The 57,671-nt window shown below is 48.2% G+C and carries 53 protein-coding genes and 2 pseudogenes (2 of these 55 running past the window's edge); 27 read left to right on the top strand and 28 right to left on the bottom strand.

The annotated features are described in order from the left end of the window. The 4 genes from AC1S5B_RS24345 to AC1S5B_RS24330 form a co-directional block, all read left to right on the top strand. Positions 1-217, top strand: partial view of a hypothetical protein gene (locus tag AC1S5B_RS24345; RefSeq protein ID WP_482038247.1) — the 3' portion only. The gene continues 8 nt to the left of window position 1, outside the view; the window shows 217 of its 225 coding nt (coding positions 9-225); its start codon lies off the left edge, out of view; the stop codon is at positions 215-217. A 353-nt stretch (positions 218-570) separates the two neighbouring features. After that, positions 571-2,028 carry a F0F1 ATP synthase subunit beta gene (gene atpD, locus AC1S5B_RS24340; protein WP_482038246.1) on the top strand — a complete coding sequence of 486 codons (1,458 nt, stop codon included), beginning with the start codon at positions 571-573 and terminating at the stop codon, positions 2,026-2,028. Positions 2,029-2,123: 95 nt separating this feature from the next. Continuing rightward, a complete protein-coding gene (atpC, locus tag AC1S5B_RS24335; RefSeq protein ID WP_482038245.1) occupies positions 2,124-2,537 on the top strand; it encodes an ATP synthase F1 subunit epsilon in 414 nt (137 codons plus the stop codon). Between the two features lie 33 nt (positions 2,538-2,570). Further along, positions 2,571-2,741 carry a hypothetical protein gene (locus AC1S5B_RS24330; protein ID WP_482038244.1) on the top strand — a complete coding sequence of 57 codons (171 nt, stop codon included), beginning with the start codon at positions 2,571-2,573 and terminating at the stop codon, positions 2,739-2,741. A 235-nt stretch (positions 2,742-2,976) separates the two neighbouring features. Here AC1S5B_RS24330 and AC1S5B_RS24325 read toward each other — a convergent pair whose 3' ends face one another. The 6 genes from AC1S5B_RS24325 to AC1S5B_RS24300 all read right to left on the bottom strand — a co-directional run bounded on the left by AC1S5B_RS24325 (position 2,977) and on the right by AC1S5B_RS24300 (position 9,366). Continuing rightward, positions 2,977-3,645 carry a DsbA family oxidoreductase gene (locus AC1S5B_RS24325; RefSeq protein ID WP_482038243.1) on the bottom strand — a complete coding sequence of 223 codons (669 nt, stop codon included), beginning with the start codon at positions 3,643-3,645 and terminating at the stop codon, positions 2,977-2,979. 71 nt (positions 3,646-3,716) lie between these two features. Further along, positions 3,717-4,052: a chaperone modulator CbpM gene (locus tag AC1S5B_RS24320; protein ID WP_482038242.1), complete on the bottom strand. Its 336-nt coding sequence runs from the start codon at positions 4,050-4,052 to the stop codon at positions 3,717-3,719. Continuing rightward, entirely contained in the window at positions 4,049-4,999 is a 951-nt protein-coding gene (locus AC1S5B_RS24315) for a DnaJ C-terminal domain-containing protein (protein WP_482038241.1), read from the bottom strand. Before AC1S5B_RS24315 ends, AC1S5B_RS24320 begins: the two co-directional genes overlap by 4 nt. After that, complete coding sequence (locus AC1S5B_RS24310) at positions 4,999-6,732, bottom strand: ABC transporter ATP-binding protein/permease (RefSeq protein WP_482038240.1); 1,734 nt, start codon at positions 6,730-6,732, stop codon at positions 4,999-5,001. The genes AC1S5B_RS24315 and AC1S5B_RS24310 overlap by 1 nt, the downstream gene beginning before the upstream one ends. Positions 6,733-7,016: 284 nt before the next feature. Further along, a complete protein-coding gene (locus AC1S5B_RS24305) occupies positions 7,017-8,801 on the bottom strand; it encodes an ATP-binding protein (RefSeq protein WP_482038239.1) in 1,785 nt (594 codons plus the stop codon). A 334-nt stretch (positions 8,802-9,135) separates the two neighbouring features. After that, complete coding sequence (locus tag AC1S5B_RS24300) at positions 9,136-9,366, bottom strand: hypothetical protein (protein WP_482038238.1); 231 nt, start codon at positions 9,364-9,366, stop codon at positions 9,136-9,138. 279 nt (positions 9,367-9,645) lie between these two features. Between AC1S5B_RS24300 and lepA the strand changes: the two genes are divergently transcribed. Beyond that, positions 9,646-11,454, top strand: coding sequence for a translation elongation factor 4 (gene lepA, locus AC1S5B_RS24295; RefSeq protein WP_482038237.1), 1,809 nt, complete (start codon positions 9,646-9,648; stop codon positions 11,452-11,454). Between the two features lie 212 nt (positions 11,455-11,666). Here the strand turns inward: lepA and AC1S5B_RS24290 are convergent, their stop codons facing one another. Further along, a complete protein-coding gene (locus AC1S5B_RS24290) occupies positions 11,667-11,858 on the bottom strand; it encodes a hypothetical protein (protein ID WP_482038236.1) in 192 nt (63 codons plus the stop codon). Between the two features lie 477 nt (positions 11,859-12,335). Here AC1S5B_RS24290 and AC1S5B_RS24285 point away from each other — a divergent pair, with 477 nt between their 5' ends. From AC1S5B_RS24285 to AC1S5B_RS24260, 6 genes are all read left to right on the top strand, one after another. Continuing rightward, positions 12,336-12,836 (top strand): DUF2231 domain-containing protein, encoded by a 501-nt coding sequence (locus AC1S5B_RS24285; RefSeq protein ID WP_482038235.1) that lies wholly within the window; start codon positions 12,336-12,338, stop codon positions 12,834-12,836. Beyond that, positions 12,833-13,435: a DUF2231 domain-containing protein gene (locus tag AC1S5B_RS24280; RefSeq protein WP_482038234.1), complete on the top strand. Its 603-nt coding sequence runs from the start codon at positions 12,833-12,835 to the stop codon at positions 13,433-13,435. The genes AC1S5B_RS24285 and AC1S5B_RS24280 overlap by 4 nt, the downstream gene beginning before the upstream one ends. 21 nt (positions 13,436-13,456) lie before the next feature. Further along, positions 13,457-14,368, top strand: a complete 912-nt coding sequence (locus tag AC1S5B_RS24275; protein ID WP_482038233.1) for a cytochrome c oxidase subunit II — start codon at positions 13,457-13,459, stop codon at positions 14,366-14,368. Between the two features lie 166 nt (positions 14,369-14,534). Beyond that, positions 14,535-16,205: a cytochrome c oxidase subunit I gene (gene ctaD / locus AC1S5B_RS24270; protein ID WP_482038232.1), complete on the top strand. Its 1,671-nt coding sequence runs from the start codon at positions 14,535-14,537 to the stop codon at positions 16,203-16,205. A gap of 38 nt (positions 16,206-16,243) precedes the next feature. Further along, positions 16,244-16,864 (top strand): cytochrome c oxidase subunit 3, encoded by a 621-nt coding sequence (locus tag AC1S5B_RS24265; RefSeq protein ID WP_482038231.1) that lies wholly within the window; start codon positions 16,244-16,246, stop codon positions 16,862-16,864. A gap of 142 nt (positions 16,865-17,006) precedes the next feature. Then, positions 17,007-18,521: a GMC oxidoreductase gene (locus tag AC1S5B_RS24260; RefSeq protein ID WP_482038230.1), complete on the top strand. Its 1,515-nt coding sequence runs from the start codon at positions 17,007-17,009 to the stop codon at positions 18,519-18,521. A gap of 119 nt (positions 18,522-18,640) precedes the next feature. Here the strand turns inward: AC1S5B_RS24260 and AC1S5B_RS24255 are convergent. Then, positions 18,641-20,280 (bottom strand): annotated as a pseudogene (locus AC1S5B_RS24255) (IS1634 family transposase). A gap of 350 nt (positions 20,281-20,630) precedes the next feature. On the opposite strand from AC1S5B_RS24255, the gene AC1S5B_RS24250 reads away from it, so the two are divergent. After that, positions 20,631-21,638, top strand: coding sequence for a hypothetical protein (locus tag AC1S5B_RS24250; protein WP_482038229.1), 1,008 nt, complete (start codon positions 20,631-20,633; stop codon positions 21,636-21,638). A gap of 185 nt (positions 21,639-21,823) precedes the next feature. Here AC1S5B_RS24250 and AC1S5B_RS24245 read toward each other — a convergent pair whose 3' ends face one another. Then, on the bottom strand, positions 21,824-22,021 hold the full coding sequence (locus AC1S5B_RS24245; RefSeq protein WP_482038228.1) for a hypothetical protein: 198 nt from the start codon (positions 22,019-22,021) through the stop codon (positions 21,824-21,826). Positions 22,022-22,235: 214 nt separating this feature from the next. On the opposite strand from AC1S5B_RS24245, the gene AC1S5B_RS24240 reads away from it, so the two are divergent. Both AC1S5B_RS24240 and AC1S5B_RS24235 read left to right on the top strand, forming a co-directional pair. After that, complete coding sequence (locus AC1S5B_RS24240) at positions 22,236-22,532, top strand: BrnT family toxin (protein ID WP_482038227.1); 297 nt, start codon at positions 22,236-22,238, stop codon at positions 22,530-22,532. Continuing rightward, positions 22,522-22,815 (top strand): hypothetical protein, encoded by a 294-nt coding sequence (locus AC1S5B_RS24235; RefSeq protein WP_482038226.1) that lies wholly within the window; start codon positions 22,522-22,524, stop codon positions 22,813-22,815. The genes AC1S5B_RS24240 and AC1S5B_RS24235 overlap by 11 nt, the downstream gene beginning before the upstream one ends. A 266-nt stretch (positions 22,816-23,081) precedes the next feature. On the opposite strand, the gene AC1S5B_RS24230 is transcribed toward AC1S5B_RS24235, so the two are convergent. The 8 genes from AC1S5B_RS24230 to queG form a co-directional block, all read right to left on the bottom strand. After that, positions 23,082-23,243, bottom strand: coding sequence for a hypothetical protein (locus AC1S5B_RS24230; RefSeq protein ID WP_482038225.1), 162 nt, complete (start codon positions 23,241-23,243; stop codon positions 23,082-23,084). Positions 23,244-23,260: 17 nt separating this feature from the next. Continuing rightward, positions 23,261-25,354: a phosphate acetyltransferase gene (gene pta / locus AC1S5B_RS24225; RefSeq protein WP_482038224.1), complete on the bottom strand. Its 2,094-nt coding sequence runs from the start codon at positions 25,352-25,354 to the stop codon at positions 23,261-23,263. Between the two features lie 81 nt (positions 25,355-25,435). Continuing rightward, positions 25,436-26,074, bottom strand: a complete 639-nt coding sequence (locus AC1S5B_RS24220; RefSeq protein ID WP_482038223.1) for a histidine phosphatase family protein — start codon at positions 26,072-26,074, stop codon at positions 25,436-25,438. Between the two features lie 61 nt (positions 26,075-26,135). Continuing rightward, positions 26,136-26,480 carry a hypothetical protein gene (locus tag AC1S5B_RS24215; RefSeq protein ID WP_482038222.1) on the bottom strand — a complete coding sequence of 115 codons (345 nt, stop codon included), beginning with the start codon at positions 26,478-26,480 and terminating at the stop codon, positions 26,136-26,138. Positions 26,481-26,585: 105 nt separating this feature from the next. Beyond that, positions 26,586-29,135, bottom strand: coding sequence for a glycogen/starch/alpha-glucan phosphorylase (locus tag AC1S5B_RS24210; RefSeq protein WP_482038221.1), 2,550 nt, complete (start codon positions 29,133-29,135; stop codon positions 26,586-26,588). 334 nt (positions 29,136-29,469) lie between these two features. Then, positions 29,470-31,905, bottom strand: coding sequence for a phosphoketolase family protein (locus tag AC1S5B_RS24205; RefSeq protein WP_482038220.1), 2,436 nt, complete (start codon positions 31,903-31,905; stop codon positions 29,470-29,472). 234 nt (positions 31,906-32,139) lie between these two features. Further along, positions 32,140-32,874, bottom strand: coding sequence for a sensor histidine kinase (locus tag AC1S5B_RS24200; protein WP_482038219.1), 735 nt, complete (start codon positions 32,872-32,874; stop codon positions 32,140-32,142). A gap of 98 nt (positions 32,875-32,972) precedes the next feature. Beyond that, positions 32,973-33,908 carry a tRNA epoxyqueuosine(34) reductase QueG gene (gene queG, locus AC1S5B_RS24195; protein ID WP_482038218.1) on the bottom strand — a complete coding sequence of 312 codons (936 nt, stop codon included), beginning with the start codon at positions 33,906-33,908 and terminating at the stop codon, positions 32,973-32,975. 176 nt (positions 33,909-34,084) lie between these two features. Between queG and AC1S5B_RS24190 the strand changes: the two genes are divergently transcribed. Beyond that, positions 34,085-34,510, top strand: coding sequence for a nuclear transport factor 2 family protein (locus AC1S5B_RS24190; protein WP_482038217.1), 426 nt, complete (start codon positions 34,085-34,087; stop codon positions 34,508-34,510). Positions 34,511-34,595: 85 nt separating this feature from the next. Beyond that, on the top strand, positions 34,596-35,039 hold the full coding sequence (locus tag AC1S5B_RS24185) for an Rrf2 family transcriptional regulator (protein WP_482038216.1): 444 nt from the start codon (positions 34,596-34,598) through the stop codon (positions 35,037-35,039). Between the two features lie 10 nt (positions 35,040-35,049). Here AC1S5B_RS24185 and AC1S5B_RS24180 read toward each other — a convergent pair whose 3' ends face one another. From AC1S5B_RS24180 to AC1S5B_RS24165, 4 genes are all read right to left on the bottom strand, one after another. Next, positions 35,050-36,456, bottom strand: coding sequence for an amidohydrolase family protein (locus AC1S5B_RS24180; protein WP_482038215.1), 1,407 nt, complete (start codon positions 36,454-36,456; stop codon positions 35,050-35,052). Positions 36,457-36,543: 87 nt separating this feature from the next. Then, positions 36,544-36,858 carry an Mpo1-like protein gene (locus tag AC1S5B_RS24175; RefSeq protein ID WP_482038214.1) on the bottom strand — a complete coding sequence of 105 codons (315 nt, stop codon included), beginning with the start codon at positions 36,856-36,858 and terminating at the stop codon, positions 36,544-36,546. Between the two features lie 216 nt (positions 36,859-37,074). Next, on the bottom strand, positions 37,075-37,578 hold the full coding sequence (locus AC1S5B_RS24170; protein ID WP_482038213.1) for a sterol desaturase family protein: 504 nt from the start codon (positions 37,576-37,578) through the stop codon (positions 37,075-37,077). Between the two features lie 166 nt (positions 37,579-37,744). Beyond that, the gene (locus AC1S5B_RS24165; protein WP_482033858.1) at positions 37,745-38,824 is read right to left on the bottom strand and encodes an ISAs1 family transposase; all 1,080 of its coding nucleotides are present in this window, start codon (positions 38,822-38,824) and stop codon (positions 37,745-37,747) included. Between the two features lie 440 nt (positions 38,825-39,264). Here AC1S5B_RS24165 and AC1S5B_RS24160 point away from each other — a divergent pair, with 440 nt between their 5' ends. Beyond that, a complete protein-coding gene (locus tag AC1S5B_RS24160; RefSeq protein ID WP_482038212.1) occupies positions 39,265-40,425 on the top strand; it encodes a hypothetical protein in 1,161 nt (386 codons plus the stop codon). An 86-nt stretch (positions 40,426-40,511) separates the two neighbouring features. Here AC1S5B_RS24160 and AC1S5B_RS24155 read toward each other — a convergent pair whose 3' ends face one another. Further along, on the bottom strand, positions 40,512-40,901 hold the full coding sequence (locus AC1S5B_RS24155) for a sll0565 family protein (RefSeq protein ID WP_482038211.1): 390 nt from the start codon (positions 40,899-40,901) through the stop codon (positions 40,512-40,514). A 41-nt stretch (positions 40,902-40,942) separates the two neighbouring features. Between AC1S5B_RS24155 and AC1S5B_RS24150 the strand changes: the two genes are divergently transcribed. Further along, on the top strand, positions 40,943-41,248 hold the full coding sequence (locus tag AC1S5B_RS24150; protein ID WP_482038210.1) for a DUF6439 family protein: 306 nt from the start codon (positions 40,943-40,945) through the stop codon (positions 41,246-41,248). Positions 41,249-41,268: 20 nt separating this feature from the next. Here the strand turns inward: AC1S5B_RS24150 and AC1S5B_RS24145 are convergent, their stop codons facing one another. Further along, positions 41,269-44,439 carry a tetratricopeptide repeat protein gene (locus tag AC1S5B_RS24145; protein WP_482038209.1) on the bottom strand — a complete coding sequence of 1,057 codons (3,171 nt, stop codon included), beginning with the start codon at positions 44,437-44,439 and terminating at the stop codon, positions 41,269-41,271. A 57-nt stretch (positions 44,440-44,496) separates the two neighbouring features. Between AC1S5B_RS24145 and AC1S5B_RS24140 the strand changes: the two genes are divergently transcribed. After that, entirely contained in the window at positions 44,497-44,646 is a 150-nt protein-coding gene (locus tag AC1S5B_RS24140) for a hypothetical protein (protein WP_482038208.1), read from the top strand. A 26-nt stretch (positions 44,647-44,672) separates the two neighbouring features. Here AC1S5B_RS24140 and AC1S5B_RS24135 read toward each other — a convergent pair whose 3' ends face one another. After that, on the bottom strand, positions 44,673-45,221 hold the full coding sequence (locus AC1S5B_RS24135; protein ID WP_482038207.1) for a hypothetical protein: 549 nt from the start codon (positions 45,219-45,221) through the stop codon (positions 44,673-44,675). 251 nt (positions 45,222-45,472) lie between these two features. On the opposite strand from AC1S5B_RS24135, the gene AC1S5B_RS24130 reads away from it, so the two are divergent. From AC1S5B_RS24130 to AC1S5B_RS24115, 4 genes are all read left to right on the top strand, one after another. Next, the gene (locus tag AC1S5B_RS24130) at positions 45,473-46,066 is read left to right on the top strand and encodes a Uma2 family endonuclease (protein WP_482038206.1); all 594 of its coding nucleotides are present in this window, start codon (positions 45,473-45,475) and stop codon (positions 46,064-46,066) included. A gap of 167 nt (positions 46,067-46,233) precedes the next feature. Continuing rightward, positions 46,234-47,358, top strand: a complete 1,125-nt coding sequence (locus AC1S5B_RS24125; RefSeq protein ID WP_482038205.1) for a site-2 protease family protein — start codon at positions 46,234-46,236, stop codon at positions 47,356-47,358. 110 nt (positions 47,359-47,468) lie between these two features. After that, positions 47,469-48,791, top strand: coding sequence for a cytosine deaminase (locus AC1S5B_RS24120; protein ID WP_482038204.1), 1,323 nt, complete (start codon positions 47,469-47,471; stop codon positions 48,789-48,791). A 65-nt stretch (positions 48,792-48,856) separates the two neighbouring features. Continuing rightward, positions 48,857-49,261 carry a hypothetical protein gene (locus AC1S5B_RS24115; protein ID WP_482038203.1) on the top strand — a complete coding sequence of 135 codons (405 nt, stop codon included), beginning with the start codon at positions 48,857-48,859 and terminating at the stop codon, positions 49,259-49,261. Positions 49,262-49,350: 89 nt separating this feature from the next. Here AC1S5B_RS24115 and cbiB read toward each other — a convergent pair whose 3' ends face one another. The 3 genes and pseudogenes from cbiB to AC1S5B_RS24100 all read right to left on the bottom strand — a co-directional run bounded on the left by cbiB (position 49,351) and on the right by AC1S5B_RS24100 (position 53,359). Continuing rightward, the gene (gene cbiB, locus AC1S5B_RS24110) at positions 49,351-50,331 is read right to left on the bottom strand and encodes an adenosylcobinamide-phosphate synthase CbiB (RefSeq protein ID WP_482038202.1); all 981 of its coding nucleotides are present in this window, start codon (positions 50,329-50,331) and stop codon (positions 49,351-49,353) included. Positions 50,332-50,921: 590 nt separating this feature from the next. Continuing rightward, positions 50,922-52,136, bottom strand: a pseudogene (locus AC1S5B_RS24105) (ISNCY family transposase); the annotation flags it as partial. Positions 52,137-52,420: 284 nt separating this feature from the next. Further along, the gene (locus AC1S5B_RS24100; protein WP_482038201.1) at positions 52,421-53,359 is read right to left on the bottom strand and encodes a LysR family transcriptional regulator; all 939 of its coding nucleotides are present in this window, start codon (positions 53,357-53,359) and stop codon (positions 52,421-52,423) included. Between the two features lie 93 nt (positions 53,360-53,452). Here AC1S5B_RS24100 and AC1S5B_RS24095 point away from each other — a divergent pair, with 93 nt between their 5' ends. The 4 genes from AC1S5B_RS24095 to AC1S5B_RS24080 all read left to right on the top strand — a co-directional run bounded on the left by AC1S5B_RS24095 (position 53,453) and on the right by AC1S5B_RS24080 (position 56,281). After that, entirely contained in the window at positions 53,453-54,196 is a 744-nt protein-coding gene (locus AC1S5B_RS24095; protein WP_482038200.1) for an SDR family oxidoreductase, read from the top strand. Between the two features lie 44 nt (positions 54,197-54,240). Continuing rightward, positions 54,241-54,696, top strand: coding sequence for an ester cyclase (locus tag AC1S5B_RS24090; protein ID WP_482038199.1), 456 nt, complete (start codon positions 54,241-54,243; stop codon positions 54,694-54,696). A gap of 175 nt (positions 54,697-54,871) precedes the next feature. After that, entirely contained in the window at positions 54,872-55,465 is a 594-nt protein-coding gene (locus AC1S5B_RS24085; RefSeq protein ID WP_482038198.1) for a class I SAM-dependent methyltransferase, read from the top strand. A gap of 336 nt (positions 55,466-55,801) precedes the next feature. Further along, complete coding sequence (locus tag AC1S5B_RS24080) at positions 55,802-56,281, top strand: N-acetyltransferase family protein (RefSeq protein ID WP_482038197.1); 480 nt, start codon at positions 55,802-55,804, stop codon at positions 56,279-56,281. A gap of 162 nt (positions 56,282-56,443) precedes the next feature. Here AC1S5B_RS24080 and AC1S5B_RS24075 read toward each other — a convergent pair whose 3' ends face one another. Next, on the bottom strand, positions 56,444-57,671 hold the 3' portion of the coding sequence (locus AC1S5B_RS24075; protein ID WP_482038196.1) for an ABC transporter substrate-binding protein. It continues 434 nt past the right edge of the window; 1,228 of the gene's 1,662 nt are visible here — the last part of the coding sequence; the start codon falls outside the window, past its right edge; the stop codon is at positions 56,444-56,446.

The raw sequence follows: 57,671 nt of genomic DNA, 5'->3' as shown, positions 1-57,671 counted from the left end.
GAGTGAACTAATTCCTGAGATCGATCGCCTATCGCGTCAGGACAAGTTGCGGCTGATCCATTTCTTACTGCTAGCCGTTGCAAAGGAAGAGGGGTGCAGTTTAGAACCGGACGGCGATCGCACTTCAGATGACATAACTCCTGGATCAACTGGCAACGACAGAAGCCATTGTTTGGTCTCCCCAGGCAGATCACGCCGCTGTGCAAGCCTTGTCTGATCTCCTGGTAGCTGCACAAAGAGACATCAATGCTTAACGGTCACTGCTTCTCGTTCATAGAACGAACCGATAGTTTTGGGAGATCGATCGTGCTCTTGCAATGTTTTCAAACAGTTTCTTGTCGCCGCCATCCATAAACGAATCGATTCAGGATTTACGCCGCTACTTGCCAACAGATCACCCTCTGGACTAAGTGTTCCAAATGCTTAACTCCAAACTTCACCCTTTCCCCCGTCTTCAAAATCTCTGCAAGCATCTATTGCCCGTTCAGTGATAAGCTTATTGGTGACAATTTTTAAGATTGTTTGCCAGTAAAACATTCAAGTCGCTGAGTCACAGAATAGGGCGTAAGCATGGTCACCACCACAGAAAGAAAAAGCATCGGCTACATTACGCAAATCATTGGTCCTGTATTGGACATTAAGTTCCCAAATGGGAAGATGCCAGACATTTACAATGCTGTAAGAGTTGTTGGTACGAATCCAGCAGGCACAGAAGTTAACGTTACCTGCGAAGTCCAGCAGCTATTGGGCGACAACCAAGTTCGTGCCGTATCCATGAGTTCAACCGATGGATTAGTTCGTGGCATGGAAGTGATGGATAGTGGCGCACCTATTAGCGTTCCCGTAGGTCCTATCACCCTGGGTCGGATTTTTAACGTGTTAGGCGAGCCTGTTGATGAACGGGGTCCCGTTGATGCCACAGAGTTTTCTCCCATCCACCGTGACGCTCCTAAGCTGACGGAATTGGAAACAAAACCCTCCGTGTTTGAAACCGGAATTAAGGTGATTGATCTGCTAACGCCCTATCGACGCGGCGGCAAGATTGGGCTGTTTGGCGGTGCAGGCGTTGGGAAGACCGTCATCATGATGGAATTGATCAACAACATTGCCACGAACCATGGCGGGGTGTCGGTGTTTGGCGGCGTAGGCGAACGCACCCGTGAAGGCAATGACCTCTACAACGAAATGATGGAGTCTGGCGTTATCAATAAAGATAACCTTGGCGAATCCAAAATCGCGTTGGTTTACGGTCAAATGAACGAACCCCCCGGTGCCAGAATGCGCGTGGGTTTGTCGGCTTTGACCATGGCGGAATACTTCCGTGATGTGAATAAGCAAGATGTCCTGTTGTTCATCGACAATATTTTCCGCTTTGTGCAAGCGGGTTCTGAAGTATCGGCGCTTTTGGGTCGGATGCCTTCTGCGGTTGGTTACCAGCCAACTTTGGGTACGGATGTGGGGGATCTGCAAGAGCGGATTACTTCCACCACGGAAGGCTCAATCACTTCGATTCAAGCCGTGTATGTACCTGCGGATGACTTAACCGATCCTGCACCTGCAACCACTTTTGCTCACTTGGATGGAACAACAGTTCTATCTCGTGGCTTGGCATCTAAAGGGATTTATCCTGCGGTTGATCCGTTGGATTCAGCTTCGACAATGCTACAGCCCAGCATTGTGGGAGAAGAGCATTACTCAACTGCCCGTGCTGTGCAGTCTACGCTGCAACGCTATAAGGAACTGCAAGACATCATTGCTATTTTGGGTTTGGATGAATTGTCTGAAGACGATCGCTTGATCGTGTTCCGCGCCCGTAAGATTGAGCGGTTCCTATCCCAGCCTTTCTTTGTGGCGCAAGTATTCACTGGCTCACCGGGCAAATATGTGTCGCTGACGGATACAATCAAGGGCTTCAAGCAGATTTTGTCTGGGGCTTTGGATGAATATCCTGAGCAAGCCTTCTACATGGTTGGCAGCATTGATGAAGCGATCGCCAAAGGCGAGAAGCTCAAAGCTGAAGGCAAGTAAGCAAACGAACGATCGCCTAGTTTTGAGTTTTGGGCAAAGCGATTCGCTCAAAACTCAAAACTTAAAACCTAAAACTCAAAACCCAACATTAAGTTATGCCTCTAACTGTTCGTGTGATTGCTCCTGACAAAACGATTTGGGATGCTCAAGCTGAAGAAGTGATTTTGCCCAGCACTACTGGACAACTGGGTGTTCTAGGCGGACATGCGCCGATGCTAACGGCTCTCGATACGGGTGTGATGCGTGTCCGGTCTGATAAAAACACCTGGATTCCTATCGCTTTAATGGGCGGTTTTGCTGAAGTTGATGCCGATGAAGTGACCATTTTGGTGAATGGTGCAGAGCGTGGCGATTCCATTGATAAGGAAGAAGCTCGTGTTGCCTTTACAGCCGCACAAGAGCAATTTGGTAAAGCTCAGCAAAGTGGCTCTCGGAAAGAGTTTATTAAAGCAACGAAAGCGTTGAAGCGATCGCGGGCACGTTTTCAAGCGGCGGGTGGAATGGTTTAAAGTCGTCGCAGACTTCATTATTGAGCAACTCTTTTGCTGGAGGCAGTCTTAGATGCGCGAGTCTGGGCGCTTTGGGATTCTGGCAAAGTCGGCTGGGATGCGCCCGGTCTTAGAGCCTACGACGACCTAGGCAAAGAAGCTAGCATTCGTCACGATCAAGACCGACGCAAGGGCGTGATCAATCAGGCGTTGGAGTCATACTAACAGCAGCATGGCGCGATCGCTGAAACTGTCCCTAATTCAGCCAAGCCTACCCAGTTGAACATTACCGTCACATTTCTCAGTCGTCTAATGACTATCCACTGTGACGGATAAGGGTTGGATTTTCTGAATGAATTGATTGACTACGATACGAAACCCAACGAAAAAGGTACAAGTTAGAAATATCGACTATCACTTTATCCATCAATGATTAGCTCGATGGTGATCGCCCATATTTCTAGCACCAGGATTGTTCTTCGGGAGGATTGTGGAGTAACTCACGAATATTGGCTTCCATGACTCGATATCCCACATTGCCGTTGAGTCTCTGCCGTCCTTCATTAAAAATTAGGGTGGGGCTGACCGTAACCGTATGCTCTTTGAGCAAGTCAAAATCCTTGGAGAGTTGAGCGTATGCCTCACCACTATCGATCTGAGCTTGGATGGCAGCGATCGGTAGCCCTAGCTCTTCGGCAATGGCAAATTGCACCTTGCGATCAGCAACATTCGCTAGTTTGGTAAAAAACGCCTCTCGAAATGCCCAGATTGCTTTTTCAAATACTGGCTCCACTAAACCATTCGCTTCGAGGAGTTGAATGGCATGGAGAAACAAATGACAGGATGTGGATGAAGCTGGCGTAACCTGAGTCCAAATATCAGGATGAACAGTGATGTGATCGAACTTTTTTGCAACTTCATGAACGTGATCGCTATAGCCTTTGAAGCCCCCCTGATCGCGCCATCGCTTCTCCAGCTTTTCATGAGCATTTCCAAAAACGGGGACGAAGTGATATTCGATCGCAACCTTATCTTGAAAGGTTGTTTTCAATTCATCCAGACGGATTTGAGCAATATAAGCCCAAACGCAGAGAACATCAGAGAAGTAAAAGATACGGATGGGTTCCATAGTGCTTCCAGTGGTTATTAAGATAATCAGGTGACGGATGATGGAATTGTTTCCCCTTCCTTCCCTCGATCTTATAATGCGTCTGTTCGCCTAGGGGGGATGTTGGACTCTGGATGGGACTGATGCGCTTTAAGCTGTGCCCGCAGTTGGGCAATTTCTTGAGCCATATCTAGCACCATAGCTGCTCCGACTAAGTTTAGTCCCAAGTCTTGCCGCAATCGCTGAATTTGGGCAATTCGGGCAATTTCGCGGGAATGCAGCAGATCGCCGATCGCCTCGATGATGCCCAACTTGACATAAACCTCGACAACCGTAATCGAGGTTTCAGCGATAGATGCGGCATATTCAAAGGTGTAGAGTTGATCTCCTGCGGACGAAACCACTGTTTTTGAAAGACTGAAACTCATAGCTTGCTCTCCTCTAATGGGGCACGCGGATTAAAGCTGGCATTCGCGTGGATTTTTTCGTAGCATTCTTGCTCGATCGCGCTCAGGTCTTGCGGTGTGACCATTTGAAGTTTGACGAATAAGTCGCCGCGCCCCCCTTTGGGCAATGTCCAGCCTTTGCCCCGCAGTCTCAGCGATCGCCCCGATTTCACCCCTTTGGGAACGGTCATCGTCACGCTACCATCGGGAGTCGGCACCTTAATTTGTGCCCCCAAAACTGCCTCATCGGGTCGAATGGGCACGTCACAAACCAGGTCATCGCCCTCAAAGCGCCAGAAGGAATGGGGCAAGATCTCAATGGTGAGATACAAATCGCCGCGCTGTTGAGAGAACGGACTCGGACGACCTTTGCCCTTGAGCCGAATGCGACTGCCGGGTTTTGCGCCGGGGGGAATGCGGACATTGAGCGTTTCATCGTCGAGTTGTAGCCGCTGCTGAACCCCATGAAACGCTTCGGCAAAGGTGAGCGCGATCGCAGCTTCGGTATCGGGTGCGGTCGCTTGAGACCGGAAGCCACCCAAATCATCAAAGCCACTGGTTGCAGTTGTGCGGGTTCTACCGCGCGATCGCCCCAGCAGATCGTTGATAAACGCATCAAAGTCATCGTACTGCTCAAAACCGCCCGTTGCAGCGTTGTTTCCCTGAGGGGTTGGCGCTTCACTATAACCAGGCTGGTTCCAATGTTGACCAAACTGGTCGTATTTCTGCCGCTTCTCTGGATCAGAAAGCACCTCGTTGGCTTCGTTCAGATCTTTGAATTTTGCCTCTGCCTCATGATCTCCCGGATTGAGATCAGGATGATATTTACGGGCAAGCTTGCGATAAGCCCGTTTAAGGTCTTCAGGAGTGGCGGTTTTGCTGACTCCCAAAATAGTGTAATAATCCTTAAAATCCGTTGCGGTTGGCATCACTGACCTCTCGTAGACAGAGTTTCAGACGCTTTTAGGGACCAGGTTTGATCGGTAGTAAAGTCTAAAATAGATTGGTGGTACTCGCTCAGGCTTTCTCGATGTCCAATGCTCAAAAAAGTGATACCAGAGTCTTGTAGCTGCTGATATAACTGGGCTTCATTTTTCGGATCGAGGGCGCTAGTTGCCTCATCTAACATCGCGTAGCCCGGTTTATTGAGCAAAAGTCGTGCAAAAATTAGGCGCTGTTGCTCTCCTAAAGATAAAACCTCCGCCCAGTTTTGTTCAGCGTCGAATCCTCCATAGTTTTGCTCTAGGTCGGGCAAATTCACCTGAATCAAAATTTCTCTGAGCCGCGAATCTTCAATAGACTCATCCATCGTTGGATAAAGCATTTGATCCCGTAACGTTCCTAAAATCATATAGGGTCGCTGTGGTAAAAATAGCATCTGCTTTAGGGGCGGTCGCAAAATTGTGCCCGTGCCTGCATCCCATAGCCCCGCGATCGCTCTGAGCAAAGAACTCTTGCCGCAGCCGCTCGGTCCTCTGACCAATAATCCTTCACCCGTTGCCAGCGTGATCGATAAGTCCTCCACCAAAATTCTTTGACGGTCAGGCGTTTGTAGGGTCACACTTTCCAGCGCCAGCCGATCGACAATTTCGGTTTTGATCGTGGTTGGCTCAGCGCCAATGGTTGCCGATTCAGCACCATCAGGCGGCTTCGAGGTTGAGTCGGTATTTAAAGATTCCGAAAAAGTGTGTAAGCGATCGACTCCTGCAACGAAAGTAGAAAGAGACTGAAAGCGCGCCACGATCAGGTTAAGCGAGAAAAAGACCCGAATAAAAGCTCCTTGGGCTTCGGTCACTTTACCCACCTCTAATTCCCCCGCAAAAATGCCCGGTGCCACCACAATGGCAGGCAAAACGAAGGGGATAAATTCATAGGCATTGGTCAAAACATTGAGATTTAGCTCCCAAAAGATCAAACGCTTGAAGTTATCAAACACCTCCATAAATCTACCTTTGATTTGATCAGACTCGCGCTGCTCTCCTTGGTAAAAAGCGATCGCCTCAGCATTTTCTCGCACCCGCACTAAACTAAACCGCAAATCAGCCTCTTTCTTAAGCTGCTCAAAATTGAGTCGTACCAGGGGTTTTCCAAATACTCCCACGGTGATCAAGGTGCCCACCAGCGCATAAAGTACCAAAAAACCGATCAACGGTTTAGAGATGCCCCACAGCACGCCGCTGAAGGCAGCCACTGCTAACAGTGAATCCACGACTGCCAGCAGCAGCGTTAGCGACTCTTGGGTAAAGCTTTTGACATCTTCAGTAATGCGCTGATCCGGGTTATCGATATCGACATGATTGAGGGTATAAAATGCCCGATTCTTAAAGTAGCGATCGATGAAATCACTGGTGAGCCATCGCCGCCACTGGATGCCTAAACGATCTCGCAGATACACATAGCCGGCAAACAGCGGTGCATAAATCACTAATGTCCCAGCAAACACCAGAATCGTTTGCCAAAATCTAGCTTCATCGTGAGCAGACAGAGCAGAGATTAGCGCCCCTCGCTTATTGTTGAGCAACACGCTTAATCCGGTGTAGCCGAGGGACAACAGGATGACCAACAGCAGTAGTCCCCGCGCCCGCCATTTTTCATCACTTGACCAGTAGGACTTCGCGATCGACCAAAACTGTTTGAAGATAACTAGATTAAACCGTTGCATTGCTTGTATTCATTCAGAACCATTCCATGAGTGAATTACTTCTACAAGTGAACTACTTCTACGCGAAGGCATCCAAGAAGTACTCATAGAGAAGTATAGCGATACCTGATATGCAACTAATATGCCCTCATCCCAACCCTTCTCCTCAAGGAGAAGGTCTTTCAGCCGTTTCCAATTTCCTCTTCTGGGTGAGGGCTAGAGTATAGCTTGCTTCCCGCAGAGTAGCAGAATTTGCGATTACTTCAGGAAAGTCGCATATTGCGTAGCGATCGCACTTCAAACACTTACAGCAATAAATCGATCACGTCAGCCGTTTGAGCCGTGATCATCACCGGTTCTTGATACAACGGCACTGTGAAAGTAACCGTAGAACCCAAGCCCTCACCCATACTGTAGAAATTGACCACGCCACCCATCGCTTCAACTAGTTTTTGAGAAATTGCTAATCCCAAACCCGTTCCCCCATACTGGCGAGTCCGAGAACCATCCACTTGGCTAAACGATTGAAACAGCTTGTCTTGTTTATCAAGCGAGACTCCAATACCAGTATCTGCCACTCGAATTTTGACATAACCCGGCAGGTCTACTCCTTGGACGGTGATTTTTTTCTTGATAATTTCGACGCTAATAGTCACGCCACCCTCGTGGGTAAACTTAATTGCGTTACCCACCAAATTCAGCATCACTTGTAGGAGACGCTGATAGTTACCATAAAGAATAATTTCATCATCCGTAGGCGGTTTTTGGATCTCAAAATTTAGCTTTTTTTGGCGTACCTGATTGCTAATGAAATCGGCAAAATCATCTAATAGCTCTGCCAGTTTGACTGGACTCAGTTCAATTTGCAGTTTCCCCGCTTCAATTTTGGCAATATCGAGAATGTCATTAATGATATTAAGCAGATGTAAGGCTGAGCGATAAGCTTCACTAATGAATTCAGTTTGCTCTTCAGGATCATCTGCCATTCCATCTAAGACAAGTTTGAGAAAGCCGATCATGCCGTTAAGCGGAGTTCGCAGTTCGTGAGAGGTATTGGCAAGAAATTCACTTTTTAATCGAGAGGCTTCTTCCGCTTGTTCTCTGGCTTCTTCTAGTTCGCGATGTTTATGCCGTAGATTGCTATTTGCCTCTTGCACATCCGCCGCTAAGGATTGGCTGGCAGAAATCAAGTTAGCGTGGGCGATCGCGGTTCCTACCTGATCTGCCAACTCCTGCACAAACTCTAGCTCTACCGCTGTCCAACGACGAGGTTGATCATCTTGATACAGCACAATTAACCCATTGGGCTGATCTTGATAAGAGGTTCTCACAATCAGCATAGAATACTGCATCAGCCCGCGCAGAGTAGGTGGCTGATGAGCCGCTTCTTGATCCAATGGTTTCGGTTCGTGCCGCACATTGATAGGGTTTAGACTCCGCAACGCTGCTTGCAGATCCGCATCATCTGCCACCAAAAACTCTAACCCCTGCATTGGGCAAAATGCCCCCCGACAATACTCAGCGACTGCCTTCACAGTTGGATTGGTTGGCTCATAGGGAAATACAATACAGCGGCTCACCCCCAATAAGTTACCTAGTCCTTCAACCGTTTGCTGCCAAATGGTGGGTAGATCTAGAGTACGGCGAATATTCCAGGCAATTCGGGTTAACAATTCATGGCTATCAGCGTTGATTGTTTCTGATGAGAACTCTGCTAAATGGTCAACTCTGTGGGTTACTGGGTCATCTAATTGAGCAAAGCTAGGATCTAGTTTTGCTTCCGGTGGGGCAGAAATAGGGCAGATCATACCCATGACCAAAACCGTGTTGGCGCGTCCATCTACTCCAATCACGGGGTTCATTGTTAAGTCTGCTTGCAGCCGAAAAGCACCACAGCGAAACTTAAATCTGAATTTTTGAGCCGTCTGAGACTCTAGAACTTGGCGAATCCGGGTGGTATATGCCTTAATATCCACTGGACCAAAAATACGATCTGGCAGTTGACCAATCATCTGGTCTAACCGGATGCCATAATCTTCTGCTGATTCCCAAAAAAAGGACAAGTAACGTCCTTCACGGTCTTGAGCCATGACAAGCTCAGCGGGGTCGCTACTCCTATCCTGATTTCTTACGATCGCTTCGTGATGTGCAGAAAGAGAGCGTTGATAGTTTGCAGAAGAAGGCATCAGTACTCTAGCTGGCGGCTTTTTTAGAGAAGTGTAAAACTAGCGATCGATGAAGATTGCAATAAGGCTAGCTAAGCGTCGCCCGTCTAACCTATACCCTGACACGCACAGTCTCTTAATGTAACTGAACACTGGCATCACTCCACTGACATCGCTTCATTGAGTATGACTAAGCGTTTGTTACGACTGACGCTATGCTCAATATAGCAAGTGAAATCATTCAGGTTCCACCCCTGTTTTAATCGTTCCATTCGCCTCGTGGTGGAACTGGCGGATTGCGCTGAAGATTGCGGGTTAGATCATCATCCCGACGCAGTTCATTTTTAAGCCACTGGCGCACAGCTACTTCAATCACCTTGCTAGGATCATTGGTCAAATGTTTAATCTGATCTAGCAAGTCAGGATCTAAACGGACAGATAATTCGACTTTTTCTGAAGCCGACTGGGAAAACAGGGCAGACTCATTCATAGTTTGGATGCTAGCGAACGTTGGCTAAAGTAATGAACAATCTATTAAAAATAGATCATCCGAACTACTTCAGCAATATAAGTTTAACTCGGCAGGAATATAAACATAACCAATCTACGGCACAACTACTGAGAATTTGTCATGCTACCTACAAGATTTTACAAAACTGAGGAAATTCTCATGCTCTCAAGGGATACAGAAATAAAGTTGGATTGATGAATGTGAGGTTTCAGAGGTGACCCGTTACAATACGTTAAAAGCTTCTATACAGCCAGACATATGACTGATGTGCCCGTTTCTCGAATTCGCAATTTTTCGATTATTGCCCATATTGACCATGGCAAATCTACGCTTGCCGATCGCCTGTTGCAGGAGACTGGCACGGTCACCGCACGGGAAATGAAAGAGCAGTTTCTGGACAGCATGGATTTGGAACGAGAGCGGGGCATTACGATTAAGCTCCAAGCTGCACGAATGAACTATACGGCGAAAGACGGCGAAAAATATGTTTTAAACCTGATTGATACTCCAGGACATGTCGATTTTTCCTATGAAGTGTCGCGATCGCTGGCAGCGTGTGAAGGAGCTTTGCTAGTGGTGGATGCATCCCAAGGGGTGGAGGCGCAAACCCTGGCAAATGTTTATTTGGCATTGGAGCATGACCTGGAAATTATTCCAGTATTAAACAAGATTGATTTGCCCGGAGCCGAACCGGAGCGCGTTAAGCAAGAAATTGAAGACATCGTGGGTCTAGATTGCAGTCAGGCAATCCACGCGTCTGCAAAAGAAGGAATCGGGGTGGCTGAGATTTTGGAATCCATTGTTCATCTGGTGCCACCGCCTAAAGATACGATCGCCGAACCCCTGCGCGCCCTGATTTTCGACAGTTATTACGACCCCTACCGTGGCGTGATCGTATACTTCCGAGTGATGGATGGAACCGTCAAAAAAGGCGATCGCATTCGGCTGATGGCATCCCGCAAAGAGTATGTGATTGATGAACTGGGAGTGCTTTCACCCACGCAAGTACCAGTAGACAGCCTCCATGCAGGCGAAGTGGGCTACATTGCCGCGTCAATTCGAGCCGTTGAAGATGCGCGAGTTGGGGATACGATTACCTTGGCAGCCGTCCAGGCGGCTGAACCCTTGCCCGGATATGTAGAAGCAACTCCCATGGTGTTTTGTGGCTTGTTTCCCACGGATGCAGACAAGTTTGAAGATTTGCGCGAAGCCCTAGAAAAACTCAAGCTCAGCGATGCATCACTCAACTACGAACCCGAAACCTCTAGCGCTATGGGGTTTGGCTTTCGCTGCGGCTTTTTAGGTTTGCTGCACATGGAAATTGTCCAAGAACGGCTGGAGCGAGAATATAACCTGGATTTAATCACCACAGCGCCATCGGTGGTTTACCGGGTGACAACCCTCAAAGGTGAAGTCTTGCTGATTGACAACCCCAGCAAGCTACCCGATCCGCAGCAGCGCGAAAAAATCGAAGAACCCTATGTTCAAGTAGACATTATTACGCCAGAAGTCTATGTGGGCACCTTGATGGAACTTTCTCAGAGCCGTCGGGGTGTTTTCAAAGACATGAAGTATCTGACAACCGAGCGCACCACATTAATCTATGATTTGCCGTTAGCAGAAGTGGCAACAGACTTTTTTGACCAAATGAAATCGCGATCGCGGGGCTATGCCAGCATGGAGTACAAGCTCATTGGCTATCGCGAGAATCCATTGGTCAAGCTTGATATTCTGATTAATGGCGATCCAGTTGATCCGCTTGCCACCATTGTTCACCGTGATAAAGCGTACAACGTCGGTCGCGCCTTGACCGAAAAGCTAAAAGAACTGATTCCTCGCCACCAGTTCAAAATTCCGATTCAGGCAACGATCGGCAGCAAAGTCATTGCTAGTGAGCAAATTCCTGCCATTCGCAAAGATGTATTGGCAAAATGCTACGGCGGCGACATTTCTCGGAAGAAAAAGCTGTTGCAAAAGCAGGCAAAAGGGAAAAAACGAATGAAGGCGATCGGGACAGTAGACGTTCCCCAAGAAGCGTTCATGGCGGTACTCCGACTCGACCAATAATCATCGTGAAAGAGTTAGATAGAGCGGAGTTAGGGCTGTGCAGTTTTTTAGATCAGTCCGTTCTGGTAGCGGATGGATCGTGCTGTGACAGTCCTAGCCCGCAATATAAAAGTGTCTATGCAAGCTTAAGGCGCACTTCTCATGAGAAGCACGCCTTGCAAAATAAATCATGAATTGAATTTTGAAAGTCTATCTAACTGGGCGATCGCCCACTAGCTCAACCCACTATGGCTGGAATGATTCGAGCGATCGAAGTCAGCTTTTCCGAGGTCACCGTTACGAAGTGGCAATTCTGCGGGCATACCCACTTCGGCAGCAGCACGGCTCAATAGGCACTGTTCACGGTTTTTAACCATATGTTGGTGCCGCACCATTAATGCACGAGCTTGATCTTGCGTAGACATAGTTAATCTCCCAACTTAAAGAACGAATCAAGTTCGATGTACGAAACCAGATGTACTTCAACTCTCTACAATCAATATATCACAAGTTTCTGTAGCGAATACTACAAAAATGGGTCTTTTTAGTCTTCTTGAATTTAGTCTTCTTGAATAAAGATAAATGCAGCGAGCTGTGGCTAAGGATAGAAAATCGATTAGGCATCTTAGATCAACCATTGGGCTATGTAGGTTCAGCCTACAAAATTTAGTCTTGGGAATATTTAATCTTGGGAATATGGAGCGATGATTCCTGTGTAACACTGGTAGACTCCCCACTTCACACTCTGCCTGCCAAATTTCTGTTTCATTGACCAGTCTGTATTTAATACAACTCTCAGAATTGTTACAAATGTGAGACACTGCGGTTTTAACAGCTTGTAATGGTTGCTGGGTTGGTTGAACTTAGTCAGCTTCAAAAAATCAGGCACCTAGGAGAAGATAATGCTTGAGTATTTGCCCCCACTCAACGAACACAACCTACCTTATCCAGATACGCTTCACCCGATTGTGGTGCATTTTGTGATCGCGATGGTTTTGTTTGCGGTTCTTTGTGATGCGATCGGATTTCTGACAAAAAACGTCCGTCTGCATGAAGTGAGTTGGTGGAATTTCTTTTTTGCCACGTTGTCTATTTTTATCGCAGTTTTGTTTGGTCAATTAGAAGCAGGTTTAGCTGAACCTTACAATGCGGCACAATCCACCCTTAACATACATACGCTACTTGGCTGGTCATTGTCGGGGATTTTGGCGGCAGTCACAGCTTGGCGTTACATTCTACGCGCCCGTGATCCAGAGAAGGTGCCACTGGCTTTTATGGGAGCCAACGTCTTATTGACGGGGTTGGTCGTTTTTCAGGTTTATTTAGGCGACAAGCTGGTTTGGGTGTATGGCTTGCATACGGTGCCCGTAGTCGAGGCGATTAGACAAGGAGTGTTGCAATGAACGAAGATCTCGTTCAGCAGGTGGGAGGGCTGGGTGCAAATGGCTTGCCCTATGCGATTCCCATCCATCCCAATTTGGTGCATATTACGTTGGGTCTGTTTATCATTGCGATCGCGTTTGATGTCGCAGGCAATCTATTTCCGCTAGAAAAGTCGATTCTGGATTTTTTAGCCATTAAAGCGGTGCGTTCCAACTTCTACGATGTCGGCTGGTACAACGTTTTGGCGGCGGCGATCGTCACCTTTTTCACCGTAGGAGCAGGCTTCTACGAGATGATTTTGGCAACCCCTTCTGCGGATGTTATCAGCGCTTGGGGGTTAGGAGCCATGGAAACCATGATCTGGCATGGAGTTGGCGGGGTTCTGTTGCTTGCTCTGATCGTGGGCATGGCGATTTGGCGAGGGATGCAGCGGTTTTCATGGCGCAAAGATAGCGCAAGGCAGGTACAGTGGGGCTATTTGCTAGCAGGCATGGTTGTGCTGTTTATTATGTTTTTGCATGGCACGCTAGGTGCTCATCTGGGGGGCGAGTTTGGCGTTCACAACACGGCAGATGGCTTACTTAGACTAGGCGAAGACCCCAACCTATTGCTGAAATGATTTGGCTTAAAGGATAAAGCAATGAAAGTGTCCAATGTATTGCCGTGGGTGATTTTTGCGGGTGTGAACACAGTGGCAAGTGTATGGATGGCGGGAGTCTCTCATACTTGGTTTCCCCCGGTCGCATCCCTTGAGGCGGAACTGATTGATAACCTGTTTGCATTGCTCGTGTTTTTGGGAACGTTCATTTTTCTAGGGATTACAGGCGTTTTAAGCTTTTCAGTGTTAACTGGACTAACCAGTCGGTTTGACACCAGCGATGGACCGCCGATTGAAGGGAATCTCACCCTAGAAATCGTCTGGACAGCAATTCCGATCGCTTTGGTTATTGCGATCGCCGGGTATAGCTACTGGATCTATGACCAGATGGCGATCCAAGGACCGATGGAAATTGTTCATATGCACATGCCCGGTATGGAAACCGCCTACGCCGCACCCACGGATGGAGAAACGACTGGCAAGAGTCAATCGGTTGAGGAGATCGACGTGACTGCTAAACAATGGGCGTGGTCGTTTCACTATCCCAACAACAACGTCACCAGCGCAGAACTCCATGTGCCTATGAATCATCGAGTTCGACTCGCACTTCACACTGAAGATGTAATTCACGGGTTTTATGTGCCAGCGTTTCGCCTCAAGCAAGATATCATTCCCAACCGAACCATTGACTTTGAATTTACGCCAATTCGCGAAGGTCGCTATCGTCTCAAAGATTCCCAATTTAGCGGCACCTACTTCGCCGTAATGCAAACGAACGTGGTGGTGGAGTCTCCTGAAAAATACAGTGAGTGGTTATCCAAAACCGGCGATCGCGCCCTAGTGCCAGCCGCAAACCAAGCCTACGAAGAATACACACAACGAGCAAAGCAAGGCTTTAAACCAGGGTGGAAAACCGTTCCGCCTGAGCCGCCCCCAATGGTGAATGAAGGATAACGAAGGATTACAGAGTTGAGAGTGCAGAGTTCCGAGTTGAGAGAAACCAAGCCTTGAACCCCAAATCCCGAACCTTACCCCGAACGCTGCACCCTACTCCGAACCCTCTTAAACTCCGAACCCGGAACCTCGAACCCGGAACCCGAAACCTAATAAGAGAAATCGCATGACGAACATCTCGGTTGAAAATATTAGTATTCCTGAAGAGAAGCCCCAATCTCAGCCCCCGGAATGGCGACGATATTTTAGTTTTAGTACCGACCATAAGGTGATTGGCATTCAATATCTAGTGACTTCGTTTATCTTCTTTTTAATAGGCGGGTTTCTAGCAATGATCGTGCGGGCGGAATTGATTACACCAGAATCAGATTTGGTTTCGCGACCGTTGTACAACAGCCTGTACACCATGCACGGCACGGTGATGATTTTTCTGTGGATCTTTCCGTCGTTGGTGGGGCTGGCAAACTACTTGGTGCCGCTGATGATTGGGGCGCGGGATATGGCGTTTCCCAAGTTGAACGCGATCGCCTTTTGGCTCGTGCCCATTTTTGGCGTGTTGCTGTTATCTAGCTATTTTTTGCCCAATGGTACAGCGCAAGCAGGCTGGTGGTCATACCCGCCAGTGAGTTTACAAAATCCGTCGGGAAGCTGGCTGAGCGGTCAATTTATCTGGATCTTGGCAGTGGCAATTTCTGGAGTCTCCTCGATTATGGGAGCCGTCAATTTTGTTGCCACCATTTTCAAAATGCGGGCACCGGGCATGACGTTTTTCCGAATGCCTGTTTATGTTTGGACGGTGTTGAGCGCTCAGCTAATTCAACTCACGGCGTTACCTGCGCTGACGGCTGGAGCGGTGATGCTATTGCTTGATCTGGTGGCAGGCACCAGTTTCTTTGATCCAGAACGGGGCGGCAATCCGGTTTTGTTTCAGCACTTTTTCTGGTTCTACTCCCATCCGGCGGTGTATGTGATGGCGCTGCCTGTTTTTGGCATCTTTTCAGAGATTTTGCCTGTGTATTCCCGTAAGCCGCTGTTTGGCTATAAAGTGGTTGCAATTTCTTCGTTGCTGATTGCTGGAGTGGGCATTTTTGTTTGGGTGCATCACATGTATGCCAGCGGCACTCCCGGCTGGATGCGAATGTTTTTTATGGCATCTTCGATGTTCGTTGCGGTGCCCACAGGGGTGAAGATATTTGCGTGGACGGCGACGGTTTGGCGGGGCAAAATTCGACTGCAAACGCCAATGTTATTTGCCCTAGGCGCGATCGTTATGTTTCTGTTTGCAGGCATTACCGGGGTGATGCTGGCGGCGGTGCCGTTTGATATTCACGTCAACAACACCTATTTTGTGGTGGGTCACTTCCATTACATTGTGTATGGCACGCTGACAATGGGGCTATTTGCAGCGATTTACCACTGGTTCCCTAAGATGACCGGGCGCATGTACAACGAGGGCTTGGGGATTCTTCACTTTATCTTGGCGTTTGTGGGCACAAACCTCAACTTTTTCCCGATGCATCCCTTGGGGCTACAGGGCATGGTGCGACGGATTTCATCCTACGACCCGGAGTATGCATTTTGGAATGTGATTGCTAGTCTAGGGGGATTTTTGCTGGGGATGTCTACGCTGCCATTCATTCTAAATATTGTGGGTTCCTGGGTGCAGGGTGAAAAAGCACCAGATAATCCTTGGCGGGCGATCGGTCTGGAGTGGCTAGTGTCTTCACCGCCACCTGTGGAGAATTTTGAAGAACTGCCGATCGTGGTGTCAGGTCCCTATGGCTATGGACTCAACGAGCCTTTGGTTGAAAATGCAGCGGCGCTCAAGCCTCAGTAGATTTTAAGTTTAGTTATTCATTCTGCAAGGAAACCGCTATGGATTCAGCCACAGAGCCATTATCAGAAACCATTGTCCAGGCTCATGATATTGAGCAGGAACACCATGGGCATGATGAACAGGCGACTAGTCTGTTTGGGTTTATCGTATTTTTGCTGTCGGAAAGCGTGATCTTTCTCAGCTTTTTCGCAGGATATATCGTACTCAAAACTACGGCGATCGCGTGGCTGCCCGATGGGGTAGAGGGCTTGGAAGTATCCACTCCGGCGATCAACACAGTGGTGCTGGTTTCAAGCAGCTTTGTAATGTACTTCGCTGAAGAAGCCCTGAAAAAGCAGCAAATGTGGCTGTTTCGCGGGTTATGGTTGCTGACTTCGGCAATGGGCATCTACTTTTTAGCAGGGCAGGCGATCGAGTGGAGTGAGTTGCAATTTGGACTCACCTCCGGTAGCTTTGGCGGCACATTTTATCTGCTGACTGGTTTCCATGGGCTGCATGTGCTGCTGGGAGTCCTTTTGCAGTTTTATATGCTGTTTCGTTCCTTCAGACCCGGCAACTATGACAAAGGACACACCGGAGTAACCGAAGTATCCCTGTTTTGGCACTTCGTCGATGTCATCTGGATTATTTTGTTTTGCTTGCTCTATTTGTGGCAGTAAGGGCAGGTTTCAGGGGTCAGGGGGCAGGGGTCAGAAAATAGCGAACAGGAATGGACAAATATCGAACTCCGAAACCCGAAACCCGAAACCCGAAACCTAAAACCTGAAACCTGAAACCTGTAACCTGACACGGAGAATCCATATGATTATTGAAGACCAGTATTACGATGTGATCATTGTTGGAACCGGGGCAGGGGGCGGCACTCTGGCGTATAAGCTGGCATCCACAGGCAAGAAAGTTTTGCTGTTGGAACGGGGCGATTTCATGGCGTTGGAGGAGCAAAATCGTAGCACTATCGATATTTTCAAGAAGGAGCGCTATCACGCTCCCGAACAGTGGTATGACATTTCAGGAGAGCCATTTTCACCCCAAACGAATTATGCGGTTGGGGGAAATACCAAGATTTGGGCGACGGCGCTAATTAGAATGCGATCGCGTGATTTTGAAGCGGTGGAACATCAGAAAGGCATTTCTCCAGAGTGGTGCCTGAAGTATGACGACTTTGAACCGTACTATACCGAAGCAGAACAGCTTTATAAGGTGCATGGAGCGGTGGCGGATGATCCAACAGAGCCGCCCCACAGTGGAGACTATGCCTATGGCGCGATCGCCCATGAGCCGCAGATTCAGCAAATGGTGGACGCGATCGAAAAACAGGGTATCCATCCAAATTCTTTGCCTCTGAGCCTCACCCGCGAAAGTGACGATCCCACGAATGATTCCCAGGTGAGCAGCATTATGCCAGCCTTGAAACATCCCAACGTGACGCTCAAAACCTCTACGAAAGTGACCCATTTGTATACCAATCCTTCTGGAACCGCGATTAAAGCAGTCGGCGCAGAAATTGGCGGCAAACCTTACCTATTTTTGGGTGATATTGTGGTGCTTGCCTGTGGTGCGGTCAACTCGGCGGCGATTCTGCTGCGATCGGCGAGTGATGCTTGCCCAAACGGGATTGCCAATAGTTCTGATTTGGTGGGGCGTAACCTGATGAAGCATCGCCTCTCGGCTGTGGTGCAACTCAGTTCTCCTAACTCCGGCAAGTTTTATCGCAGTGTCAGTGTCAACGATTTTTATTGGGGTGAACCAGGCTTTGAGTTTCCCATGGGGCACATTCAAAATACGGGTGGTTTGCTGCAAGATATTACCTTTGCCGAGTCGCCGCCGTTCTTTTCCGGTTTGGCACAGGCAATGCCAGGGTTTGGGCTGAATCAATTGGTGTCGCGATCGATTGGCTGGTGGGTGCAGACCGAAGACTTGCCCGACCCCAAAAATCGGGTGGAGGTCGGCGGCGACAAGCTGCGGTTATTTTATGAGCCGAACAACACCGATGCCCATGAGCGGCTGGTCTATCGCTGGACAGAAGTATTGAAAATGGCAGAGAAAAGTCTGGAACAGGGGATTTTTCAACGAAGTGCGCTGCATCCCCATGGCGAAATGCCGATGCAAGTAGTGGCGAACCAGTGTGGCACCTGTCGATTTGGCGAAGACCCCGCAACCTCAGTGTTAAATGCCGACTGCCGCGCCCACGATGTAGACAATCTATATGTGGTAGATAGCAGCTTTTTTCCCTCTAATCCAGCGGTCAGTCCTGCACTGACGATTATCGCCAATGCCCTCCGAGTCGGCGATCGCCTGATCGAACGACTGAAGTAACCGTTAGGTTGCCAGAACACCTCAGCCGAGATGAATCCCACGGTCTTGCTTCCTCAGTTGCTACATCCAGAAACCCACATTCCGCCCTTTCCACTGGCACAAAAGGATTAACACTACCCTCAACACAGCAAATAGTATTGCCGACAGGCAGAACCGAGAAATTGGAGAATCCGACGGTGATCGTCTGTGAGATTGACTACCTGCTTGATGCCATCGAGAACGACATAATGAACCGCCATAAAACATTGAAATACCCAGCGTAAGGTCGGGCGTTGCGTCTGTTGACCCAGTTGATTGGGAAGGGTTTGATTAGCCTGTTGCAGAGTTTGGCGGAGTTGGCGTTGCCCCAGGTTGTAGACAAGCAAGCATAGCCCCATAACCATCGCGAGTGCCATGATGCGTTCTGGAGATTTGAGGAAGACACTAGAGGCAAAGAACAGGGGGTCTTTGAGAAACCGGAACCCTCGCTCATTGCCTTGTTGCCCCTTGTAGTCCTCCAGTGCCTGTTGTGCACTCAGTTGCTCAGGCTCTAGAACATTGGTTGCCAAAATGAAGCGTCCAGCCCGCTGTTGGTGCATCGTTACAACGTTTGCATTGGGCTTTAACGATGCTTGGGGGTGGTAGGTAATGCGACTCGGCGGGGTTTCTCGTTTTGGCTTACCCGGTTTTTCATAGTGCAGCGTTTGCTTGACACTGATTGCCTCCAACTGATGCCACGGTAAGTGCGGCTCCAACTGATGCAGTGCGGCTAAGGCATCCGCTTCGCAAGCAAAGGCTTGGCTACAAAGTTGCCGTAATTGCGATTGTCCATGCGGGGTCGCCTTTGCCAGGGTCTTCTCCAACTTGTTGAGGTCAGCGCGCTTGCGTTCCTGACTCTCGACGACAAACCAGCGTTGCTTGACACCCCCGTAGGCACAGCAGACGCTAGCAATCCGATACCCCTTCAGTGCTGTGGCAGCGAAAGCAGAGTCCGACAGATGGTTGACTAACGCTGATGCCGCGTTGAGTGTTAAAGGCACGCGAGTGAGCCACCGTAAGCCTGACAACTGCTGGAGATTCGCCTCACTGTAGAGCGCCGCATCTGCCACATATAACCCTTCAAAGTTCCACTGGGACTTGAACGCCTGTAGCAGTGTCGCAAAGTGGGTTTTATCTGACTGATTACCTAGAGCTTCGCTCCGCCAAGGGCGTACGGCTAGCTCGATAAAAGCTGGGATGTCTCCATCGCCCCAACACACCAGGTTCATGACAAACTGCTTGAGATCAGGACGACGGTCACGGGAATACCCATAGGTAATGGCAATCGGAACAGGCGCAGCACTCCCAACCCTCTCTGACTCTACATACTCTCCCTCGACTGCAAAGGAGGTGGAATCGAGATGAGCACTGTGGCTTCAACCCCAAACTTCCGGGCAACCACCAAGCAAATTGCCATAAACAATTGGCTCAATCCACCCAAATAGAGAGCATCAAGCACACGTCCTAAGCGGTCGTCATTCAGATGCTCTGCTACCACGCCTTCTCCCAACAAATGTTCCGTTGCTTTGCCCGCAAAGAATTGCTCAAATAGATACAGTGGGGCTGATACAAGCCCTAAGCCATTCAAAATCATGGCTTTTACTGCCACTCCTGAACTTATCCGTTCTCGTGGGTCTTCGCCCAGGTGTTGATTGATCTGCTCCACAATCTCCAACTCGTCTACCAATCCGGCAACGATGCCCAGATGATCCAGGTTCTGCACTGTCAACTCGTTGCTCATACCGCACCTCCTTGGCTATCTGCCTTTAGAAAATTATGCGGCTAATTCCCTCTGTGACACTTTAAGGGGCGGAATGTCGGCGGTAAGTGACGGATAACACCCCAAAATCCGTACTTAACCCGCAAACTTTCGATTTAATTCCTTGAAAACAGGGACTTATCCCGCAAAAGTGACAGATAATCCCAAAAACATGGGTGTTTATCCAGCAAATATAACGTTGAATATATAGTTATGCGGCTTAGATGGCTAGGTTATGACTCAGCTTGGAGATGATCTGGATGGTGCTTATCATAAGCAAGGCAAATACACCAACAAAATTAGCTTAGAGAGTATAATTTAGTGAATTTTTTTTGCTGCCAGTTTTGACCTCTATGTACCTGAAGAAGACCCAGATAAAACCGTTAGTTATTTTTTCCTTAGCAATAATTCTTGTTTTCTCGTCGCAAGCTTTTGCTCAAACGCCTCCATCGCCTACTGCTCCTCCAAATGTAAGCTCATTCTTTAATACAGCTTTTTGGCAAAATGTTGCAGTAGCGGTTCTATCTGCCATATTGGCATTTTTAAGTGGTTATGCTTTAGCAGGAATGAGTAAGAAACAAGGAGGTGGGAAGAAACTTTCCTATAGTTTGTCTATCGAGAATGGTCTTGTAAAAATTGAAAAGGACATCAGAAAAAGAGTCAAAGTATTTTACAACTCAGAAGAAATCGAAAATTTATACAATGTAAATTTTGATCTTGAAAATACAGGTAATACAGTTATCAAATCTCAAGAAATCAGGTTTGAGTTTCCTGAAGAAACTAGAATTCTAGACTTCTCTTTTGAGCCAGAGCCAGAGCCAGAGATGAAGGTTGAGAAGATTGAGGCGGGGCTTAGAACCTTTGAAAAGAAATGCAAAATAGGGCAGATTGAACGAGGGGAAAGTCTAGGAGTTCGCTTTACTGCTACTAATACAGCAGAAATTCGAGAAGTCAAGCTACATCCATACAACGAAGGTGGTGACATTGAATTTGCATCTAGATCAATCACGAAAGCTCTTAGTGACAGAGATCATATTGCAAATTTTTTGAGTTTATACATTTTGTATCTTGTAGTTCCTCCAGTTTTTTATCTCTTTCCTGTGATAGGTGAGACGATGGCTGGAATTACTAGATTTGCGATTTTGATTAGTTTATTGAAGTTGATCATACCGTTTTCCGAAATTGTTGCTGATATTGTCTTCAAGCTTATATCCAAGAGTGAAGAAGGTAGAATATTTAATATCCACGGAAATGTTTCTAATGCTGTGTTTGGTGGGGAAAACGTAGACTATGAAACACACGTTCATGACGGAAGTGAAGGTGCAAGTAGTAAAAAATGATGACTAATTTCCAGCTGCATAACAACCCCTGCTGGATCGGACTGGCATGGAGATCTTGGTTGTGTGCAAAGGCTACTCGCAGCCGCTCAGCAGGAACGTTATATCGCTAGCGATTGCTGAATTTGATTGCACTTTCTCGTATAACTTGCGATCACCTTGTTGAGAGTAGATGTTTCCATAACCAGTTATTCCTCTTCAACTTTTTCGGGTTTGAGTAGGGGGAACGCGATCGCGTCGCGGATACTGGCGCAATCGGTGAGCAACATGACCAGGCGATCGCTGACCCGGAACGTTATATTGCTAGCGATCGCTGTGGGTCTAGCGATCAAGCTATTGTAAAGCTCTGGAGTCTGAATAAGAACAAACCACTGGAGATCGCCCATACCCTGATCAAATAATCGATGATAGTTGAAGATATTTTTGCAGTGGGCGATCGCGGTTTTGCGGTGTGATCGATGAGTGACAAAGAAAGTGGGGCATTGCGAATGTTACCTGCATCGTTACACCGCTTCGTTTCAGGGTGTGATTGCAGAGTGGAACAGTCACTCCACGACTTCGTATTGACACTGTGCATACGCTTTGTATAAGATAAACAGTATGAACGTGTACTTTGTCCTGAATGGCATTACCTTCTCTTGGGATGACGAAAAAGCGCGAATCAATCCGAGCAATCATGATGGGATTACCTTTCAGCAAGCAACTGAAGCTTTTTTTGACCCATTCCTCATACTGGTTGAGGCGAGCCGCAATGATGAGACGCGGGATGCTGTTATTGGGCTAGATACTCGATGGAATCTGCTATATGTGGTTCACATCGAGAAAGAAGAGAGGAGTATACGGATTATCTCAGCACGCAAAGCAACTCGGCAGGAGAGAGCAGACTATGAAAGTTGAAGCCTTGAAGCAACGCCTCGATCGCAATCGACCGATGACCAGTGTAACGATTCGGATGCCTGAAGATGTAGTACAAGATCTAAAGAAAATTGCACCATTATTGGGATTTTCAGGTTATCAGCCTTTGATTCGTGCCTACATTGGTCAAGGTTTGCGAGTTGATTTAGAGCGGTTTGAAAGCGAGATGGTGAGTGCATTGGTGGCAAGCTTAAAGCGTCGCGGTGTGAGTGATTCGGTGATTGAGGACGCACTCAGTGAAGTTGCTCATACTATATCTAATTGATTGCACCTTGCCAGCGGCAGAACAATCGCGCTGCACTGGAACGATTCAGTAATATTAGTAAGTTACAAAGGTTCTTTGCGTCCGGTGATCTCAACCGTTATGTCGTTGAGCGATCGCTGTGGGTATGGCGATGAAGCTATTGTAAAAAGTCTAAATAAGAACAGGCTGCTGGCGATCGCTCATTCCTCAGTCAAACAATCGACGATAGTTGAGGATATTTTTTTCATAATGATAACGAGGTAATGTTGAGATAAGTCCACAATTACTTACAAATACCGGATGCTAATCGCTTCCCAATTTGATTTTGGTTCAGCAGCCATATGAAACAGAACCTCTAGCTGACGACCATCGCGATCGAGTCCAATAACCAGCAGCCCTCGGTTGGTTTGCTCCTCAGCAAAAACAGCTTTAAGATCAGAATATTTCATAGCTCATTATCAACCCATTATACTGACGCGATCGCCTGAGCTTGAATTGCCGTTATCGCCACAGTATTCACAATATCGGCAACAGTGCAGCCTCGACTAAGGTCATTCACAGGTTTTTTCAATCCTTGAAGCACGGGTCCGATCGCAACGGCATTGGCGGAACGCTGCACTGCTTTGTAAGTGTTGTTGCCTGTGTTGAGGTCGGGAAAGATAAACACCGTGGCATATCCAGCTACCGTGCTGTTAGGGAGTTTAGTTTTAGCAACGCTTTTATCCACCGCCGCATCATACTGAATAGGGCCTTCAATCTTTAAGTCAGGACGCAATTCCCGCACTAATCGGGTTGCTTCTTTGATTTTATCGACATCGATGCCCGTGCCCGACTCTCCTGTGGAATAAGACAACATCGCAATCAGGGGTTCAATGCCAAACATTTGAGCCGTATAAGCAGAACTAATTGCAATATCTGCTAGCTGCTGCGGGTTGGGATTGGGGTTGACTGCACAGTCGCCATAAACCAATACTTGATCTTCCAAACACATGAGGAACACGCTGGAAACAATCGAGACTCCCGTCTGCGTGCGGATAAACTCCAAAGCAGGACGGATGGTATGAGCCGTGGTGTGTAATGCCCCAGAAACCATGCCGTCGGCGTGATTTTTGTAAACCATCATTGTGCCAAAATAGCTAACATCATGCATCATGTCGCGGGCAAAATCGGTGGTAATACCTTTATGTTTACGGAGTTCATAGTAGGTTTGTGCATAGTCTTCGTAGGCAGGAGATCGCAGCGGATCGAGAATAGTGGCACCGTCTAAATTTAGTCCTAAAGAGGCAGACTGTTCTCGAATTATTTGCTCAACTCCCAGCAGTGTGATATCAACTACGCCCCGTCGTAGCAAGATCTCTGCTGCTCGTAGAATGCGTTCGTCATTGCTTTCTGGTAAAACAATGTGTTGCTTTAGCGATCGCGCTCGTTCAATCAGTTCATACTCAAACATTAGCGGAGTCATGCGATCGCTGCGAGAAATGGCGATCCGCTCTGCTAGTTGGGCACTATCAATATAGGCTTCAAATATATCTAATGCGGCGGCAATTTTGCGATCGTTCTCTGGCGTGATTTCACCGCGCACTGCATTGATTTGAGTAGCCGTTTCATAGGTATCGATATCAACACTGAGAATTGGCACCATCCAGCGGGTGAATCCGTCGAGTAGCGTTTTCATGGGGGGCGCAAGTGGCAATCCGCCCGTTAGCACAATCCCTGCAATGGTAGGGTAATTGTCTGAAAAGGTTGTGGCAAGGCATCCTAACACAATATCGGCGCGATCGCCGGGAGTAATAATTAAACTGCTTTCCTGAATATGTTCCAGAAAATTAGGCACCTGCATTGCTGCTACTTTAACGTGCATTACTTCGCGGTTGAATAGATTAGGTTGCCCGTAAATCAACCTCGCATTAAGCGCTCGAAGAATCTCGGCGATCGTTGGTTTTGCGAGAATCTCTGATTCAGGTAGCACAAATACGAGTTCATCTGCCCAGAGATTTGTGAGTTGCTCGGTGACGATGTTGATATCCTGGGGAGCCACTCGATTCACAATGGTTGTAATAATCGTGCAGCCTGCTTCTAAATAAGCTTCACGCTCCGTGTAAACAGCGCTCACTATTTCTGCTGGCGTTTTGTCATAGCCGTTCGCCACCATCAAAATAGGGGCTGAGAGATGATTGGCAACCCGCGTATCAAAGTTATCAACTAACGCTGGATCGATATCTGTTGGATCAACACCGTCGCAAACCACAAAATCGCACTGCCGCTCGATCTCCTTATATTTCTCAATGATTTGCTTCAACAACTCGTCAATTTCACCTTCAGCAATCCACTGACGTACTTGAGCATCCGTTGAACCATATTGCTCGATGTATTCATAGGGTAGTTGATATTGACGAGAAACAAGCGCAATGCCATTGTCGAGGGGATCGCCTGCATGAATTACAGGGCGAAAAAAGCCGACTTTCTGACCTCGCTTCGATAGCAATTCCAAAATACCCAACACAACTAGGGATTTACCGCTGTTCGGCTCGATCGCCGCAATATACAAATTTCGCAACATTGTAGAAGGAAACCTGAAAAAAGACTGTTGATCTCAGTACAAGATGGCTTGCTACAAGCAGTATAGGCGACGATCGCTCCATCAAGTGCCGGGACGATTGCGGATATATTCAGGAATGTGGTAGCGATCGCCCAACACTTCTAACATTGGACCATGTTCATTAAACTTGACAATGCTAATAGAAGTAGTGAGAATATTAATGCGATCGCGGTAACGCCCCAAATCGATTCCCAGCAGACTACACAGCAGAATCCGAATGGTGGCTTTATGGGAAACAACCAGCACATTTCCATCTCGATATTTTTCGTGAATCTCGGCAATCACTGATGAGGCGCGGTTGGTAATTTGCACGGAGGTTTCGCCGCCCGTCGGTGCATTCCAAGCAGGCTCCGCTCGCCAGCGCTGATAATCCTCACCAAAATGCTGCTTAACGTGGTCTAGTGTATGCCCTTCCCATTCACCATAGGAAATTTCCTTCAAGCCAGGGCGAATTTGCATATCAATTCCAACGGCATCACATAGAGGTTTGGCAGTGGCGATCGTGCGTTTCATGGGGCTAACATATACTGCCTCCCACGGAATAGTTTTGTAAACATCGGTGAACGCTTTTGCCATCTCTATTCCTTCAGGCGTAAGTTCAGCATCTAAATCACCGCAGTAGCCACCAGTTTGGCTGAATTCGGTTTCTCCATGACGAAGAAAATAAATTTTGAGGCTCATGGCAATTTCCTAAAATGTACTTCGCATTTCAACCCGCTCACTTAGCACTTTTTGACTTTGATCAAGCCGTTTTATCTTGCACTTGGGCAGGCTGATCATGGTGAGTTTTATAGGCACCACTGGTGGGTCCTAGCTCTCGACGCACGGAACGCATATGGAGCAAGCGATCAGCGATCGAAAGAGAGTCGCTTAAAATACCTAACAGCGCCAGTTCTTCATCGATCGCTCGAAGTTGCCTTTGCAATTCAAGCACCTGTTCGCCCTCGGCTGCTTCCATCTGGCTGATCAAGGTGCTTCGAGTGACCTTATCGCGGGAATAAGAGTTGTGGAAGTAGTTATGTAACTGAGCGACCAGCGAAGTAACAGACTGGTTCTCGGCGAGAAAGCTGGGTTCTTTGCTGTTCATGATTCAAACAATTAAACGGCTGATTTTCCTAACATTAAACAGGGCAGGGGCACTGCTGAGTTCAATGCCCCCTAGCGCGATCGCGCTGCTGACGGTGAAAAATGGCTATAAAGAAACTCCACTGGGGGTATCCATCAGACTACCGCCTTGCACATACTCCTTCAAATCAATCGAAACAGGCTTTGCGTGCCAAATGTCATTGACATAATCGCGAATGGAGCGATCAGAGGAAAATTTCCCCATCCGTGCGGTATTCAACAGCGACATCCGAGTCCAGCTATCCTGATCGCGGTAGGCTAAGCCCACACGGTCTTGACAATCGATGTAGGAACGGTAGTCAGCAAACAGGAGATATTGATCGTGATACATCAAATCATTGATTAGCGGCTTAAACAGTTCAGTATCTCCATGGGAGAAAAAGCCGGATGAAATGCGATCGATCGCTAACTTTAATTCAGCATCCGCATTGTAAAATTCCTGCGGATCGTAGCCTGCGGCTTTCTTCTGAGAAACCTCTTCAGCATTGAGACCAAACAGAAAGAAGTTTTCGGCTCCCACTTGTTCCAAGATTTCTACATTGGCTCCATCCAAAGTGCCAATGGTGAGCGCACCGTTCATGGCAAACTTCATGTTGCCTGTACCGGAAGCTTCCTTACCAGCCGTAGAAATTTGCTCGGATAGATCTGCCGCCGGATAGACGCGCTGAGCAAACTTAACGCTGTAGTCCTTCATAAACAGGACTTTGAGGCGATCGCGCACATCGGGATCGCGATTCACTACGTCGGCGATTGAATTAATCAATTTAATAATCAACTTCGCCATGTAATAACCTGGAGCCGCCTTACCGCCAAACAAAAAAGTACGCGGGGTGATATCGATATCGGGATTTGCTTTGATCCGGTTATACAACGTCACAATATGCAAAGCATTTAAATGTTGACGCTTATACTCGTGAATCCGTTTCGATAAAATATCAAACAGCGAATTAGGATCAATGCTGATGTCGTATAACCCTTTGATGTAATTCGACAAGTCTTGCTTGATATCGTGTTTGATCGTGCGAAACTCACTACAGAACCCAGCATCATCTACATATTTTTCCAACTGTCGCAATTCGTCTAGTTGCTTGACCCAGTTGTCGCCAATTTTGCTAGTAATCAAGCTCGTCAGACGAGGATTGCTCAACACCACAAAACGGCGAGGAGTTACGCCATTCGTCACATTGACAAACTTTTCTGGATACATTTCTGCAAAGTCGTGCAGCACATCTTGCTTCAGTAGCTTGGTGTGAAGTGCCGCCACTCCATTGATAGCGTGGCTACCCACACAGGCTAAATGAGCCATTCGCACATAGCGCTCCCCACTTTCATCAATCAGCGACATCCGGCGCAGCCGATCTGGATCATCAGGAAATTTGATCCGAATGTCATCCAAGAACTGGCGATTGATTTCATAAATAATTTCTAAATGACGAGGTAACATCGCCCCAAACAGGCTGATGGGCCAACGCTCAAGGGCTTCAGGCAGCAGAGTATGGTTGGTGTAGGCAAGGGTTTTTGTGACAATGCTCCACGCTTTATCCCATTCCATGCTGTGCTCATCCATCAACAGACGCATCAATTCGGCAACCGCGATCGTCGGATGAGTGTCATTCAACTGCAAAGTGAATTTTTCATGGAACCGCTCGACCGCAATTCCTTGCCGCTTCATAATGCGGAACATATCTTGCAAAGAACAGGACACAAAGAAAAACTGCTGCTCTAATCGCAGAATTTTGCCCTGAGTCATGTTGTCATTGGGGTACAACACCTTAGAAATAGTTTCCGATTCCATTTTTTTGAAGACCGCGCCGGAATAATCACCCGCGTTAAAAGCATCAAAGTCAAACGAATCTGTCGCTTCAGCCGCCCACAGCCTTAAGGTATTGCAGGAGTTGACTTTGTACCCCGAAATGGGGGTGTCGTAGGGAACGCCGCGCACCACTTTGTCAGGCACCCACAGCACCCGGTAGTTTCCATGTTCATCGGTGAAGGCTTGGGTATGTCCACCAAATTTAACTTCTACTTCCCATTCAGGGCGAACCACTTCCCAGGGATTGCCGAACCGCAGCCACTTATCCGTGACTTCGACTTGCCAGCCATCTTTGATGTCTTGGTCAAAAATGCCGAACTCATAGCGAATGCCATAGCCAATGGAAGGCGTTTCCAGGGATGCCAGAGAGTCTAAATAGCAAGCCGCCAGCCGCCCTAAACCGCCATTACCCAAACCGGGTTCTTCTTCTTTTTCAAACAGTTCATCTAGGTCTAAGCCTAGTTCGGTCATCGCCTGTTTGACGGTATCAAAGATACCCAGGTTGACGAGGTTGTTACCCAGATGAGGTCCCATCAAAAATTCAGCTGACAGATAGCAAACGGTACGTGCGCCTTGCTTGCTATAGGTTTCAGCGGTATTTAGCCAACGACGAAACAGGCGATCGCGCACAGTGTAAGCCAACGCCATGTAGTAATCATTTTGAGTCGCGATTTCTGGAAACTTGCCCTGAATGTAGAACAAATTGTCTAAAAAAGCCCGCTTCAACGTTTCAATATCTAGCCCGGTACGATCATCTTCAACGCGAACCGTGGGGCATTCGGGGGGGATTGGCGCAGTTTGCATCGTCTCAGTTCCTTGTTATTGCCTGTAAATTGCCTGAAGACTGCGATTCAACAGCAGGGTTCAGTTAGATGGAATAAATCAATTAAATGGAATAAATCAATTGAATAAACAAACCAATATGGAACAGATTCGCTGAGAAGTAAAGATTTCCATTTGGATTTTGCGGGTTATGCCCTATGCGACTGGCTTGAGACACCTGCTAAACCTACCCCCACCCGATAGAAGCGGAAATCATAGTGGTTCCAATAACAGGCACAAACATTACCGGGGCAATCCGTGAAACTCACGCCAATCAGCAAGCGTGGTGGCACTTTCTGATTGGCTCAATGAGTCGTTAACCTGGCCATTTCCAATTCACCACATCGGGGCGATCGATGCCGTATTCATAAGCATAACTGGTGCAAGAAATCTGCTCATCCTTAAGCATTTCCTTGACATGAGCACCCGCAACCTTGAGTTTAGGCACCCGGTCAATCACATCGATAGCAATGCTAAAGCGGTCAATCTCGTTTTGAATTGCCAAATCTAGCGGAGTGTTGATATTTCCCTTCTCCTTATAGCCGCGCACATGAATGTTGCTGTGGTTTGTGCGGCTGTAGGTGAGGCGGTGAATCAGCCAAGGATAGCCGTGGAAGTTGAAGATAACGGGTTTATCAGGGGTGAAAAGACTATCAAAGTCGCGATCGCTCAATCCGTGAGGATGCTCCCTTTCAGGCTGCAATTTGAACAGATCAATGACATTAACAAAGCGAATCTTCAAATCAGGGAAATGCTCCCTCAACATCCAAGAGGCTGCCAACGATTCCTTAGTGGGAATATCTCCTGCCGTCGCCATCACTACGTCTGGCTCTACTCCTCGGTCATTGCTTGCCCACTCCCAAATGTCGATGCCCTTGGTGCAGTTTTTGATCGCATCATCCATACTGTGATACTGCAAGTGCATTTGCTTATCACACACAATCACGTTGATATAGTTCTTACTGCGGAGACAGTGATTTGCTACCGACAGCAACGTGTTGACATCAGGCGGCATATAGACCCGAACCACATCTGGGCTTTTATTCAGCACTACATCAATAAAGCCTGGATCTTGGTGAGTAAACCCATTATGGTCTTGCCGCCAAACCGTAGAAGTAATCAATATGTTTAAAGATGGCACCTCTGCTCGCCAGTGAATATCATTGCAAATCGCTAACCATTTTGCGTGCTGATTAAACATCGAGTCAACTACATGGGCAAATGCTTCATAGGTGGAGAAAAATCCATGCCGTCCAGTCAGCAGATAGCCTTCTAACCAGCCTTGCAGCGTATGCTCACTCAGCATCTCCATGACTCGCCCATCGGGACACAGTTCACCGCCATCTAAATCTTCTGGCAAAAATTCGGCGATCCAAAACTTTTTGCTCACTTCGTAGATGGCATGGAGCTTGTTGGAGCTATTTTCGTCCGGTCCAAACACCCTAAAGTTGGTCATGTTCTTTTTCATGACATCCCGCAGGAACACCCCTAAAGGAGCCGTATTGCTAGCTTCAATTGAACCGGGGTGATCAACCTGCACGCCATATTGCCGGAAGTCGGGCATGTGCAAATCGCGTAGCAACAGCCCACCATTGGCATAGGGTGTGGAACCGAGGCGCTTGTCACCCGTGGGAGCCATGTCTTTGATCTCAGGCAGCAGGGTGCCATTCGCATCAAACAACTCTTCTGGCTTGTAGCTCCGCATCCATTCTTCCAATTGGCGCACATGCTCTGGATTGCTGTGCATGCCACCCATGGGAACTTGATGCGATCGCCAAAAGCCTTCCGTCTTGCGACCATCTACATAATCTGGTCCTGTCCATCCTTTCGGCGATCGCAGTACGATCATTGGCCAAATAGGGCGAGTGGTCACGCCATTAAAACGAGCCTCTTGTTGGATGCTGTGGATTTGAGCAATGCAATGATCCATCGTCGCCGCCATTGCTTGGTGCATCGATTCAGGATCAGATCCTTCCACAAAATAAGGCTCATATCCATATCCTTCAAACAGCGCCTTGAGTTCTCGATGGCTGATGCGAGAGAGAATCGTCGGGTTATTGATCTTGTAACCATTCAGGTGCAAAACCGGCAGAACGGCACCATCGCGCGCGGGGTTGATAAATTTGTTGGAATGCCAAGAGGTCGCCAGCGGTCCAGTTTCCGCCTCTCCATCACCAGGCATGGCAACCACAATTAAATTTGGATTGTCAAAGGCTGCACCAAAAGCATGAGAGAGGCTGTATCCTAGCTCACCGCCTTCATGAATTGACCCTGGAGTTTCGGGGGTGCAGTGGCTCCCAACGCCGCCAGGAAATGAGAACTGCTTGAAGAACTGCTTCATTCCAGCTTCGTCTTCGCCGCATTCGGTGTAAAACCGGGAGTAGCTGCCTTCAAGGTAACAAGGCCCAATGAAGCCGGGGGCACCATGTCCTGCACCCACCATGAACAACATTTCTTGGTCAAATTTCTTAATCACTCGGTTCATGTGAGTGTAGAGAAAGCTAATCCCTGGACTAGATCCCCAGTGCCCAAGCAATCGCTGTTTAATCTGCTCAGGTTTGATGGGTTCTTTCAGCAGGGGATTGTCCCGCAGATAAATCATGCCCACTGCTAGGTAGTTTGCAGCCCTCCAGAACGCGTGCATCTTGCGAAGCTCATCAGCGCTAAGGGGGGAGCCTTCAATGGTGGAGCGGGCATATCCAAATGCACTAATGGAGTTTTCTGCGATTGATTTTGAGGGTGTTGCTACCATGTTTTCTTTGTGTTGCCTTTCAAAGTTGACCTGAACTACTCGATCGCACTCTAGACATAGCCCAATCTATTAAGTGACTCATGAAGAGCTAGTAAAACTCTTAGCGGCTTTACCAAGAAATTCTGGTAGCCAGCGTTACTATTACCGGGCAATTTCTTCCAATCGCTATTAGGTTTTACGAATAGTAACAGTTGGTCTGTCTAAGGCTATGTAGCGTAGTGAACTAGACAAAGGTCAATCTGAGATCTTTTGCGGTGAAATAGTAGGCTCACAGGGTTGCAGGGAGATTTTAACGACTTGCAGTCCATCCGAACGATGGTCGCAGGTTACTTTTCCCTGCTGGACTTCAATCCGGCGGCAGCACAAAACAATTTCGGTAGCAAAATCGCGATCGCCCAGTGGTGCAAACCGCTGCGCCGCGACAAAGATATTGACCTGCTCACCCACGGAACTAGCGCCAAGAATCACTGGCGAATTAGGATCAGAATATCGCAGCCCCCGTGCCAGCAGATCAGTCAAAACTGCCTCGGTCAACTCTGGGTCAGCCCAAATCGGTGGCAGCGAAAGATCAAATTCGCATAATAAAGACGATGAACCTGTTTGCTTGGCTCTCACTAAGTGGCGGCTAACCGATGACAGCAAGGTAGCAGTTTCTAACGGCTGTAAATGCAGTTCGACTTTGCCTGCCTCTAGCTTTTGCAGCACCATCGCATCATTCAACAAGTCGCACAGCGCATCCACCTCGCTTTGAACTGAGGCGATCGCGTTTTGCCAATCGTCACAGGCATCTAGGGTGTTTGAAAGTTGCTCTATATGAACCGCCAGCACATCGAGCGATCGCCCAGCCCGTCGCTCCAAAGAGGCGATCACCTGCTTTTGAGCATCAAAAAATCGCTGCAATTCAGCATTTTCAGACCGTAACTGCTGTAGGGTAGGCGATTCTGTTTGAGGGGCGCACTGCTGGGACATAAAGCCCAAAAATCCATGGAAGGCAAAGGTTGTATCAAGAGGTTAACTCTTCTGTTAAGTAATGTAACAAATTTTCAAGGTTTTTCCCATGATTATTTTTATTCTCTTTCTACATCTAAATTTGCTTGGGCATTTCGTCGCAGCATATAAGGTTTAATCCGGCGTAGGGAGGAAGCCGGAAAACGGCGATCGCACTCTTCATCGGAGAGCGTTGCCAGTTCAGTTAGCAGGGGAGCCACATTGGCAGGATAAGGATGAAATTCAGCCACATCCGTGGGTTGGGCAAAGCGCTCATTCCACGGGCAGACATCCTGACAAATATCACAGCCAGCCACCCAGCCCTGCATCTGAGAGGCGATCGCGTCTGGCAGCGTTTCCGATCGATTTTCAATCGTGTGATAAGCAATGCAGCGATTGGCATCCACGACAGCCGGCTGCGGAATTGCCCCCGTTGGGCAGGCATCCATACAGCGGGTGCAGGTGCCGCAATGAGCCGTATGAGGGCGATCGACCGTCAACTCCAAATTGGTCAACACTTCTCCCAAAAAGATCCAAGAGCCGTATTCTCGCGTGATCAAGTTCCCATTTTTAGCAATCCAACCAATACCAGCCTGTTGCGCCCATGCTTTTTCCTGCACGGGTCCCGTATCGGCGTAGTAGCGCGCCTGTACATTTTCTCCTTGAGCTTGCAGCCAAGTAGACAACGCCTTCAGCTTTTTGTGCAGCACCCGATGATAATCGCGTCCCCAACCATAGCGAGAAATCTTGCCGTAGTCTTTACTATCAGGGCGGGAAACGGGCGCATAGTAGTTGAGCGCCACACAAATCACAGACTGCGCCGTTGGCATAATCTGCTGAACGTCCTCCCGTTTAGGATTTGCCATCCACCGCATGTCAGCGTGGTAACCCTGAGATAGCCAAGATTGCAAAGCCGAAACAGCAGGATCTAGATGGCTGGCAGGGGCAATACCCACTTTGTGGAAGCCTAATTCCAGAGCTTTTTGTTTAAGTTGCAGTGTGAAGTCAGTTGGCATAGGGGGGTGGCATAGAGGCAGAGATCACAGGGAGATCAGACGTTTGGTTATCGCTCCTTAAAGTAAATAGGCGATCGCCCTAGATCTATCTAACGGCAGGTAGTTTCAGTGGGCTTTACTCTTTACTCTGGTGGATATGAGATTATCTTCCACTTGGGCTTATTTGGGGCAACGCAATGAAAAATGCTCTAGCACATACTTTTTCAGAGGCAACCATAAACCCTGAGGTTACATCAATTGAGGGCATTGATGAACCCACAATTTTTCAATACTTTGAGACGTTCAATGCAGGCAATTTTGAGGCAACCAGTCAGCTTTTTGCACTAGAGGGTGTTTTGCAGCCCCCTTTTGAAGCAATGGTGATTGGATCAGAGGCGATCGCGGCTTACCTGCAACAGGAAGCGAAGGGCTTCGTCCTTTTACCCCAATATGGGCAGAATGTTTTGGACAGTGCTGAATTTTTGGTAGTGGGTCGAGTGCAAACGCCTTGGTTTACGGTAACCGTATCTTGGACGTTTGTCCTTAACTCAAGTCAGCAAATTGTGCTAGCAAAAGTGAATCTTTTAGCATCGCTTCAGGAGTTGATGCACCTACGCCACTAAGGTGCCGATCCCGCAAAGCAATCCTGGAAATCGCGATTTAGGCTTAAGCTATCGGTAGTTGCTTTTAATATTCGCGCTTCGCCTGATGAAATTAACGACCCGTGGACATTACAGCGTTAAGGCACTGCTAGATTTGAGTTTTCAGCCAAAGTTTGGTCCAACGTCTGTAAACGCGATCGCCCAGCGGCAAGATCTACCCGCTCCTTATCTAGAAAAACTGTTGATTGAGATGCGGCGGGCGGGCTTAGTGCGATCGCTGCGGGGATCGCAGGGCGGGTATCAGCTTGCTCGTCCTCCGGCACAAATTTCCCTAGGGCAAATCTTAGAAGCGGTAGGGGAGAGCGTTGATCCCTTACCGCATCACCATCCCAACGATGCCCACGCCGAAGATTGGGTCACCTTCACCCTCTGGAACCGCCTGCACCATAAGCTCAAAGAAGCCCTCTACAGTATTTCTCTAGAAGATTTATACTACGATGCGCGCAGTTGGCAAGCGGCTCAAGGGCAGGCTTCTAGCTTTGTCGTGTGATCCTTAGCTCTTATCGAGTCGCGGTTGCTAAATCAGCAGATATTGTGCAGGAGGAAGGCAGGGATTGACGCAGGCGATCGCCATAGAGAGCTAAGGCATTTCCAGCGAGGAGGCGGCTAAGGTAATCGCGATCGTAGTCGCCTTGGGTAGCAGCATCGCGGACGCAGTTTTGCAGCACGCCGTCCCAGTGTCCATAATCGCCAGAGAAGCAGGCGACTCGCTTGCCTACCTCGCCCATTGCTTGGGGAAGATAGGTCGGAGCGGGATCATCTGACTCGAAGGAGACGAAGATTTGCCCCCGCTCAAAATACTCCAATGGGTCGCGATCTCGCAGATCGGCATGTTCATAAAGACTGGCATCGTCAATCTTGGCGGGGTCACGCTCGGCTGACCACATCAAGTCAAACAGGGTTTTTACCTGGCTAAGGACGTTGGCACTATTACGACCGCCGCGCTCTTGCATCATCAGGCGCGTCATCTCCATCATGGAAGGGCGATAGGGGTTTTTGGGGTCAAAATCACGCACGCGCTTTTCCCAATGTTCATGCATCGCGTGGGAAAGATCGGGTAGCCAACCACAGCCGCCTTCCAAGAAGCCAACCCGCAGCGTTGGGAATTGCTCAAACGCGCCATCAAATACCATGCGGGTCATAGCGTGCTGTTGCTGATTGCGCTGCACAAAAATGTGAGTCAGCACAAAGGTTTCCATGTGATCGGCAATGCCACCCATCATAAAGGAACCGGGCGCGCCGTGAATCCCCAAAGACACATCTAAATCCACCGCAGCTTGCAAAATTGGGCGAAAGTCAGGATGACTAATGGCTTTGCAAGTGCGAATTTCGGGGAAGGCTTCTGGAGCGCGAGGATGGGGCACCGGAACATTGGGCGGCACCGCAACCCCAACCATGCCTAGTTCTTCAACGCAGCGATGTAGTTCTTTGACCGCTTCGCTGACATCTTGCAAGGGTAATACGCCAATGGGTTTGAGCCGATCGCCATAGCCGCGACAATCCTCTGCCATGTAGGTGTTATACGCCTTGCAGAATGCGATAGCCAGATCGGTATCGAGCAAACTAGAGAAAATCAGATTCAAGGTGCCATAAATCACATGGATATCCACGCCTTCTCGATCCATATGTTCAATTCGCACATGGTTAAACATGGCTCCTAGCGTGGTTTCGGGGTGCAATGTCCGAAATCCACCTTTCCCCAGTCCGCTGGGCTGAGGAAACAACTGAACCAGATCGTTTTGCCCCGTCTTGGGGTTGAAATCCATGATTTTGATCCGCTGATCGCCCAAACTGTCGATAATCAAACCCAAGCGATCGCGATATTGCGGCTCTAGATAATCCAGCATTACCAAAGGATTTTCAATTTTGTGAGCATCTGCGTCAATAACCAGTAAACCGTCGTACATAACGCTCCTTAAAAAGTGATCAACAACTCAGAAGAAAGTTGAAAGGTAATTTTGAGGTCTAAATTTTGAGTTTTGAATTCAAAACTCTCACCCTCTCGCCCCTTTGCCCCAGACTAAAACTTGGCGTAACCCAAACCAGTTTTCAAACGACCAGGATAGGGATGCCAGAATCGTGATTCCGGGATATTTGACAAACGCAGGTTCATTTTTCTCAAAAAAAGCATGACCGCCCAGTGCAAAAACCTGGGTCAATACCAGACAGATCAAAGTGATGCGCCACTCAATAAATAGGAAAATAACAGCCGCGATCGCCAATAAGTTTGTCAGATGGTGGAGTGCTTGGTTAATCGGATTTTGGTGACTCGCAACAAAATGCGCTTTTGCCTCACTAAAATAGCTCACAGCCTATACAATGCCTCCATTTCACAATAATTTTGGGAAAGAATGTTGGAACGATAGCACAGGCTTTTCAAACGACACCAGAGTCAAGGAAAATCTTTGGAATTGGGCGCTGTGTAGCAGAGATTAGAGGTCGGATTATAGGGTTGAAGAGATCGGTCTATGGCTACGTCTGATTGCGTGTCCTAAACCGTTCTGGATAGTGCGATCGCCCTCGGTTTACCACCATTTCAATTCTAAATAGCTGCGTTTTGGGTAGGACTGATCTTCGTCGGTAAGCCATTCCACCGCTTTATAGGTGCCAAAAACATGATCCCACCAGTCTACGCCTAAGCCAAAGTTGTGATGCCACATATTGTATTTGTGGTGCACATAGTGGACTGGCATTTTCATCCAAAAGCACTTAGTCGGATTTTCATGCTGAAGCTGATGGGCGTAGGAGGAAAAAGCCGCGTATACGACCGCGCCCAAACTCCAGCCAATGCCAGCGGGTAGAGAGACAAAAAACATCGGTATCAATAAAATAACCGTGCCTTTGACGTAATCCAAAAACTCCCAGACAACTCCCTGCCCTTCATTGCGGCGATGGTGATCCCGGTGACGTTCCCCCAATTGCAGCGGTTTATGCATGAGTCGATGAATCCAATATTCCACCAAACTGGCAAGCACAAAGGCGATCGCAAAACAGCCGATTCCAATACCTACCGGGAGAAGTTCAATCATGCTCATCCATTCCTCGCATTCACTTCTTCAAAGTATAGAGTTCTAAGCAGCTTACTAACTGTTAACACCAGTGTTGCTCTTTCAACAAATCAAATAAGCGTTGCTGAGTAGTGGGAGGAATTGCTCTCATCCCCAGCCCTTCTCCCGATGCAGAAGCAGGGCTGATTCATTGGCAGAAGGAAAATAGGCGAGGGATATCATGAGCAACCTGTCGAATCGCCTGAGTCAAAGAGTCAAACCCATGCTGCCGGAAGAGATTAAGGGCAAAGGTTCGCACAATTGCCATATTAATCAAAGCGTGACCCTCACACAGTGGAGTCGTATCTTCTTGAAAGACCACATCTTTACACCAGTGGAGGCGATTCTCAATGTGCCAATGCTGCCGGATACGACGGGCAAACTCGGCGGCATCGGTTGCCAGCGAACTGATATAAAACACCGTCTGTGAAACGGGTATGCCTGCTCTTAGTCCGGTGCGTTCGACCCGAATCACTCGTTTAAGAGCGACCCAACTTGGGTCAATGGTGGCACTTGGCTCCAATACACACACACGGCGTTGGGTTGAGCGATTGCGCGTCCGCTCTGAGTCCACGTGACAACTGAGGGGAGACGAGTGTTCAAACTGCTGCTGGATTTGGGCTAATAATTTGGGTTGATTCCCTTTGATGGCAATTAAGTAGTGGTTCTGACTGGCTATAATTTGCTGAACTGTTTTTTTTTTGGCGTGCAGGGCATCAAAACTAAAACACACCCCTTGCAACTGAAGGTGCTCCAACAAGGTTTGTACCGTTACAATTTCACTACTCGTTTTGTTGTGCATGGATTGCACCCCAACGACCAGTCCCAGTCGAGTGCTGACCACCGACACCACACTGACAAAATCTTGATACGCCTGGTCGTAATCTCTCAGACTGACTCGGATGCTCTTGCCGTCAACGGCACAAGCGGCTTGCTCTTCCAGCTCAACCGTTTCCTGTGCCCATTGATTGAAAACCTCGGTTAACGCCTCAAAGTCCACTCGCACCAAAGCGCGGCGAATCGTCGAGTAGCAGGGTAACCGCTCATAGGGCACTTCGAGTACCCCTAACAATTGGGTTTGATGGCGCTCCACAAAGCACGCGATCGCTCGATACCCCACACACCCGCTCATCGTTGCCATCAGTACCAGCAACAAAATCACCCACAATGGATACTGGGGTTGGGTTCGATAGTCTCGTACTTGTTTGAGAGCATCAATCAGGCTCATGGCTAGCTAGGGGTGAAAGAGCATCACCCATTATCATTTTTCTACCACTGATGAACTAGCCCTGCGATGCAGAAGGGAGCCAAAACTCTTGTTTCTGCGCCTTTTGGGAGAGGGCTAGGGTGAGGGTAGCTCAGATATTTTCATCCCAGGATTCAGCAATGCCATCAAAATAATGCGGATGGTGTGAGTTGTGCCCCTATGGTTTTATGCGATTCAGCTTGCCTAATTTCTATTTCAGCAAAATTTATACAAATGCCTCTAAAGACTGAGTAGCTAAAAGGCGCTTTTCGTTATCTTTCTCACGGGAGTAACAATTGCCCAAGTTGATGGGCAAGCGATCGCTTATACAAAAAAAGCAGGGCTTAACTATGTTTGGCAAAGCTAATCAACTGCTTTGCATGCCCTCGTAGGTCTGCATCTGAGAGCATAAGGAGATAACAATGGTAGATTCAACAAATTTTGATCTGAGTGTCAATTCCGGGTCGAATATAGGAATGACTGATCAGAATTCTTTAAACTCAGGACTGTCTCAAACCGCTAGCCTTTTTACTGAAGCCATTCCAAGCGTTCCTTCCCGGAGATGGTTAGGCTTTTCTAGCAGTCCGCCTGCACCTGCGCCTGCTGGAGAGTTAGAGACATCGCTGGTCAATATTGTTAATTCCTTGGATGAAATTCAGGGTACTGTGACCTTGGCAGACGGAGTGCTGGTTAGTGCAATTGATTCACCCTTTGGCGCTTTAACAGGAACGGCGAACGTCACTGACTTAGCAAACAATTTCCTAGACACCCTGAGTCAGGTGAATGGAACGTTGAATCTTGCTAATGGAATCGCCTCTGGAAATTTAGATCTAGGAGACGAAGACTTTGTTGGTAGCTTTAATTTTGCTCAACTGGTTAGCAGTTTTGTAGGGGATTGGATTACCACATTAGATGGAACGGTGGCATTTCAAAATGGACAGATTGCAATCGATTTGCCAACATCGCTGGGAAATGTGGCAGGGACGATTGATTTTGGTAGCGGTCAGTTAGTGACAGACCTCACTACGCCCTTTGGAGATGTTGATTTTGCGATCAATTTTCCTCAGAACGCTCAGTACACTTTTCCGGTAAGTGGCTCAGAGACGACGATTGACCTAAATACAGGCACGGTAGCTATTGACTTACTTGCTCAGGTTCCCGGTGGCGAAGCGGTTGTGCCTCTAACAGCACTCTCAGGAAATGTCACGTTTTTAGATGGAACCGCGATCGTAGCATTGGCTACCCCGTTGGGTTCTTTCAACTTTAACTTTGATGCAGCTACAGAAGTGACTGAGGGACTGTCTGAATTCTTAACCAGTGTTAGCGGCACTTTAGCGATCGCTAATGGTAGCTTAATCAGCGACCTAGGTTCATCGGCAGGGGCTTTTGCAGGTACTTTCAATCTGAGTCAGCTAATCGCTGATTTTATTCCACAAATACCGCAATATTCAGGCACCGTCTCGTTTACAAATGGCATCGTAGTAGCTGAAGGCACCACTCCCTACGGCGATTTCGATACAACTTATGACTATGGGCAATATTTAGACGAGGTTGCCCTATTTGTAGGAGATATAGTTGTCTAAACGGTGAATAAAGTAACAGTTTCTCTAGAGGGGTGCTTGATGAGATGCCCCTCTAACTTGGCTTTGCACTTTATCTCTGTGAACTGCTATCCATTTTGAGATGTCCTTGGTGAAGGTTGAGGAGAGGGTTGAGGCTGTTGTAATACTGCGATCGCCATGAACCAGCCAATCACCATGCCTAGCCCACCAAAACGAACAATTTGCCAAAATGGTTTCTCCCAACTAAACAAACGGCTTTCTAGCTTCATTTCTAAGTCATCCAGGTTATCTTGAATGTGCTGAAGTTCTACTTTGAGTTCTGGGGAAGCAGTGTTTTGAAGTTGGCGCTTAATGTGTGCTTGGCGCTGCTGTAGAGTGGCTTGAGTGGCTTGGGCTTGTTGCACTTGGCTATGGCGATCTTTGAGTTCTTGCAGCGATCGCTCCACTTCCATCAATTCCTGCTCAAAATTCGGTTCATCAGTGCCAGGGTGAGACATAGTACAGTAAGAATGATTAGCACCCTTTAAGGATACTGCTCATGACAATAGTGAACGGTTTTATCCCAGTTTCCGAGTTGGATGAACCCGGTAAAAAAGTACCAAGCTTTGCAGATTTTAGCGCGGAGGAACTAGCGCAGGCGTTGATGACAAAGCTGACGATCACCGACAAAGACTGGCATCGTCTTAAGGCAAACCGGAAAGCGAGAGCTTCTGAGCAAGCGATCGCGGCGCTGGTTTTCTTGCTCAAAAATCAGCCCGAAGAAGCCCTACCCCGATTGCAACAAGCTGTTAACTGGCTTGATCGCTCCATTTCTGCGCCCCCCTGCGAAACCCATGGCAAATAGTTAAATAGCGACTTTTGCCCTTACAAGCCATTGCCAATTAGGATAAACGGTGCCCAATAGAGCGGACGATAGCCGTCATTAATCAATTGGATTTGCGCCTGTCGTAGAGCTTCTGCCTTGGAACCACCCTTTTGTAGCGCCTCATAAAATTCACTCATCAACTCGGATGTGCCGTCGTCTTTGACTTTCCAGAGAGATGCGATCGCAGCACGTGATCCAGTCCGCTGCATCTGATAGCCAAACCCCAAAATCTCCAGCCCAGTGCCCAACTTACCGCCTAATCCTGTTTCACAGGCACTCAGCACGAACAGCGACACATTCGGCAACTTCCAGGCTTCGATTTCCCGCAAAGTCACCACATCGCCATCGCCCAACACAATGAACGACTCTTCTGGTGTGCCACCAAATTTCGCGTGGGTTGCCAAATGCACGATCGCAGATTGGGGCATTTGCGCCAGTAAATTCTTGCGGTTGAAGGGCTGGTTAATCAGCGCTTTGGTATTGGGAATCGTTTTGGCAACCTGTTCCACTTCCGCTTGGGTAAATTTAAGCGGCTCAAAGGTATAAGCAGTTCCCGCCACGGTGACTGTTTTTCCCTGAGTTAAGGCTCCTGTTAGGGCAGTGGGCGATTCTCGTGAGAGATCCGCTTTGCGGAATCGCATATCGGGCGTATCAATTGGAGTCAGCGCCAATGCGGTTAAATAATTAATCTGGTAGCGTTCAGTCAGCCATTGCGTGCCATCATGCAGCGCTGCTAAGGGCACATAGCGCATCTGTCCATCGGGCGCATAGACGATTGTTTGCACCTTGGCGGCTTTCAGTTCTGCATCGATCGGCTGCACAAGCCAGGTATAAAGCTGTTGGGCAGATTGGCGAATTTTGGATAATGCCGCGAGATCCGTGTCGGGAAGTAATGTCCGAAACGTGCGAATTTCCCGTTCAAACTCAGCCCGTTTAACGTTAACTGTTTTGCGAATCGGTGGGCGATCGGGCATAAACAGCACCAGTTCTAGGCGATCGTCCAGAATCAGCGGATAAAACAGGGCTATGTTTTTGCCGAGCTTTTGAATCCGAGCTTGCACGTCTTTGTAAGCAGGTAGCGTCAGGTTTTGCGTGGCTGCCGTTTTTTGCAGTTGTGCCATCAACGCCATCACTGCTGGACTGGATGCAGTTTGAGCGATCGCTGGATTCTGCTTAAACGCTTGCACAATCTCCCGTTCCTGCGGCAACAGTGGCAGCCCCTGCGCCGTCAACTGATTGCCCTTGATGTCCTTTAAATAGTCTTGAAGTTCCTGCACCTTGAGCAAATCTAGCACTTGCATTGCCTCCATGATCCGGTTTTGCTTTAGGAGCAAATCCGCAAGATGGCGATAGGTACTGGCTACGGATTCCGTGTAAGAAGCTTGTAAATCTTGAGCGAGTGCGCGAGTATCTTGCCGAATCGATTCACTCACGTTAACCGATTGTTTGTAGAAAATAATAGCGAGGTCTACTTGATTCTGCTTTTCTAAAACCGAACCAATGTCTGCAAGAAAAATTCTCTCCCCTTCTCGGCTTTTGGTTTCTTGCTGAACTGCAAGGCTTTTCTGGTAATACTCCATTGCCTTGGGATAATTACCAAAACTCTCGTAGATGCTTCCCAGACCTCCTAATGAACTTCCTTCACCTGCTCGATCCTTAAGATCTCGAAAAATTGCTAAGCCCTGCTCACGGTATTTAATTGCCTTTGCCTGGTCACGCAGAGCGCTATAGACATTTCCAAGATTTCCTAATCTGCTTGCTTCTCTTTGTGGGTCGCTGATTGAGCGAGCGATCGCCAAACTTTTCTCGTAATAGTCGATCGCGGTCGTATAGTCGCCAAGCTTGTAATAAGCACCTCCCAGATAACCCAGCATAGCCCCGTGCAATTGGTGAGCGCCCCGGAGCTTTGGACCTTGGCGTGTCGGCAACCCTTGTTTGTAATAACTAATCGCTTTAGGATAATCGCCAAGACTGTAATAAGCATTTCCCAAATAGGACAACACGACTGCTTCTTGAATACGATTGCCAAACTTTCGTATAATCGCTAAGCTGTTTTCGTAATATTCAATGGCTTTCTTATGACTACCCAGTTCGCTATACGCGTTCCCCAAATCATTTAAAGCTTTGGCTTCCTCTAGACTGTCTCCGTTCTCCCGCGCAGTGGCTAACCGCTGTTCTAGTTGTGCGACTCCTTTAGAATAGTTGCTAAGCGCGAGATCAGTGTATGCAAGGTCACTTCCGGCTCGCCCTTCCAATGCCGTGTCACCAGAGGCTCTTGCAGGCTCACGGACGATCTCTAGGCGGCTTTCTTGATGTTCCCTTGCCTTCGCATAATTGCCGAGCTTGTGATAAGCATTTCCTAATTTTTCCATGATGGTTTCTGCTTTCAAGAACGCAGTAGCTTGATCTTGAAGAACACGGGAGATCTGTAAAGCCTTTTCCCAGGATTGAATCGCAGCTTCAAACTGATTGCCTTGCTCTTGCTCAATCCCCCGTTGCCATAGCGCAAAGCCATTACCTCTAAGAACCATATAACTCTCTTCAAGATTGCCTCGTGCCTCGAAGATTACAGAGTTATCTTGCAACTTTTCGGCAAGCGCCACACCCTTCTTCTGCAACTCAATTGCCTTGATATAGTTACCAACCCCAAAGTAAACAAACCCCAAATCTCCTAGAGATCTTATCTCTCCGACTCGATCGTTGCTTTTTCGATAAATTGCTATAGTTTGCTCAACAGATGCGATCGCCTTAGGGTGATTTCCGCTTCGGGAGTAAGCTAGCCCCAGTCTTTTTAATACTGCCACTTCAAGTTTTTTATCTTTGATGGCTCTCGCGATCGCCAAACTTTGCTCAGAATATTCAATCACTTTGGCGTAGCTTTTGGACGCAAAATAAGCGCGCCCTAAATTAGCCAGTGCGTTTCCTTCCCCGCGACGGTCTTTAATAGCTCGATAAACCTGTAAAGCACGCTCTAGAGGCTGCAAAGCATTTTCAGGTTGTCTGGATTCAATCTGCTCAATCCCCTGCTGCAATAATCGCGCAGCTTCCGTTTTTCGCTGTGCTGCCGTCTGTGCCCCGGTCTGCGCCATTCCCGGCACTGCCACCAGCGGAGCCAGACTCACCAAACCCACCATCAATCCTGCGAACGCGATCGCTTTTTTGGTACGCATAACCTACCTCTCTTGTAACATCCTAGTTCCTCACTCCGACGTGGCTGAGTTGATGCCATGACTTCAAACCAATACCGCCGCGATCGCTCTAAAATTCCCCTCATTTCCTCCTTTTTGCTGTTGATGGTTGGCAAAACTTCTGGAACCCAAGCACATCCTAGGATCGGTTGGCGAGGGGAAAAGCGTGTACTTGACTTCCCCCTGTGACCAGAAGACATTTAGGAACGCTAACGTTAGCACTCGTAATAGGTATAACCCGTAAACCAAGAGCCACTGCGACAGACATTAGGACGAGTGACTGAATCAACAATCATCATAAACAGCCTAGCGGACACTTCATTTGCCTTCTGTTGTCTAGCACGTTGCTCAGCAATGTAGGCTTGTTGCTCAGCCGGAGAAAGGCTCTCAAAGTATTTCTGGCGACGGTCAGCTTCTAGGCGCTGCTTTTCAGTCGCCGCTTGTCTAGCGATTTGTAGTTCTTCTTGACGCTTTTTTTGAGCCTCAAGGCGTTCTTGTCTTTCTTTCTCTAGCTGTTCTCGACGTTCTCGCTCCTCTTGACGACGTTTCTCCTGCTCAACCATGTTAAGACCGCGCTCTATGGGAGCTAGAATGTCACCAAAACCAAATCCAACTACCTGAACCGGCTTTGCGGCACTGGGTAAAGCCTGACTCGACAAAGGTTGATTGGGCGATCGCCCGATTGTTTGATTGGCGGCAAAACAGGGAGAAACGCCAGAGAATGAAACCAGGGCAAGACTAGATAACGCAACAATAAATTTCATAGAATTCTGTTCCTTACTCCAAAAAATGCTGAAAGTATTTAAGAGTTAGACGTTTACGCCTTCGTCTCCCTAACCCTATCGATTACAGATTCATCACCATCTCATTTGCGAATTATGCAAATTCACTAAAAAACTATTATTTGTAGACTCGCTCATGGCTTTTAGAGCTAGTTGCCACTCTCAAAGCCAGAGCAGATTGAGCCAGTCAGCGATCGCTAGAGTAAGGATGTCTTCTCACCTGTCAAGCTGCTATGAGTGCCGTCCCCCAACCCCACAAAATGACTGCTGAAGCCTATCTAGCCTGGGAGACCCAGCAAGAAACTCGCCACGAATACCTGAATGGAGAGATCTTTGCTATGAGTGGCGGCACCTTAGCCCATAATGACCTTGCTATTAACCTGTTGAGTCTGATGCGCCCAACTGTACGTGCCAACAATTGTCGAATCAATATGGCAGATGCCAAAGTTAATGTTACTAAGCTCAATGCCTACTTTTACCCTGATGTAGTCGTCAGTTGCCATCCTGAAGACTTTGCCGCCCAGGATCCCATCACTCATCCAACACTGTTTGTCGAGGTTCTCTCTCCCGGCACTCGTGGCTATGATCGGGGCGATAAGTTTAAGTCTTACAGTGCTTTATCTAGTCTCCAAGAATATGTTCTGATTGATACAACACAAGTCGCGGTGGACTACTTTCGGCGGGGAGAAGGACGGATGTGGCTTTGCACGTTCTATGAGGCAGGTGAAACTTTGGCGCTACACAGTTTAGGGATTGAGGTTGCAGTGGATGCGATCTATGAAGGAGTGCGCCTTAATCTTGATTGCCCTGTTGAATCTGAAAATTAGTGCCTTGTTGCCTTTTTCCCTAGTCCCAATTAACCGAACTGAGACGGGCGGTAATTACGTCGAGGGAAGTATTAACAAGTCTTTTACATTTCGTTACAGTAGGAACATGAAAAAAGAAATGACTCTATTAAATCTAGATTGCTCAACCTACATCAGAGGTCGCGGGTATGAATAACAACATTCGTGTTGGCAGTTTGTTTGGAATTCCCTTTTACGTCAATCCATCTTGGTTTTTGGTGCTGGGATTAGTCACCCTCAGCTATGGCACTGGATTAGCAGCGCAGTTTCCAACGTTGCCTGGTGGCGTTTCCTGGGGACTGGGCTTGGTCACTGCACTACTGCTATTTGGCTCCGTTTTAGCTCATGAGTTGGGACATAGTTTTGTGGCACTGAAGCAAGGAATTGGCGTAAAGTCGATTACTTTATTCCTATTTGGCGGCTTAGCCAGTTTAGAAAAAGAATCGGAAACCCCAGGGGATGCTTTTTGGGTGGCGATCGCCGGACCTTTGGTTAGCCTATTAATTGCGGGTTCTGTAACCCTATTGGCGGCGCTGACTGGAGTTTCGGGTCCACTGGCTGCAATTCTTGGCGTGTTGGCTTCTGTCAATCTGGCGCTGGCGCTGTTTAACCTGATTCCTGGCTTGCCGTTGGATGGTGGCAATATCTTAAAAGCTTTGGTTTGGAAGATTACGGGCAATCCCTACAAAGGCATGAAGTTCGCAGGGCGTGTGGGTCAAGTTTTTGGCTGGCTGGCGATCGCGTCAGGCATCCTGCCGCTCGTGTTGTTTGGGGCTGGCATCAACTTTTGGAATGTGCTGATTGGCTGGTTTCTGTTGCAAAATGCGGGTCAGGCTGCTCAGTACGGCACAGTGCAAGACAAACTGGCAGGGCTGACCGCCGCCGATGCGGTGATTGCAGACAGTCCTGTCGTAGCGCAATCGCTGAGCCTACGAGAGTTTGCTGATCAGCGAATTTTGGATGTGAAGAACTGGCGTCAGTTTTTAGTCACTGATGACGATGGACAATTGGTGGGCACGATCGCGATAGACGATCTAAAAACGATCCCCAGTGCGCTTTGGGCAGAAACCCCGGTGCAAACTCTGGCGACTCCGATTGAGCCATCATTGACAGTGACCGGCGATCGCCCTTTATCAGAAGTCGTGCAACTGCTGGAAGAGCGCAAGCTAACTGCTTTATCAGTGGTTCAACCCAATGGTATGTTGGTGGGTCTACTGGAAAAAACTGCCATCATTGACTTGCTAAAAAATCGTGTTGAAGCAATTCCTGCTTAACGCACGTTGATCAATAAGCAACCAAAGGGACGAAGCGTTTAATGCTTCATCCCTTTATTTTTGATCATGCTTAGTCAAATGTCCTTCTCAAACTTCTTTTCTCTTTACCTATGATTCCCAACACTAATCACTATTGGCTGCGAAATGCTCATGTGCCAGCGTCATTAATGGTGCAAAGCCGTGATTGCCCAGGTTCGTCAAAATCTATCGTGCAAGATGAGTTACTGCTCGTAGATATTGAAATTGTGAATGGCGCGATCGCCCACATCGTCCCCACTAGAACAACGACATCTGATCACGCCTCTGTTGATCTACAAGGCGGCATGGTATTTCCCTGTTTTGTGGATATGCACACCCATCTCGATAAAGGACATGTATGGGAGCGGGCACCGAATGTGACAGGCACCTTTGCCGATGGGCTAGAAACGATTCGTCAAGATGCTGAACAGTGGAACGTTGAGGATGTTTATCGCCGCATGGAGTTTGGCGTAAAGTGTAGCTATGCTCATGGGACGAAGGCAATTCGCACTCATCTCGATGCTGGTGGCGCGTTGGCAGAGGTGACGTTGGAGGCATTTCGAGCCTTGCGCGATCGCTGGGCAAACCGAATGATTTTGCAAGCCGTTTGTTTAGTGGCTTTAGAGGATTTTTTGACTCCCCAAGGTGAAAAACTGGCAGATCAAATCGCCGAACTGGGCGGTGTTTTAGGCGGGTTTGCCTCCATGAATCCAGCGATTGAACGGCAAATTGATCGCACTCTGGCGATCGCTCAAGATCGCAATTTGGATCTTGATCTGCATGTGGATGAAAACAATAATCCCGATTCTATTTGTCTGAGAATTGTAGCGGAAGCGGCTTTGCGGCAGCAGTTTCAAAAACAGATTGTCTGCGGTCACTGCTGTAGTCTTGCTGTGCAGCCTATTGAAGAATACACAAAAACGATCGCCCTTGTTAAACAGGCAAACATTGGCGTTGTCAGTCTACCGATGTGCAATCTATATCTACAAGATCGACAATCCGAAAAAACCCCTCGCTGGCGTGGCATAACCTTACTACATGAACTGAAACAGGCAGGCGTTTCAGTGGCGATCGCCAGCGATAATTGTCGTGATCCATTCCATGCATTTGGTGACCATGATCCTTTAGAAGTCTTCTCTCTGTCCGCCAAAATCGCGCACCTCGATCGCCCCTATGGTGATTGGTGCCGCGCCATTACATCCACTCCTGCCGATTTAATGGGGTTGCCCACCGTTGGGCGAATTGAGGTCGGCTTGCCTGCGGATCTGGTTCTCTTCAAAGCGCGGCGTTATAGTGAATTGCTGTCGCGATCGCAACATGATCGAGTAGTGTTGCGAAACGGTATCGAGATCGATACGACATTGCCAGATTATGCCGAATTAGATGATTTGCAAACCGATCACAATTGCGCTTAAGAGGGATCAACAAATTCATCAGATATGACTAAGATGAGAAAGGTTTTTTATTGTAATTTTGCTCAATGACTTCTACAAATTTTTCTTTAGATCCTGAAATCAAACAGTTACGCGAAGTGCGTCAAGGCTTTCTGCGGCTCCATAAAGCCCTATTAGATGCGGAGCGAGATACCTATGAGCAGCATTTTGGCAAAATCCAAACCAATGGCGAGTTTTTTCAATTAGTCATTAGCCATGAATGGTTCGATTGGCTGCGTCCCATGTCTCAGTTTATCGTGCAGGTTGATGAGTTGATGGATGACAAAGACGCGATCGCTGCCAGCCAAATTCAAGATCTTTTACAACAAGCGAAAACCTTGCTCAAAGCATCTGAGGACGGCACTCTTGCTGAACAGCGCTACGACCAAGCAATCCAACGCAGCCCCGATATTGCCTTCATGCACGCGGTTCTTTTAAGCACTCTACAGTGAGTCTCAAAAGATTTTTTAGCGCTAGTTATTTGAAAATTGTTATCCAATAGTTTTCAAGTTACGCCTGGTGCGATCGCCTAACAAAACATTCAACCTTGCGATAACCAGTGCGCTAAAACAGCGATCGCCAGCCAGAGCAAAAAGCACTGTTGAGTGAGGCGAAGCGCCGCAAAAATATGGTCTGGCGCGATCGCTTGGGTTGCATTTCCCAATAACGGCTTTTTTTGTTCAACGCCGCGATACCAGTTTGTTCCGCCTACTTGCACACCCAATGTCGCCGCATAGGCAGCCTCGCTCCAACCAGAGTTGGGGCTGAGATCTTGGGGAGCATCCCGCCAGCAAACCTGCCAAACCTGCCAAGGATTGCCAGACAGAATGGAGAGCGTCAATACGACGAGACGACAGGGTAACCAGGTTAAAGCATCATCCAATTTGGCGCTAAACCAGCCCAAGTCAGTGTAGGGGGCAGCGCGATAGCCGACCATCGAATCAAGGGTGCTGGCGGCTTTATAACCCAACGCCAGAGGGACACCCCCGATCGCTGGAATCAATGATCCGGCGATCGCATAAAACAATGGAGCCATCACGCCATCGGTTGCATTTTCGGTGACGGTTTCCAATACAGCCCGGAGAATTTCAGACTCTGACAAATTTTCGGTATCTCGCCCTACATAGCGGCTTAAGCGCGATCGCGCTTGCTCCAAATCTCCTGCTTCTAACGGCTGAAGGACTTCAATTGCCGCATCTCGCAAACTGCGTCCGGCAAAACAGCTTGCCAGCAAAATCACCTCTGTTACAAAACCGATCAACGGGTGAATCTGCTTAGCTACATCGATAATCAGCCATCCTGCCAAGCCACTCCCCAGCACCAATCCTAGCCCCAGCCCAATGCCAGACAATCGCAGGGCTATCGCGGAATCAAAGGCTTTGAAAGCTCGTTGGGTATACTGAGAAATCAGCCAGCCCATCCCCTGCACTGGATGCCACCAATTCCAAGGATCGCCGACTCCATAGTCTAGCAAGGCTGATAAAATCAGAATTAATTCTGCGCGGTATGAGCTAATTGTCATTTAAGTTTCATTGAATACTCAGAAAGCTCTGTGAACAAGGAGGTTAAGCCCCTTATCTTTGCAATTTTGCCAATCTGCTTGACGTTTATCAACAGACCTTCGGACATGAGCAAGTATGTTGGGCACCGATCGCGGATTTTCACCTTGTCGATCCTCAAATGCTGATTCACCAAATTTTGCCATTTTTAGCGATCGCCTAATCATCGCAACAATGCTCCTGCACAAGTTTTCATGGCTGAACTGGATTTTCGGGACTATTGAGGATCATTGCCTAAACCTAATTCTCAAGATTGGGGCAATCGCCATACGCCAACGCAAGTTGAATTGCTGTCAAAGGTGCAAATAGTCCCTGACAATCGCATGATCCGACCCAGCAGAAGCAATCATCAAAACTACATCATCTAGAACAGCGAGGTAAAGCAGCGATCGTTACAACTGGCACCAAGATTCTTGCCTATACAGCAAAATCGACACAAAGTACTTGCAGCAATTCCAAATTCAAAAATTTAAGAGGAATCAGTGATAGGAGAGGGGTCTGCATCGGAGAGCATAAAGTCAATTAGATGCTGCCAACTATTGAATAGCAAATACTTAGTCAGGCTGAGGATGTCTTGAAAGAAACCCTTGCGAGTGCCCCGTTGGTGGCGAATTTTCTGATAAGACGTGTCCACTAGATGAAGCACTGTATGGAACAGGAAAGCCAGGAGATTGAGCGTGAGCAAAAAGTTGGCTAAATGCTGTTGCCCATGCCCAAAGTTGTGTTCGAGATGGTACCCCTTGGTTTTGAGGACATTGTGATTTTCGTTTTCGGTCTTCCACCGACTTCTACCAGCAGCGACCACTGAGGCAACGGTGGTATGACCCAAGCGATGGTGGGTGATGAAGGCATTGTGGTAGAGCACCTGAGCGTCGTGTTCCCGGGTAACGACCAGTTCGCACCAATTGACCAGCAAGGCGGGTTGAGTGTCCCGAATCGGCACGAGATTGGCATAGCGGTAGTGATAAATCGCTGGAGTGCGCTGGTGGCATTGCCGGATTTCTAGGGTCTCGAGCGCCCCCAAAACCTCAAGCACGTGCAAGCGCTCGTACAGGGCAGGGTGAGAGTCGGGTAGAGCGGTAAAAATGAAGTTTATGCCAAGCTCTATACACTGCTGAACCATCGGTTGACGACTATAGAGGTCATCCCCAAGCAGCGTTATTGGGTGTTGGGCAAATTGCCCCGCATGGGTCTGCATCCAGCGTTTAGCCGCCACCACTTCGCAGTCTTGTTTCACAGACCCATCTTGCGGACTGATAAATTCGGGGACTAAGGCAATCACCTGCGACTGACCAGGAGCGACAATCACGGGTAGAATCGCGCTATGAAAATAGGTCACACGCCCATTTTTATGCGTTCGAGTTGAACACTGCTGACACTGAATTTTCTGCGAACTGAAATATTGCGTCCCGTCTAAGGTGACTAACAAATGCCCTCCCAAGCAGTGGTATGCCTGCAAGTATCCCCCTTGCCTCAAACCTCGATACACCTGCTCAAACACACCCGTTAGGACAGGTGCAGCCAGGTGATCCAAAATATTGCGGATTTGCGGTGTACTCGGAATTTGAGCTAACCCAAACAATGTTTGAGCGTTATCCTTGCCCTGCCGACTCTGCATTTGCCGTTGGTGCTCCAGGAAAGACTCGCACTGCATGAAAAACACGCTAAACGCTGCCAAGATTGCGTCACTCACGCTGTAGCGGGTGCCGTTACTCGCTTGCCTTGGGTCTTCAATCCGACTGATGGCTTGATGCAGATAGCCTAACAACACCCCAAAACTTAAAGGCAATGATTCCATCACCGTGCTCCCACGAGGTGTTTCCTTATCCTCCAGTCTGATTCAGCGAGTTGTCAAAGTTTTGAATTTGGAATTGCTGAAGTACTTGAGTCTATCCACTCAACTTGGAATGTTATCCAGAAATTTTCTGCATAATCCCTTAGTTGCAATATTATCCAGAAAATTTCTGGATAAGTTCCTAATTTGGGGGTGTTATACGGAAAACTTCAGTATGCTAAGTTGCTATGCGGCTTAGTCTGTAGCGGGGGCACGACCTAAATTTTCTCTGTACTTGCCCCAACCTTTTGAGAAATCACTTTGATTACGTCACGTAACCAACGATTGGCTTCATCTTGATCGCTCAAAGTACTCCACAGCATGGAAACCATCCACGGTTTTGTTTTGATGGGCAGTTCAAAAATTGTTAAATCACAGACCGTTGCTAAACGGAGGGCAATGCGTCGAGGAATCGCTGCAACTACATCACCCGATGCGATCGCAAACGGCAAAACCATCATATGCGGAGTTGTAAATGCAATCCGGCGCTCTAAGTTTCGCTCACATAACGCCTCATCAATGGCACCTGTAGTATCTCGACGTAGAGTTGTGAGGGCGTGGGAAAGCTGGGCAAAGGTTTCTAAACTCATGGTTCCCTGTCGAAGAGCCGGATGTCCTTGACGAGCAATTCCCACAAATCGTTCTTCAAAGATGGGTTCCCATTGCGTTTGTCGGGGCGGATCGGAAAAAACACCCAACGCCACATCAATTTCTCCCTGTTCTAGCAGATCTCCAATACTGTCCTTCTCAAATCCAATCATCCGAAAGTTGATGAATGGAGCCGTTTGATGACTTAATTCCAGTAGCAGCGGCATTAGGACAAAGCTGGTGTAATCTGAACTGCCGATGGTAAAGGTGCGATCGCTAGACGTTGGCTCAAAGGTCTGACTGGCGGTAACGGCTTGGCGAATCTGTTGCAATGCTGCCAGAATGCCTGGAGCGATCGCTTGAGCTTTGAGCGTCGGCTGCATCTGCCGACCCAACCGCACAAACAATTCATCTTCAAACAAAATACGCAAACGGCTGAGTGCGGCACTCATGGCAGGCTGCCCAATCTGAAGTTGCTCGGCAGCTTTTGTGACGCTGTGCTGCTCTAAAAGGGCTTCAAAGGCAACCAGCAGGTTTAAATCGATTGCCGCCAGATTTATCGATTTCATTGATACTTTTTATATAAAAAATCGAATTGCTTAATATTTTAGGGGTTGCTACGGTAACTGTACATCCATTTAATTCAGGAAAGTTTGACGATCATGACGCAGAAAGTTGCTGTAATCACCGGTAGTCACAAAGGGTTAGGCTATGCGATCGCTCGCCAGTTGGCACAGCAGGAAAATATTCAAGTCGTGTTGACGAGTCGGCAAGAGCAAGATGGTCTTGCCGCCCAACAGCGCCTATCCAGCGAAACTATTCAAGTGGATTTTCATCCGCTGGATGTCACCAGTGATGCCAGTGTGCAGCAGTTCACAACCTGGTTGCAGCAGACCTATGGCAGAGCCGATATTTTGGTTAACAATGCGGGGGTTAACCCCACGATGCAACCCGAAGAATCCAGTCTGCTCACGGTTCAACTAGAAACGATGCTAGCAACCTTGACAACAAATGTTCTAGCCGTGGCTAGAATCACGCAGGCGCTGATGCCGTTGATGAAAGCGCAAAATTACGGACGGATTGTCAATGTGTCTACTGAGATGGCATCCCTCTCATCGCTGGGGAGTGATTACTATCCGTTGGCTCCGTCCTATCGCCTTTCTAAAATTGGGCTAAATGGTTTAACGGCGCTCTGGGCAAAGGAACTCCAAGGCACCAATATTTTAGTGAATGCCTACTCTCCTGGCTGGATGCAAACTGACATGGGTGGCTCTAGCGCACCGTTTACAGCCGATGAGGGTGCTGAAACTGCCGTCTATCTGGCGACACTGACCGAGGGTGGCGCACAGGGCAAGTTTTTTGCAGAAATGCGGAAGTTTGGGGGCGCAGTGGCACTGGCTTGGTAGTTGATTGAATCGAAGCGACTAAACAACTACAGAGAGGAATAACGATGATGACTTCAACTGAAGAACAAAACTTGGCGATCGCTCGGATTTTTATTGAGCAGTTTTTGGGCAAGGGTGATATGACCGTAGCACCGGATGTGCTGGATGAAAATGTGCAGGCAATTACTGGATTAAAGCCAGATGGAGCAATCGACGGACGTGAAGCTTACAAGCAAGTATTTAGTGCTTTTTTCGATGCCTTTCCGCCCATTGCGGGTTCGGAGATGATGATTGAAGATATTTTTGCAGCAGGCGATCGGGTGGTCGTTCGGTTTAGATCTGTGCAAAAACACATGAAAGAGTTTTTTGGTGTTGCCGCTACAAATCGGGATATCACTTTTATTGAAACTCATGTCATGCGGCTACGAGAGGGTAAAATTGTAGAGAACGTGGTGAGTGCGACCAATCTGGAGTTTGAAATGTTAATGGCTCCTGTTTTAACACCGCTAATTCTCAAGTAAAGTGTTGTGTTCCTTTGATCGAGTGTGAGTGCGATCACTGCATAACAACGTCCATGCAAACCGACCGCCAAGATTTGAGCAGGGTGATGCAGCGATTATCTGCGGCGGGTGAGGGGCAACGTTAGCCCTGATAAAAAAGCGTTAGACTTTGATGCATTTGACCAGTAATTCAGTAATGTGGAACCACAATGCTCATTACCACAGCTATCTACTACGTCAAATTCCTGCGAAGGTCAGTCGGGCGCTAGACGTAGGTTGTGGGTTGGGTCTTTTTGCTTGGAAACTCGCGGAGAGATCTGAGGTTGTGGATGCACTTGATGTTGACAGCGCAATCCTAACGGAAGCATCACATCGTAATTCTGCCCCCAATATTACCTACCGACAGGCTGATTTCCTTAAATCTGACTTACCAGAAGCAGCTTACGATGTAATTGTGTCGATTGCTGTATTACACCACATGGACTTAGAAGCAGCTTTAGAGAAGATGAAGTTACTATTGCGCCCTTCCGGAAAACTGTTAATCCTCGGTCTTTATCAAGAGCAAACCCTGATCGATTACGCTTACAGTGCAACTTCCATTCCGCTCAACTTTGTGTATTTGAAATGGCATCGAGCATCAGTTGAGAAACCGGCTATGGTTGTTGCACCGACTCGTCCTGCTCAGGTGCCACTGGCACAGATCAGAAAAGTTGCAGCCGCCGTTATTCCTGGTTTCCGCCTCCAAAGGCATCTACTCTGGCGCTATTCACTGATTTGGCAAAAACCTTAGCTTTTCACTTTTCTGGGATCAGTTTAAGATCGGGTTGCTTGCGATCTGGCTGGGTATGAGTGAAACCGTCTACATCGAAACCAGTATTTTAGGCTAACTGACTGCTTGCCCCAGCAGAGATATTGTTGTGTCTGCAAATATTCAAATCACTAGAGAGTGGTGAGATATGCGCTGCAGTGACTTTCACCTCTACTCCTCTCAAGCAGTTGTGAAAGAAACCTCTCAAGGAGATGAAGCGATCGCTTGAGAGATCTTGGTGTAGTTGCCACAGTTGTCTGCCGCCGCTTACCTTAGTTGTTAGTCCGCCGCGCGCACCTTTGATGCAAACTAAGGGTTATGAACTGCATCATTCGACCACTCACAACAGAAGATGAGCCGTTTCTTTGGGAGATGTTGTATCAGGCGCTTCATGTTCCCGAAGGACAAATTGCGCCCCCACGCGAGGTAATTCGCCTTTCTGAACTTGCGCGCTACGTTCAGGGCTGGGGGCGTGAGGGCGATTGTGGCTTTATCATCAGCGATGCGGCAATGGGTCAGCCCATCGGTGCGGTCTGGTTGCGTTTGATGGTGGGTGAGAACCAAGGCTATGGTTATGTGGATGACAGTACGCCTAAACTATCTATTGCTGTTTTGCCCGACTATCGTGGTCAAGGTATCGGCACACATTTGTTGGCTCATCTGTTTGATTCAGAATGCAGAGGTTCATCGGTGTCCTTGAGCGTATCGGTTGGAAATCCAGCAGTGCGTTTATATAAGCGGCTCGGTTTTGCGGTCATAACCCAAAGCGCAGGGTCACTCACGATGAAACGAGTCTAAAACTGACCAACGGCAGGCTAACGGGGCGCTGCACCCGACCGCCTACAGCTTCGCTCCTTTCGTCGTCACGCTTCCGGCGGCGGGTGAGCTTAGTCGTTATATTACAGACTAGAATTGAGCGCCTTGGTCGTTTTGATTACTTCAGTGCGATGAGTTTTTTGATCACTCCTTGCTGATGGACTCAAACGGTTCTGAGCCGAGGGGACTGGGAACCCACCCGGCGATCGCCTTACGCTGTGCGACTAACGGCTGAGAGTGAACAATCGGCATCCGCAACACCTCTTGATGCAAAATTTTGTCTACCTGAGCATAAACTTTGGCTCTATCAGCTTGGGCTTGAATGGCTCGTCCTTGGTTCAAAAGCTGAAACACGGTGGCATTTTTCCAGTTGCCGATGTCCGTGGTGGCACCGGGACCATAGTGAGGAAAGTAGAAGCTATCAGGATCGCCATAATCTGCCGTCCAGCCCAACATAAAAGACTGGTAGCCGGGAGGCTTACGCCGATTCGCTAAGTATGCCGCCCAGTCCTGAGTTTTGAGGCTGACGCGGATGCCGATCGCGCTGAGGTCTGCGGCAAAGGCTTCGGCAATGGGTTTAGGAGTCGGAAAATAGGGACGAGAAACAGGCATATACCACAGTTCGAGATCAAAGCCGTTGGGGTAGCCTGCTTCGGTGAGTAGTTGTTTGGCTTTTTTGGGATCAAAGGGATAGGCGGCAAGGGTGGTATCGTTTGCCCAAGCAAGTGACTCTGGCAAAAAGTGAGGGTCATGGGTGCCCAAGTTGCCCCAGAAGGCTTGGACGATCGCAGGTCGATTGATGGCATGGGCGATCGCCTGCCGCACTTTCACATCTACCAAGGGCTTATAGCTAGGATTTAATGCTAAATAGCCCACATTAAAGGAAGGACGGGCGATCGCGGTCAAATTGGCATCGGCATCAATTTCTTTCTTTTGATCCGGCGCTAAATCCACGGTGAAATCGATTTGTCCGGCGCGCAGTTGAGCTAACCGAGCCGCCGGATCGGCAACAAAGCGAATCACGAGTTGATTCACCTTGGGAAACCCCGATCGCCAATAGGTCGGGTTTTTCTCTAGCACAATGCGATCGCCAGTCCGCCATTCTTTAAACACAAACGGTCCCGTTCCCACTGCCAAGGAACCCGGAGTGCCATATTTTGCTCCGGCTTTTTTAACGGCTGTTGGACTGGCAATGCCAAAAAAGGCTGAGCCGATCGCATTGGGAAAGGCAGCAAACGGCTGATTGAGTCCAATCTGCACCGTGTCCGAATCTACTACTGTCACCGATTGCACAATCGAATTGGGGGTGCCTTTAAAGCCGCCAAATATCTGTGACCATATTTCATAAATCTTGCCAGCGTTGCGGTAACCC

This window comes from Leptolyngbya sp. CALU 1928, from assembly GCF_056784215.1.
The sequence above is the reverse complement of the archived record's forward strand: the minus strand, read 5'-3'. Positions and strand labels throughout refer to the sequence as shown.

Coding starts and splice junctions, on each gene's coding strand:
- atpD (WP_482038246.1), top strand. CDS start 571: ATGGTCACCACCACAGAAAGAAAAAGCATCGGCTACATTACGCAAATC.
- atpC (WP_482038245.1), top strand. CDS start 2,124: ATGCCTCTAACTGTTCGTGTGATTGCTCCTGACAAAACGATTTGGGAT.
- AC1S5B_RS24325 (WP_482038243.1), bottom strand. CDS start 3,645: ATGGAACCCATCCGTATCTTTTACTTCTCTGATGTTCTCTGCGTTTGG.
- AC1S5B_RS24320 (WP_482038242.1), bottom strand. CDS start 4,052: ATGAGTTTCAGTCTTTCAAAAACAGTGGTTTCGTCCGCAGGAGATCAA.
- AC1S5B_RS24315 (WP_482038241.1), bottom strand. CDS start 4,999: ATGCCAACCGCAACGGATTTTAAGGATTATTACACTATTTTGGGAGTC.
- AC1S5B_RS24310 (WP_482038240.1), bottom strand. CDS start 6,732: ATGCAACGGTTTAATCTAGTTATCTTCAAACAGTTTTGGTCGATCGCG.
- AC1S5B_RS24305 (WP_482038239.1), bottom strand. CDS start 8,801: ATGGCTCAAGACCGTGAAGGACGTTACTTGTCCTTTTTTTGGGAATCA.
- AC1S5B_RS24300 (WP_482038238.1), bottom strand. CDS start 9,366: ATGAATGAGTCTGCCCTGTTTTCCCAGTCGGCTTCAGAAAAAGTCGAA.
- lepA (WP_482038237.1), top strand. CDS start 9,646: ATGACTGATGTGCCCGTTTCTCGAATTCGCAATTTTTCGATTATTGCC.
- AC1S5B_RS24290 (WP_482038236.1), bottom strand. CDS start 11,858: ATGTCTACGCAAGATCAAGCTCGTGCATTAATGGTGCGGCACCAACAT.
- AC1S5B_RS24285 (WP_482038235.1), top strand. CDS start 12,336: ATGCTTGAGTATTTGCCCCCACTCAACGAACACAACCTACCTTATCCA.
- AC1S5B_RS24280 (WP_482038234.1), top strand. CDS start 12,833: ATGAACGAAGATCTCGTTCAGCAGGTGGGAGGGCTGGGTGCAAATGGC.
- AC1S5B_RS24275 (WP_482038233.1), top strand. CDS start 13,457: ATGAAAGTGTCCAATGTATTGCCGTGGGTGATTTTTGCGGGTGTGAAC.
- ctaD (WP_482038232.1), top strand. CDS start 14,535: ATGACGAACATCTCGGTTGAAAATATTAGTATTCCTGAAGAGAAGCCC.
- AC1S5B_RS24265 (WP_482038231.1), top strand. CDS start 16,244: ATGGATTCAGCCACAGAGCCATTATCAGAAACCATTGTCCAGGCTCAT.
- AC1S5B_RS24260 (WP_482038230.1), top strand. CDS start 17,007: ATGATTATTGAAGACCAGTATTACGATGTGATCATTGTTGGAACCGGG.
- AC1S5B_RS24245 (WP_482038228.1), bottom strand. CDS start 22,021: ATGGGCGATCTCCAGTGGTTTGTTCTTATTCAGACTCCAGAGCTTTAC.
- AC1S5B_RS24240 (WP_482038227.1), top strand. CDS start 22,236: ATGAACGTGTACTTTGTCCTGAATGGCATTACCTTCTCTTGGGATGAC.
- AC1S5B_RS24235 (WP_482038226.1), top strand. CDS start 22,522: ATGAAAGTTGAAGCCTTGAAGCAACGCCTCGATCGCAATCGACCGATG.
- AC1S5B_RS24230 (WP_482038225.1), bottom strand. CDS start 23,243: ATGAAATATTCTGATCTTAAAGCTGTTTTTGCTGAGGAGCAAACCAAC.
- pta (WP_482038224.1), bottom strand. CDS start 25,354: ATGTTGCGAAATTTGTATATTGCGGCGATCGAGCCGAACAGCGGTAAA.
- AC1S5B_RS24220 (WP_482038223.1), bottom strand. CDS start 26,074: ATGAGCCTCAAAATTTATTTTCTTCGTCATGGAGAAACCGAATTCAGC.
- AC1S5B_RS24215 (WP_482038222.1), bottom strand. CDS start 26,480: ATGAACAGCAAAGAACCCAGCTTTCTCGCCGAGAACCAGTCTGTTACT.
- AC1S5B_RS24210 (WP_482038221.1), bottom strand. CDS start 29,135: ATGCAAACTGCGCCAATCCCCCCCGAATGCCCCACGGTTCGCGTTGAA.
- AC1S5B_RS24205 (WP_482038220.1), bottom strand. CDS start 31,905: ATGGTAGCAACACCCTCAAAATCAATCGCAGAAAACTCCATTAGTGCA.
- AC1S5B_RS24200 (WP_482038219.1), bottom strand. CDS start 32,874: ATGTCCCAGCAGTGCGCCCCTCAAACAGAATCGCCTACCCTACAGCAG.
- queG (WP_482038218.1), bottom strand. CDS start 33,908: ATGCCAACTGACTTCACACTGCAACTTAAACAAAAAGCTCTGGAATTA.
- AC1S5B_RS24190 (WP_482038217.1), top strand. CDS start 34,085: ATGAAAAATGCTCTAGCACATACTTTTTCAGAGGCAACCATAAACCCT.
- AC1S5B_RS24185 (WP_482038216.1), top strand. CDS start 34,596: ATGAAATTAACGACCCGTGGACATTACAGCGTTAAGGCACTGCTAGAT.
- AC1S5B_RS24180 (WP_482038215.1), bottom strand. CDS start 36,456: ATGTACGACGGTTTACTGGTTATTGACGCAGATGCTCACAAAATTGAA.
- AC1S5B_RS24170 (WP_482038213.1), bottom strand. CDS start 37,578: ATGATTGAACTTCTCCCGGTAGGTATTGGAATCGGCTGTTTTGCGATC.
- AC1S5B_RS24165 (WP_482033858.1), bottom strand. CDS start 38,824: ATGAGCCTGATTGATGCTCTCAAACAAGTACGAGACTATCGAACCCAA.
- AC1S5B_RS24160 (WP_482038212.1), top strand. CDS start 39,265: ATGGTAGATTCAACAAATTTTGATCTGAGTGTCAATTCCGGGTCGAAT.
- AC1S5B_RS24155 (WP_482038211.1), bottom strand. CDS start 40,901: ATGTCTCACCCTGGCACTGATGAACCGAATTTTGAGCAGGAATTGATG.
- AC1S5B_RS24150 (WP_482038210.1), top strand. CDS start 40,943: ATGACAATAGTGAACGGTTTTATCCCAGTTTCCGAGTTGGATGAACCC.
- AC1S5B_RS24145 (WP_482038209.1), bottom strand. CDS start 44,439: ATGCGTACCAAAAAAGCGATCGCGTTCGCAGGATTGATGGTGGGTTTG.
- AC1S5B_RS24140 (WP_482038208.1), top strand. CDS start 44,497: ATGACTTCAAACCAATACCGCCGCGATCGCTCTAAAATTCCCCTCATT.
- AC1S5B_RS24135 (WP_482038207.1), bottom strand. CDS start 45,221: ATGAAATTTATTGTTGCGTTATCTAGTCTTGCCCTGGTTTCATTCTCT.
- AC1S5B_RS24130 (WP_482038206.1), top strand. CDS start 45,473: ATGAGTGCCGTCCCCCAACCCCACAAAATGACTGCTGAAGCCTATCTA.
- AC1S5B_RS24125 (WP_482038205.1), top strand. CDS start 46,234: ATGAATAACAACATTCGTGTTGGCAGTTTGTTTGGAATTCCCTTTTAC.
- AC1S5B_RS24120 (WP_482038204.1), top strand. CDS start 47,469: ATGATTCCCAACACTAATCACTATTGGCTGCGAAATGCTCATGTGCCA.
- AC1S5B_RS24115 (WP_482038203.1), top strand. CDS start 48,857: ATGACTTCTACAAATTTTTCTTTAGATCCTGAAATCAAACAGTTACGC.
- cbiB (WP_482038202.1), bottom strand. CDS start 50,331: ATGACAATTAGCTCATACCGCGCAGAATTAATTCTGATTTTATCAGCC.
- AC1S5B_RS24100 (WP_482038201.1), bottom strand. CDS start 53,359: ATGAAATCGATAAATCTGGCGGCAATCGATTTAAACCTGCTGGTTGCC.
- AC1S5B_RS24095 (WP_482038200.1), top strand. CDS start 53,453: ATGACGCAGAAAGTTGCTGTAATCACCGGTAGTCACAAAGGGTTAGGC.
- AC1S5B_RS24090 (WP_482038199.1), top strand. CDS start 54,241: ATGATGACTTCAACTGAAGAACAAAACTTGGCGATCGCTCGGATTTTT.
- AC1S5B_RS24085 (WP_482038198.1), top strand. CDS start 54,872: ATGTGGAACCACAATGCTCATTACCACAGCTATCTACTACGTCAAATT.
- AC1S5B_RS24080 (WP_482038197.1), top strand. CDS start 55,802: ATGAACTGCATCATTCGACCACTCACAACAGAAGATGAGCCGTTTCTT.